The sequence below is a fragment of the Brevundimonas lenta genome, from assembly GCF_014196335.1.
In the GTDB taxonomy this organism is placed as follows: domain Bacteria; phylum Pseudomonadota; class Alphaproteobacteria; order Caulobacterales; family Caulobacteraceae; genus Brevundimonas; species Brevundimonas lenta.
Genome location: NZ_JACIDM010000002.1, coordinates 336587 through 390454, shown reverse-complemented (window position 1 = coordinate 390454; position 53868 = coordinate 336587). Strand labels below are relative to the sequence as shown.

General features: G+C 68.5%; 64 protein-coding genes (1 of these 64 running past the window's edge). 39 read left to right on the top strand and 25 right to left on the bottom strand.

What is annotated here, in order from left to right; translation table 11 throughout:
- Positions 1 to 48 precede the first annotated feature (48 nt).
- The 11 genes from mce to GGR12_RS09400 all read left to right on the top strand — a co-directional run bounded on the left by mce (position 49) and on the right by GGR12_RS09400 (position 10613).
- Positions 49 to 474 carry a methylmalonyl-CoA epimerase gene (mce, locus tag GGR12_RS09450; RefSeq protein WP_183204160.1) on the top strand — a complete coding sequence of 142 codons (426 nt, stop codon included), beginning with the start codon at positions 49 to 51 and terminating at the stop codon, positions 472 to 474.
- Between the two features lie 5 nt (positions 475 to 479).
- Complete coding sequence (locus tag GGR12_RS09445) at positions 480 to 743, top strand: DUF1467 family protein (protein WP_183204876.1); 264 nt, start codon at positions 480 to 482, stop codon at positions 741 to 743.
- A 4-nt stretch (positions 744 to 747) separates the two neighbouring features.
- Entirely contained in the window at positions 748 to 1086 is a 339-nt protein-coding gene (locus GGR12_RS09440; protein WP_183204159.1) for a DUF3088 family protein, read from the top strand.
- Between the two features lie 89 nt (positions 1087 to 1175).
- Complete coding sequence (proS, locus tag GGR12_RS09435) at positions 1176 to 2492, top strand: proline--tRNA ligase (RefSeq protein ID WP_183204158.1); 1317 nt, start codon at positions 1176 to 1178, stop codon at positions 2490 to 2492.
- Positions 2489 to 3793: a lipoprotein-releasing ABC transporter permease subunit gene (locus GGR12_RS09430; RefSeq protein ID WP_183204157.1), complete on the top strand. Its 1305-nt coding sequence runs from the start codon at positions 2489 to 2491 to the stop codon at positions 3791 to 3793. The genes proS and GGR12_RS09430 overlap by 4 nt, the downstream gene beginning before the upstream one ends.
- The gene (locus tag GGR12_RS09425) at positions 3786 to 4487 is read left to right on the top strand and encodes an ABC transporter ATP-binding protein (RefSeq protein WP_183204156.1); all 702 of its coding nucleotides are present in this window, start codon (positions 3786 to 3788) and stop codon (positions 4485 to 4487) included. Before GGR12_RS09430 ends, GGR12_RS09425 begins: the two co-directional genes overlap by 8 nt.
- Before the next feature lie 147 nt (positions 4488 to 4634).
- Positions 4635 to 5063 carry a hypothetical protein gene (locus GGR12_RS09420; RefSeq protein ID WP_183204155.1) on the top strand — a complete coding sequence of 143 codons (429 nt, stop codon included), beginning with the start codon at positions 4635 to 4637 and terminating at the stop codon, positions 5061 to 5063.
- A gap of 246 nt (positions 5064 to 5309) precedes the next feature.
- Entirely contained in the window at positions 5310 to 5846 is a 537-nt protein-coding gene (locus GGR12_RS09415) for a PepSY domain-containing protein (RefSeq protein WP_246328833.1), read from the top strand.
- 59 nt (positions 5847 to 5905) lie between these two features.
- Positions 5906 to 6385, top strand: a complete 480-nt coding sequence (locus GGR12_RS09410; RefSeq protein ID WP_183204154.1) for a hypothetical protein — start codon at positions 5906 to 5908, stop codon at positions 6383 to 6385.
- A 398-nt stretch (positions 6386 to 6783) separates the two neighbouring features.
- Positions 6784 to 10257 carry a DNA polymerase III subunit alpha gene (dnaE, locus tag GGR12_RS09405; RefSeq protein ID WP_183204153.1) on the top strand — a complete coding sequence of 1158 codons (3474 nt, stop codon included), beginning with the start codon at positions 6784 to 6786 and terminating at the stop codon, positions 10255 to 10257.
- Positions 10257 to 10613 carry a GFA family protein gene (locus GGR12_RS09400; RefSeq protein ID WP_183204152.1) on the top strand — a complete coding sequence of 119 codons (357 nt, stop codon included), beginning with the start codon at positions 10257 to 10259 and terminating at the stop codon, positions 10611 to 10613. The genes dnaE and GGR12_RS09400 overlap by 1 nt, the downstream gene beginning before the upstream one ends.
- A gap of 4 nt (positions 10614 to 10617) precedes the next feature.
- Here GGR12_RS09400 and GGR12_RS09395 read toward each other — a convergent pair whose 3' ends face one another.
- Genes GGR12_RS09395 through GGR12_RS09385 form a run of 3 tightly spaced genes read right to left on the bottom strand, consistent with a single transcriptional unit; the run spans position 10618 to position 13692 of the window.
- Positions 10618 to 11415, bottom strand: coding sequence for a TrmH family RNA methyltransferase (locus tag GGR12_RS09395; protein ID WP_183204151.1), 798 nt, complete (start codon positions 11413 to 11415; stop codon positions 10618 to 10620).
- Positions 11412 to 12302 (bottom strand): RsmD family RNA methyltransferase, encoded by an 891-nt coding sequence (locus tag GGR12_RS09390; RefSeq protein WP_183204150.1) that lies wholly within the window; start codon positions 12300 to 12302, stop codon positions 11412 to 11414. Before GGR12_RS09390 ends, GGR12_RS09395 begins: the two co-directional genes overlap by 4 nt.
- Positions 12277 to 13692: a glycosyltransferase family 2 protein gene (locus GGR12_RS09385; protein ID WP_343053191.1), complete on the bottom strand. Its 1416-nt coding sequence runs from the start codon at positions 13690 to 13692 to the stop codon at positions 12277 to 12279. The genes GGR12_RS09390 and GGR12_RS09385 overlap by 26 nt, the downstream gene beginning before the upstream one ends.
- Before the next feature lie 124 nt (positions 13693 to 13816).
- On the opposite strand from GGR12_RS09385, the gene GGR12_RS09380 reads away from it, so the two are divergent.
- From GGR12_RS09380 to GGR12_RS09365, 4 genes are read left to right on the top strand one after another with little or no spacing between them, the layout of a single operon-like run.
- Positions 13817 to 14452, top strand: coding sequence for a TetR/AcrR family transcriptional regulator (locus GGR12_RS09380; RefSeq protein WP_183204149.1), 636 nt, complete (start codon positions 13817 to 13819; stop codon positions 14450 to 14452).
- Positions 14449 to 15252, top strand: coding sequence for an ABC transporter substrate-binding protein (locus GGR12_RS09375; RefSeq protein WP_246328832.1), 804 nt, complete (start codon positions 14449 to 14451; stop codon positions 15250 to 15252). Before GGR12_RS09380 ends, GGR12_RS09375 begins: the two co-directional genes overlap by 4 nt.
- Entirely contained in the window at positions 15204 to 16238 is a 1035-nt protein-coding gene (locus tag GGR12_RS09370) for a FecCD family ABC transporter permease (protein WP_183204148.1), read from the top strand. The genes GGR12_RS09375 and GGR12_RS09370 overlap by 49 nt, the downstream gene beginning before the upstream one ends.
- Positions 16235 to 17035, top strand: a complete 801-nt coding sequence (locus tag GGR12_RS09365; protein ID WP_183204147.1) for an ATP-binding cassette domain-containing protein — start codon at positions 16235 to 16237, stop codon at positions 17033 to 17035. The genes GGR12_RS09370 and GGR12_RS09365 overlap by 4 nt, the downstream gene beginning before the upstream one ends.
- Here GGR12_RS09365 and GGR12_RS09360 read toward each other — a convergent pair.
- Entirely contained in the window at positions 16981 to 19059 is a 2079-nt protein-coding gene (locus GGR12_RS09360; RefSeq protein ID WP_343053189.1) for a lytic transglycosylase domain-containing protein, read from the bottom strand. The two genes, GGR12_RS09365 and GGR12_RS09360, sit on opposite strands and share 55 nt — an antisense overlap.
- A 129-nt stretch (positions 19060 to 19188) precedes the next feature.
- On the opposite strand from GGR12_RS09360, the gene dapA reads away from it, so the two are divergent.
- A complete protein-coding gene (dapA, locus tag GGR12_RS09355) occupies positions 19189 to 20073 on the top strand; it encodes a 4-hydroxy-tetrahydrodipicolinate synthase (RefSeq protein WP_183204145.1) in 885 nt (294 codons plus the stop codon).
- Between the two features lie 11 nt (positions 20074 to 20084).
- On the top strand, positions 20085 to 20555 hold the full coding sequence (gene smpB, locus GGR12_RS09350) for an SsrA-binding protein SmpB (RefSeq protein WP_281378560.1): 471 nt from the start codon (positions 20085 to 20087) through the stop codon (positions 20553 to 20555).
- Positions 20556 to 20559: 4 nt separating this feature from the next.
- Here the strand turns inward: smpB and GGR12_RS09345 are convergent, their stop codons facing one another.
- The 3 genes from GGR12_RS09345 to GGR12_RS09335 all read right to left on the bottom strand — a co-directional run bounded on the left by GGR12_RS09345 (position 20560) and on the right by GGR12_RS09335 (position 22085).
- Positions 20560 to 20748, bottom strand: coding sequence for a hypothetical protein (locus GGR12_RS09345; RefSeq protein ID WP_183204144.1), 189 nt, complete (start codon positions 20746 to 20748; stop codon positions 20560 to 20562).
- Between the two features lie 129 nt (positions 20749 to 20877).
- Positions 20878 to 21519, bottom strand: a complete 642-nt coding sequence (locus GGR12_RS09340; RefSeq protein ID WP_183204143.1) for a uracil-DNA glycosylase family protein — start codon at positions 21517 to 21519, stop codon at positions 20878 to 20880.
- On the bottom strand, positions 21516 to 22085 hold the full coding sequence (locus GGR12_RS09335) for a LabA-like NYN domain-containing protein (RefSeq protein ID WP_183204142.1): 570 nt from the start codon (positions 22083 to 22085) through the stop codon (positions 21516 to 21518). Before GGR12_RS09335 ends, GGR12_RS09340 begins: the two co-directional genes overlap by 4 nt.
- On the opposite strand from GGR12_RS09335, the gene folK reads away from it, so the two are divergent.
- From folK to GGR12_RS09315, 4 genes are all read left to right on the top strand, one after another.
- Positions 22084 to 22644 (top strand): 2-amino-4-hydroxy-6-hydroxymethyldihydropteridine diphosphokinase, encoded by a 561-nt coding sequence (gene folK, locus GGR12_RS09330; protein WP_246328830.1) that lies wholly within the window; start codon positions 22084 to 22086, stop codon positions 22642 to 22644. The two genes, GGR12_RS09335 and folK, sit on opposite strands and share 2 nt — an antisense overlap.
- A 115-nt stretch (positions 22645 to 22759) precedes the next feature.
- A complete protein-coding gene (locus GGR12_RS09325) occupies positions 22760 to 23212 on the top strand; it encodes a hypothetical protein (protein ID WP_183204141.1) in 453 nt (150 codons plus the stop codon).
- Positions 23213 to 23333: 121 nt separating this feature from the next.
- Positions 23334 to 23693 (top strand): DNA-directed RNA polymerase subunit omega, encoded by a 360-nt coding sequence (rpoZ, locus tag GGR12_RS09320; RefSeq protein WP_183204140.1) that lies wholly within the window; start codon positions 23334 to 23336, stop codon positions 23691 to 23693.
- A gap of 131 nt (positions 23694 to 23824) precedes the next feature.
- Positions 23825 to 25981, top strand: coding sequence for a RelA/SpoT family protein (locus tag GGR12_RS09315; protein ID WP_343053188.1), 2157 nt, complete (start codon positions 23825 to 23827; stop codon positions 25979 to 25981).
- A 38-nt stretch (positions 25982 to 26019) separates the two neighbouring features.
- Here the strand turns inward: GGR12_RS09315 and GGR12_RS09310 are convergent, their stop codons facing one another.
- On the bottom strand, positions 26020 to 26517 hold the full coding sequence (locus GGR12_RS09310) for a hypothetical protein (RefSeq protein WP_183204139.1): 498 nt from the start codon (positions 26515 to 26517) through the stop codon (positions 26020 to 26022).
- A gap of 110 nt (positions 26518 to 26627) precedes the next feature.
- Between GGR12_RS09310 and pyrE the strand changes: the two genes are divergently transcribed.
- The 3 genes from pyrE to acpS all read left to right on the top strand — a co-directional run bounded on the left by pyrE (position 26628) and on the right by acpS (position 28487).
- Entirely contained in the window at positions 26628 to 27212 is a 585-nt protein-coding gene (gene pyrE / locus GGR12_RS09305) for an orotate phosphoribosyltransferase (protein WP_183204138.1), read from the top strand.
- A gap of 139 nt (positions 27213 to 27351) precedes the next feature.
- Positions 27352 to 28086 carry a pyridoxine 5'-phosphate synthase gene (locus tag GGR12_RS09300; protein ID WP_183204137.1) on the top strand — a complete coding sequence of 245 codons (735 nt, stop codon included), beginning with the start codon at positions 27352 to 27354 and terminating at the stop codon, positions 28084 to 28086.
- On the top strand, positions 28086 to 28487 hold the full coding sequence (gene acpS, locus GGR12_RS09295) for a holo-ACP synthase (protein ID WP_183204136.1): 402 nt from the start codon (positions 28086 to 28088) through the stop codon (positions 28485 to 28487). The genes GGR12_RS09300 and acpS overlap by 1 nt, the downstream gene beginning before the upstream one ends.
- Here the strand turns inward: acpS and GGR12_RS16585 are convergent, their stop codons facing one another.
- On the bottom strand, positions 28488 to 29009 hold the full coding sequence (locus GGR12_RS16585; protein WP_246328829.1) for a hypothetical protein: 522 nt from the start codon (positions 29007 to 29009) through the stop codon (positions 28488 to 28490).
- Positions 29010 to 29081: 72 nt separating this feature from the next.
- On the opposite strand from GGR12_RS16585, the gene lepB reads away from it, so the two are divergent.
- Genes lepB through GGR12_RS09275 form a run of 4 tightly spaced genes read left to right on the top strand, consistent with a single transcriptional unit; the run spans position 29082 to position 32803 of the window.
- A complete protein-coding gene (lepB, locus tag GGR12_RS16580; RefSeq protein WP_343053186.1) occupies positions 29082 to 29912 on the top strand; it encodes a signal peptidase I in 831 nt (276 codons plus the stop codon).
- On the top strand, positions 29912 to 30628 hold the full coding sequence (gene rnc / locus GGR12_RS09285; protein WP_183204134.1) for a ribonuclease III: 717 nt from the start codon (positions 29912 to 29914) through the stop codon (positions 30626 to 30628). The genes lepB and rnc overlap by 1 nt, the downstream gene beginning before the upstream one ends.
- A complete protein-coding gene (gene era / locus GGR12_RS09280) occupies positions 30625 to 31572 on the top strand; it encodes a GTPase Era (protein ID WP_183204133.1) in 948 nt (315 codons plus the stop codon). Before rnc ends, era begins: the two co-directional genes overlap by 4 nt.
- A 4-nt stretch (positions 31573 to 31576) precedes the next feature.
- Entirely contained in the window at positions 31577 to 32803 is a 1227-nt protein-coding gene (locus tag GGR12_RS09275) for a serine hydrolase domain-containing protein (protein ID WP_183204132.1), read from the top strand.
- Between the two features lie 147 nt (positions 32804 to 32950).
- On the opposite strand, the gene GGR12_RS09270 is transcribed toward GGR12_RS09275, so the two are convergent.
- From GGR12_RS09270 to GGR12_RS09235, 8 genes are read right to left on the bottom strand one after another with little or no spacing between them, the layout of a single operon-like run.
- Positions 32951 to 33610, bottom strand: a complete 660-nt coding sequence (locus GGR12_RS09270) for a dihydrofolate reductase family protein (RefSeq protein ID WP_183204131.1) — start codon at positions 33608 to 33610, stop codon at positions 32951 to 32953.
- Positions 33611 to 33637: 27 nt separating this feature from the next.
- Entirely contained in the window at positions 33638 to 34030 is a 393-nt protein-coding gene (locus GGR12_RS09265; RefSeq protein WP_183204130.1) for a DUF1801 domain-containing protein, read from the bottom strand.
- A gap of 1 nt (position 34031) precedes the next feature.
- Positions 34032 to 34517 (bottom strand): SRPBCC family protein, encoded by a 486-nt coding sequence (locus GGR12_RS09260; protein WP_183204129.1) that lies wholly within the window; start codon positions 34515 to 34517, stop codon positions 34032 to 34034.
- Positions 34514 to 34909 carry a DoxX family protein gene (locus GGR12_RS09255; protein WP_343053185.1) on the bottom strand — a complete coding sequence of 132 codons (396 nt, stop codon included), beginning with the start codon at positions 34907 to 34909 and terminating at the stop codon, positions 34514 to 34516. The genes GGR12_RS09260 and GGR12_RS09255 overlap by 4 nt, the downstream gene beginning before the upstream one ends.
- Positions 34906 to 35349, bottom strand: a complete 444-nt coding sequence (locus tag GGR12_RS09250; RefSeq protein ID WP_183204128.1) for a VOC family protein — start codon at positions 35347 to 35349, stop codon at positions 34906 to 34908. The genes GGR12_RS09255 and GGR12_RS09250 overlap by 4 nt, the downstream gene beginning before the upstream one ends.
- Before the next feature lie 28 nt (positions 35350 to 35377).
- Positions 35378 to 35860: an SRPBCC family protein gene (locus tag GGR12_RS09245; RefSeq protein ID WP_183204127.1), complete on the bottom strand. Its 483-nt coding sequence runs from the start codon at positions 35858 to 35860 to the stop codon at positions 35378 to 35380.
- A gap of 43 nt (positions 35861 to 35903) precedes the next feature.
- Entirely contained in the window at positions 35904 to 36407 is a 504-nt protein-coding gene (locus GGR12_RS09240) for an SRPBCC family protein (protein ID WP_343053184.1), read from the bottom strand.
- Positions 36391 to 36738, bottom strand: a complete 348-nt coding sequence (locus GGR12_RS09235; RefSeq protein WP_183204126.1) for an ArsR/SmtB family transcription factor — start codon at positions 36736 to 36738, stop codon at positions 36391 to 36393. Before GGR12_RS09235 ends, GGR12_RS09240 begins: the two co-directional genes overlap by 17 nt.
- Positions 36739 to 36852: 114 nt before the next feature.
- On the opposite strand from GGR12_RS09235, the gene GGR12_RS09230 reads away from it, so the two are divergent.
- Positions 36853 to 37788: a nuclear transport factor 2 family protein gene (locus tag GGR12_RS09230; protein ID WP_183204125.1), complete on the top strand. Its 936-nt coding sequence runs from the start codon at positions 36853 to 36855 to the stop codon at positions 37786 to 37788.
- Here GGR12_RS09230 and GGR12_RS09225 read toward each other — a convergent pair.
- Together GGR12_RS09225 and GGR12_RS09220 are read right to left on the bottom strand one after the other, a co-directional pair.
- Positions 37772 to 38722, bottom strand: a complete 951-nt coding sequence (locus GGR12_RS09225) for a hypothetical protein (RefSeq protein WP_183204124.1) — start codon at positions 38720 to 38722, stop codon at positions 37772 to 37774. The two genes, GGR12_RS09230 and GGR12_RS09225, sit on opposite strands and share 17 nt — an antisense overlap.
- A 2-nt stretch (positions 38723 to 38724) precedes the next feature.
- Entirely contained in the window at positions 38725 to 39672 is a 948-nt protein-coding gene (locus tag GGR12_RS09220) for a hypothetical protein (protein ID WP_183204123.1), read from the bottom strand.
- Between the two features lie 73 nt (positions 39673 to 39745).
- Between GGR12_RS09220 and recO the strand changes: the two genes are divergently transcribed.
- Positions 39746 to 40477, top strand: a complete 732-nt coding sequence (gene recO / locus GGR12_RS09215) for a DNA repair protein RecO (RefSeq protein ID WP_183204122.1) — start codon at positions 39746 to 39748, stop codon at positions 40475 to 40477.
- Here recO and GGR12_RS09210 read toward each other — a convergent pair.
- The gene (locus tag GGR12_RS09210) at positions 40474 to 41322 is read right to left on the bottom strand and encodes an SDR family NAD(P)-dependent oxidoreductase (protein WP_183204121.1); all 849 of its coding nucleotides are present in this window, start codon (positions 41320 to 41322) and stop codon (positions 40474 to 40476) included. The genes recO and GGR12_RS09210 overlap by 4 nt on opposite strands.
- Between GGR12_RS09210 and GGR12_RS09205 the strand changes: the two genes are divergently transcribed.
- The 5 genes from GGR12_RS09205 to GGR12_RS09185 are packed head-to-tail and all read left to right on the top strand — an operon-like array spanning position 41279 to position 46324.
- Entirely contained in the window at positions 41279 to 42097 is an 819-nt protein-coding gene (locus tag GGR12_RS09205; protein ID WP_183204120.1) for a hypothetical protein, read from the top strand. The two genes, GGR12_RS09210 and GGR12_RS09205, sit on opposite strands and share 44 nt — an antisense overlap.
- Positions 42098 to 42129: 32 nt before the next feature.
- Positions 42130 to 44331, top strand: a complete 2202-nt coding sequence (gene parC / locus GGR12_RS09200) for a DNA topoisomerase IV subunit A (protein WP_183204119.1) — start codon at positions 42130 to 42132, stop codon at positions 44329 to 44331.
- A gap of 54 nt (positions 44332 to 44385) precedes the next feature.
- Positions 44386 to 44985: a LemA family protein gene (locus GGR12_RS09195; protein WP_343053183.1), complete on the top strand. Its 600-nt coding sequence runs from the start codon at positions 44386 to 44388 to the stop codon at positions 44983 to 44985.
- A gap of 9 nt (positions 44986 to 44994) precedes the next feature.
- Positions 44995 to 46020, top strand: a complete 1026-nt coding sequence (locus GGR12_RS09190) for a M48 family metallopeptidase (RefSeq protein ID WP_183204118.1) — start codon at positions 44995 to 44997, stop codon at positions 46018 to 46020.
- A gap of 10 nt (positions 46021 to 46030) precedes the next feature.
- Positions 46031 to 46324, top strand: a complete 294-nt coding sequence (locus tag GGR12_RS09185; protein WP_183204117.1) for a DUF6958 family protein — start codon at positions 46031 to 46033, stop codon at positions 46322 to 46324.
- On the opposite strand, the gene GGR12_RS09180 is transcribed toward GGR12_RS09185, so the two are convergent.
- Positions 46321 to 47064, bottom strand: a complete 744-nt coding sequence (locus GGR12_RS09180; RefSeq protein ID WP_183204116.1) for an arginyltransferase — start codon at positions 47062 to 47064, stop codon at positions 46321 to 46323. The genes GGR12_RS09185 and GGR12_RS09180 overlap by 4 nt on opposite strands.
- 127 nt (positions 47065 to 47191) lie before the next feature.
- On the bottom strand, positions 47192 to 48094 hold the full coding sequence (locus GGR12_RS09175; protein ID WP_183204115.1) for a flagellar motor protein MotB: 903 nt from the start codon (positions 48092 to 48094) through the stop codon (positions 47192 to 47194).
- Between the two features lie 138 nt (positions 48095 to 48232).
- On the opposite strand from GGR12_RS09175, the gene GGR12_RS09170 reads away from it, so the two are divergent.
- From GGR12_RS09170 to GGR12_RS09160, 3 genes are read left to right on the top strand one after another with little or no spacing between them, the layout of a single operon-like run.
- Positions 48233 to 48736, top strand: a complete 504-nt coding sequence (locus tag GGR12_RS09170; protein WP_183204114.1) for a flavin reductase — start codon at positions 48233 to 48235, stop codon at positions 48734 to 48736.
- Positions 48733 to 49602: an NAD(P)-dependent oxidoreductase gene (locus GGR12_RS09165; protein WP_183204113.1), complete on the top strand. Its 870-nt coding sequence runs from the start codon at positions 48733 to 48735 to the stop codon at positions 49600 to 49602. Before GGR12_RS09170 ends, GGR12_RS09165 begins: the two co-directional genes overlap by 4 nt.
- The gene (locus GGR12_RS09160) at positions 49548 to 50204 is read left to right on the top strand and encodes a hypothetical protein (RefSeq protein WP_183204112.1); all 657 of its coding nucleotides are present in this window, start codon (positions 49548 to 49550) and stop codon (positions 50202 to 50204) included. Before GGR12_RS09165 ends, GGR12_RS09160 begins: the two co-directional genes overlap by 55 nt.
- Here the strand turns inward: GGR12_RS09160 and GGR12_RS09155 are convergent.
- The gene (locus GGR12_RS09155; RefSeq protein ID WP_183204111.1) at positions 50131 to 50754 is read right to left on the bottom strand and encodes a carbonic anhydrase; all 624 of its coding nucleotides are present in this window, start codon (positions 50752 to 50754) and stop codon (positions 50131 to 50133) included. The genes GGR12_RS09160 and GGR12_RS09155 overlap by 74 nt on opposite strands.
- A 428-nt stretch (positions 50755 to 51182) precedes the next feature.
- Here GGR12_RS09155 and GGR12_RS09150 point away from each other — a divergent pair, with 428 nt between their 5' ends.
- A complete protein-coding gene (locus tag GGR12_RS09150; RefSeq protein ID WP_221212310.1) occupies positions 51183 to 51401 on the top strand; it encodes an SHOCT domain-containing protein in 219 nt (72 codons plus the stop codon).
- Positions 51402 to 51526: 125 nt separating this feature from the next.
- Here the strand turns inward: GGR12_RS09150 and lpdA are convergent, their stop codons facing one another.
- Together lpdA and GGR12_RS09140 are read right to left on the bottom strand one after the other, a co-directional pair.
- Entirely contained in the window at positions 51527 to 52930 is a 1404-nt protein-coding gene (gene lpdA / locus GGR12_RS09145; protein WP_183204109.1) for a dihydrolipoyl dehydrogenase, read from the bottom strand.
- A 94-nt stretch (positions 52931 to 53024) separates the two neighbouring features.
- On the bottom strand, positions 53025 to 53868 hold the 3' portion of the coding sequence (locus tag GGR12_RS09140; RefSeq protein ID WP_183204108.1) for a DUF3667 domain-containing protein. The gene runs 14 nt beyond the window's last position; only the last 844 of its 858 coding nucleotides appear in the window; its start codon lies beyond the right edge, outside the window; it ends in the stop codon at positions 53025 to 53027.

Sequence of the window (53868 nt, the reverse complement as noted above, 5' to 3'; positions counted from 1 at the left end):
CACCCCGCCCGCCTTCACCCGGACCTCGCGACCGGCTAAGGCGTGCTGATGATCGGAAGACTGAACCACGTCGGCGTCGCCACGCCCTCCATCGAGACCAGCGTCGCCCTGTACCGCGACATGCTCGGCGCCACGAAGGCGCATGAGCCGTTCGACCTGCCGGCCCAGGGCGTGCGCGTCTGCTTCGTCGACCTGCCCAACAGCCAGATCGAGCTGATCGAGCCGCTGGGCGAGGACAGCCCGATCCACGGCTTCCTGGCGAAGAACCCCAGGGGCGGCCAGCACCACGTCTGTTTCGAGGTCGAGGACATCATCGCCGCCCGCGACGCCCTGCGGGCGAAGGGCGCGACCATCCTCGGCACGGGCGAGCCGCGTATCGGCGCCCATGGCACGCCGATCATCTTCGTCCATCCCAAGGACATGGGCGGCGTGCTGGTCGAGCTGATGGAAACCCCCAAGGGCGGAGCCCACTGATGTCCATGCCCATCGGCCCGATCACCATGATCGCCATCTATATCGTCTGCTGGTGGACGGTGCTGTTCGCCGTCCTGCCCATCGGCATGAACCAGCAGGACCAGGAACGTCCGACCGACGGAGCCCAGTGGGGCGCGCCCGCCAATCCGAACCTGAAGAAGAAATTCATCACCACGACCTGGGTGTCGGCCCTGATATGGCTGCTGGTCATGGTGCTGGTCTTCATCGGCTGGATGCCGCTGCCCGACCTGGCCCCGCCGGGAGGCTGACCGCGTGACCGAACGCCTGTTCCTGCTCAATCCCGACTGGCACGACGACGAGGGCGGTCCCTGGTACTGCCCGGCCGGCGCCGTGGTCGAGGGCGTGCTGGCCTTCTATCCGGCCCTGCGTAAGCAGCTCGAGATCCGCTACCTCGACCATCCGCGGCCGCGCCCGCCGGTCATCGAGGCCGTCGGCGAGGATCACCAGAGCTGCCCGATCCTGGTGCTGGACGGCGATCTCGACTGGCCCGCGGCGCAAACCAGCGAGGCCACGGGCGCCCGTTTCCTGCAGAACGAAGCCATCATTCCCTACCTCGTCGCGCGCTACGGCATCGGTTCGCCGCATCCCTGATCGCGCTTGTGCGTTTGGGTCGGCCTAGCTTTCGCCCCTTCGTCCCGGCTAAAGCACGTACCCCACGCCTCGTTGCCGGATTCTCCCCCATGCGCCTGTCGCGCTACTTCCTCCCGACCCTGAAAGAGGCGCCCTCGGACGCCCAGATCGTTTCGCACCAGCTGATGCTGCGCGCGGGCCTCATCAAGCAGGAGGCCGCCGGCATCTACGCCTGGCTGCCGCTGGGTCTGCGGGTGCTCAAGAAGATCGAGCAGATCGTGCGCGAGGAGCAGGAGCGGGCAGGGGCCGTCGAGCTGCTGATGCCGACGCTGCAGCTGGCCGACCTGTGGCGGGAGTCGGGGCGGTATGACGCCTACGGCCCGGAGATGCTGCGCATCACCGACCGTCACGAGCGCGAGCTGCTGTACGGCCCCACCAACGAGGAGATGATCACCGACATCTTCCGGGGCTTCGTGAAGAGCTACAAGGCGCTGCCGCTGAACCTCTTCCACATCCAGTGGAAGTTCCGCGACGAGCGCCGTCCGCGCTTCGGCGTCATGCGCGGCCGCGAATTCCTGATGAAGGACGCCTATTCGTTCGACATCGACGAGGCCGCCGCCCGCGTCGCCTACAACCGCATGTTCGTCGCCTATCTGAACACCTTCGCCCGCCTGGGCCTGAAGGCCGTGCCGATGCGCGCCGACACCGGCCCCATCGGCGGCGACCTGAGCCACGAGTTCATCGTCCTGGCCGACACCGGCGAGAGCGAAGTCTTCTGCGACCGCAAGCTGGTCGAGATGGCCGCGCCCGGGCATGACTTCGACGCCGCCGCCGTCCAGGCCGTGTTCGACGAACGCACCGCCCTGTACGCCGCGACCGAGGAAATGCACGACGTCGCCCAGTTCGAGGCCCAGACCGCCGAGGGCGACCGCCTGTCGGCCCGCGGCATCGAGGTCGGTCACATCTTCTATTTCGGCACCAAATACTCGGCCCCGATGAAGGCGAAGGTCGCCGGGCCGGACGGCCAGGACACCGAGGTCCACATGGGCAGCTACGGCGTCGGCGTGTCGCGCCTGCTGGGCGCCATCATCGAGGCCAGCCATGACGCCGGCGGCATCATCTGGCCGGACTCGGTCGCCCCGTTCGACGTGGTGGTCATCAACCTGCGCGCCAATGACGAGGCCGTCTCGGCCGCCTGCGAGGACGCCGTCGCCAAGCTGGAAGCGCTGGGCAAGGACGTCCTCTACGACGACACCGACGAGCGTCCGGGCGGCAAGTTCGCCACCGCCGATCTGATCGGCGTGCCGTGGCAGCTGACCATCGGGCCCAAGGGCCTGGCGGACGGCGTGGTCGAGCTGAAGCGCCGCGCCACCGGCGAGAAGATCTCCGTTTCCCTCGAAGACGCCATCGCGAGGCTCACTGCATGACGGACGCCACGGCTGCGAAGCCCGTGAAGCCCGCCGGACCGTTCTCCGCCTGGGAATTCGGTCTGGCCTTCCGCTATCTGAAGGCGCGACGGCGCGAGGGCGGCATCGCCCTGATCGCCATCATCTCCTACGTCGCCATCGCGCTGGCGGTCATGGCCCTGATCACGGTCATGAGCATCATGGCCGGCTTCCGGTCCGAACTGCTCAGCCGCATGCTGTCCTTCAACGGGCATATGTACGTCCAGGGCCAGGTGTTGGTCGCAGCCGACCGCGAGGCTGCGGTCCAGCGCATCAAGGACGTGCCCGGCGTGCTGCACGTCTCGCCCCTGACCGAGAACATCGGCGTGTTCCGCGGGCGCGGCGGCGCGGCGGCCGGCGGCTATGTCCGAGGCATCCGCCCGGCCGATCTGAACTCGATGCAGTACGTCTACGAAAGCCTCACGCCCGAGGCCCGGCGCAGCTTCGGCCAGGGCGCCTACGGCGGCGACAACGTCCTGATCGGCAAGGCGCTGGCCCAGCAGCTGGGTCTGCGTCCCGGCGATCCCATCACCCTGTATTCCCCGACCGGCGCCGACAGCGCCTTCGGCAACCTCGGCGGGCTCGAGAAGACCTACCGCGTCGGCGGCGTGTTCAGCTCCGGCGCGGCCGATTTCGATCAGGCCTTCGTCTTCATGCCGCTGGAGCAGGCCCAGTTGTTCTTCGGCAAGGAGGGCGTCTGGGACGTCATCGAGCTGAAGGTGGCCGAGCCGGACCGCGTCGAGGCCCTGACCCCCGCCGTGCGCGCCGCCGCCGGCCGCTTCGCCATCGTCAACGACTGGCGTGACCGTCTGGCCGCCTTCTGGGGCGCCCTGAAGGTCGAGCGCGTGGCCATGAGCATCATCCTCGGCCTCGTCGTCGCCATCGCCGCCCTGAACATCATCTCCGGCATCGTCATGCTGGTGAAGAACAAGACCAAGGACATCGCCATCCTGCGCACCGTCGGGGCCAGCCAGTCGTCGATGCTGCGGGTCTTCTTCATCTCCGGCGCGACCATCGGCATCGCCGGCACCCTGACGGGTCTGGTACTGGGCCTGCTGTTCTGCCTGAACATCGGCGCCATCCAGCACTTCCTCGAGTGGCTTCTGGGCGTCCAGCTGTTCAACGCCGACGTCTACATGCTCGACTCCATCCCCGCCCTGGTCGATCCGGCCGACGTTACCTGGGTCACCCTGTGGTCGGTGTTCATGTCGTGCGTCGCCAGTCTGCTGCCCTCGTGGCGGGCCGCCAAAATGGATCCGGTGGAGGCGCTCCGCTATGAGTAAGCCCGTCTTTTCCGCCCGCGGCGTCACCCGCACCTACCAGACCGGCACCGGCGGCCTGACCGTGCTCAAGGGCGTCGATCTCGACGTCATGCCGGGCGAGGTCGTCGGCCTGATCGGCCCGTCCGGTTCGGGCAAGTCATCCCTGCTGCACGCCGCCGGCCTGCTGGAGCATCCGACTTCCGGCGCCATCCAGATCGACGGCGTCGACGTCGGCGGCCTGGGCGAGCGCGCGCGCACCCATATCCGCCTGAACTCCATCGGCTTCGTCTATCAGTTCCACCATCTGCTGCCGGAGTTCGACGCGCGCGACAACGTCGCCCTGCCGCTCCGCATCGCCGGGGTGAAACAGGCCGACGCCCGCGCCCGCGCCGAGGAAGTCCTGACCCAGCTGGGTCTCGGCGAGCGCCTGACCCACCAGCCCGGCCAGCTGTCCGGCGGCGAGCAGCAGCGCGTCGCCGTCGCCCGCGCCCTGGCCAACCGTCCGCGACTGCTCCTGGCCGACGAGCCGACCGGCAACCTCGACCCCGCCACCAGCCAGACGGTGTTCGAGGCGCTGCACGCCCTGGTCAAGGAAACCGGCGTCGCCGCCCTGATCGCCACCCACAACATGGAGCTGGCCGGTCACATGGACCGCGTCTTCGCCCTGAAGGACGGCCATCTGGAAGAGCGCCCGGCGGAGAGCCACGAGTACTAGGGTCGAGGGTCGAGGGGCGAGGTGAGCCGACGCTCCCACACTTTCCCGCCTCTCGACCCCCAACCCTCGCCCCTCGCCCCTCGCCCCTCGACCCGGGCAACGCAGGACGCTGTCCCGTGCTAGGATGCGGTTTCCGCGGAGCCGCCCATGACCGACGCCATCGAGGCCCATCTTCAGGCCGCCCGCCTGGCCGAGGACGAGGGGCGCACGACCGACGCCCGCAACGGCTACGCCCGCGCCGCCGCACTCAGCCGTGAAAGCGCCCGGCCGCTGCTTCGCGCCCACGCCCTGCGTCACCTGTCGGACATCGATCGTGACACCGGACAGCCCGGCGAGGCGCTGGCCCACGCCGAACAGGCGGCGGCCTTGTACCGCGCCAACGGCGAGGCCCAGCCGCTGGATCTGGCCAATGCGCTGCGCCTGAAGGCCCTGGCCCTCGACGTGCTGCGCCGCCGCGATCAGGCGACGGTCGTCTGGACCGAAGCGCGCGATCTGTATGAGGCCGCCGGCGCCGCGGCCGGGGTCGCCGAGTGTGAGGCGCGTCTGGCCGCTATTTCTTCCCCGGCGGCTGGGTGAAGGGCGAGCTTCCCACCGACACGGCCGGCTTGGGCTTCTCCGCCTTCGGTTTCCGGGTTTCCTTGTTGCTGCGTACCTGACCCTTGGCCATGACCGCTCTCCTGCGACGCCTGCCGCCAGAAGGCGGATCGTTGGCGGCGTCGCGGCGGACCATACACCCGCTGGCGAGTCTGACGACCACGGCATCCGCTTGGTTCCCGCCGTTCACGGCGTTACCCTCCGGCATCCCCAGCCATGAGGTCCGCCATGATCCGTCGCATCGCCCCCGCCATTCTGGCCACCGGTGTCATAGCCCTCGCGGCCTGTAATCAGGCCGAACCGGCTCCCCCCGCCGACGCGCCCGTCGCCCCTGAGACCAAGATCACCGCCACGACCGCCGCCGACATCCCCGAGGCCGTCCGCGCCGCCGTCCTCGCCGCCCGCCCGGGAATGGTCATCGCCGAGGCCGAGCTGAAGGAGCGGGAAGGGCGCCGCTACTACGACGTCGAGGGCTCGGTCGACGGCGCGGAGATCGAACTGGACCTGCTGGAGACGCCGCAGGGCTGGCGCGTGGTCGAGATCCAGCGGGACCTGGCCTGGAGCGCCGTCCCGGCCGGCGTGCACGCGGCGGCGGAAGCCGCCCGTGCGGGCTTCACCCCGGTCCGCGTCATCGAGAGCACCCAGGCGGAGGACGGCGCGGTCATCTACGAACTGTTTGCCGACGGCCAGCCGGAGACCCCGGTGCTGGAGGTGCGGGTCAAGGACGGGAAGACCGAGGTGCTGAAGGAAGTCTGGCCGCACTAAGCTCTCTTGCGACCAATCGCCTGCTGTCGCACCGTTGAGGCCGGGACGGGGGGATTGCGATGAGTCTGGTTTTGGGCGTCCTGGTGCTGGCCGCAGCTATCGCTGGCGGGAATCCGATCACGGGCGATTTCCGCCTGGTGTCCCGTCAGTCGAACGGCGCACTGATGGTCGACGTGAATTCGGTCTCTAAGGGGCCGAACGGGGACATGCAGGCGAGAACGGCGGGCATTCTCATCGTACATTGGGGCGCCGGGGCCGCCGCCGAAAGAGAGCCGGAGACGGTGGCGTTCGTCGCAGATCTGTTCGTGAACTGCGCGACCGAGCAAGTTCGGACCGGCGATGCGACGGTGCTCGACAAAGATATGAACGTGATGTGGGAGCAACCCGGAGACGGATTGGCCTACCCCGTCGGGAACGAGGCCGATCAGGACATGGTCGATTTCATTTGCGGGACGGAAGCCGACAGGCGTTCCGACGGCCGCACGGCCTACCCGGACGTCAGGAGCGCTTTTATCTCGATTGCACCGAGCTTGACGTGAACACATCGAGAACATAGAACATACCCGGAACATGCAATCCGGGAGAGCGAACATGGCGCGTCTGGTGAGGGAAACCCTGTCGTTGGCGGCGTGCGGCGGCTTCGTGTGGATGTGCTGGCAGGTGGCGCTGACCGCGGTCGCCTGACGAGACTCCGGCGAGACTCCGCGCACGGGCTCCGGTCTCGCCGAACGCCGTGAATCCAATGGCCTGAGGCACCGGCGGAGCGCCGTGAGACTCGTGAGACTGTTTTTTCGAACAGCCGGCGTCCCCGTCCACAAACCATCCCCGACAACGGACCCGGTCTGTCCGCTTTGCCATGTTCGGGCGCCCCGGGATGTGAGACTCGGGGCAGGGTAGGGCGGCGCGCCGGTGCGGCCGGCGCAGGACGGAGCAGGCATTGACCGAAGCGGCGAACAGTCAGGGTTTCATCCACCTGCGCGTCCGCTCGGCCTATTCGCTGCTGGAAGGCGCGATCAAGGCGGGCAAGGTCCCGCGTCTGGCGGCCGATGCGGGCATGCCGGCGGTGGCCGTCGCCGACCGCGCCAATCTGTTCGGCGCGCTGGAGTTCAGCCAGGCCGCGAAAGACACCGGCGTCCAGCCGATCATCGCCTGCGCCCTGCCGGTCACCGGCATCGGCGGCCAGATCTCCGACCGCTGGGCCAAGGTCCCGACCGTCGTGGTCGTCGTCCAGAACGAGACCGGCTGGCTGAACCTCTGCGTCCTGTCGTCCTCGGCCTATCTCGACGCCGGCGCCATGGACGAGCCGGGCGTGCCCTGGAACAAGGTGGTCGAGCACTCCGACGGCCTGCTGCTGCTGACGGGCGGCCCCGACGGCCCCGTCGATCCGCTGTTCGTCCAGGGCAAGACGACCGAGGGGAACGCCGCCCTCAACGAGATGCAGGCCACCTTCGGCGACCGCATGTACGTCGAGCTCCAGCGCCACAACCTGCCGTCCGAGCGGGCGGCCGAGCGCGGCCTGGTGGCCTGGGCCTACGAGAACGACATCCCGCTCGTCGCCACCAACGACGTCCACTACGCCAAGGCGGCCCAGGCCAAGTCGCACGACGCCCTGCTGTGCATCGCCGACGGCGCCTTCACCGGACAGGAAGATCGCCGCCGCATCACCGGCGAACACTGGTTCAAGCCCGCCGCGGCCATGCGCGAGCTGTTCAAGGATCTGCCCGAGGCCTGCGACAACACCATCGACATCGCCCGCCGCTGCGCCTTCCTGGTGACCACGCGCGCGCCGATCCTGCCGCGCTTCGACACCGGCGCCGGCCGCTCCGAGCCCGACGAGCTGATGCACCAGGCGCGCGAGGGCCTGAAGGAGCGCCTCAAACAGGTCACGCCCGCGGCGCCGGAAGAGGACTACTGGACCCGCCTCGAATGGGAGGTGGGGATCATCACCCAGATGGGGTTCCCCGGTTACTTCCTGATCGTGTCGGACTTCATCAAATGGGCCAAGAACCACGGGATTCCCGTGGGCCCCGGCCGGGGTTCCGGCGCCGGCTCGCTGGTCGCCTGGGCCCTGACCATCACCGACCTGGACCCCCTGCGGTTCGGCCTGCTGTTCGAGCGCTTCCTGAACCCGGAACGCGTGTCGATGCCCGACTTCGACATCGACTTCTGCCAGGAGCGGCGCGAGGAGGTGATCACCTACGTGCAGCAGCGCTACGGAAACGACCGCGTCGCCCAGATCATCACCTTCGGCACCCTGCAGGCACGCGCCGTGCTGCGCGACGTCGGCCGGGTGCTGCAGATGCCGCTCGGCCAGGTCGACCGCCTCGCCAAGATGGTGCCGGCCAACCCGGCCAATCCGGTGACCCTGGCCCAGGCCATCGACCTCGAGCCGCGGCTGCGCGAGGCGCGCGACAACGAGGCTGCGGTCCGCACCCTGCTGGATACGGCGCTGGAACTGGAGGGGCTGTACCGCAACGCCTCGACCCACGCCGCCGGCATCGTCATCGGCGACCGGCCGCTGACCGAACTGGTGCCGCTGTACCAGGACCCGCGCTCCGACATTCCCGCCACCCAGTTCAACATGAAATGGGTCGAGCCGGCGGGCCTGGTGAAGTTCGACTTCCTCGGCCTGAAGACCCTGACCGTGCTGGATCGCGCCCGCGAATATCTGGAACGGCGCGGCGCGGCGCCCGACTGGAACGGCCTGCCGCTGGACGACAAGCCGACCTACGAACTGATGGCCTCGGGCCAGACGGTCGGCGTGTTCCAGCTGGAATCCCAGGGCATGCGCGACACCCTGCGCAAGATGCGCTGCGGGTCGATCGAGGAGATCACCGCCCTGATCTCCCTCTACCGGCCGGGCCCGATGGAGATGATCGACACCTACATCGACCGGAAATTCGGTCGTCAGGACGTCGACTACCTGCACCCCTCGCTGCAGGAGGTGCTGACCGAGACCTACGGCGTCATCATCTACCAGGAACAGGTGATGAAGATCGCCCAGATCCTGGCCGGCTATTCGCTGGGTGAGGCCGACCTTCTTCGCCGCGCCATGGGCAAGAAGAAGAAGGAGGAGATGGACTTCCAGCGCGCCCGCTTCATCAAGGGCGCGTCCGAGAAGGACGTTTCGGAACAGCAATCGGGCGGCATCTTCGACCTGGTGGCCAAGTTCGCCGGCTACGGCTTCAACAAGTCGCACGCCGCCGCCTATGCGCTGATCTCGTTCCAGACGGGCTGGCTGAAGGCCAACCATCCGGTCGAATTCATGGCCGCGTCCATGTCGCTCGATCTCAGCAACACCGACAAGCTGGCTGTTTTCTATCAGGATTGCCGCCGCTTCGACGTGCCGGTGAAGGCACCCTGCGTGAACCGCTCCTCGGCCGACTTCGACGTCGCCTGGGAGGAGGGGGCCAAGGGCGAGAAGATCGGCTCGGTGCTCTACGCCCTGGGCGCCATCCGCAACGTCGGCCTCGAGGCCATGAAACACCTCGTCGAGGTGCGCGAGACCGGCGGCCGCTTCACCGACATCTTCGACTTCCTCGAGCGGGTCGATCCGAAATTCGTCAACAAGCGCGCGCTGGAGAACCTCGCCCGCGCCGGCGCTTTCGACGGCTTCCACACCAACCGCCGCCAACTGTTCGAACAGGCCGACAAGCTGATCGCCTATTGCCAGAGCGTTGCCGCGGAGCGCGCCTCGTCCCAGGTCAGCCTGTTCGGCGGCGACCAGGTCGCGGCGGGCCGTCCGCGTCTTTCGCCCGTCGAGCCCTGGGTCGGCCCGGAGAAGCTGGACCAGGAACTGGCCGCCGTCGGCTTCTACCTGTCCGGCCACCCGCTGGAGGACATGGCCCCGGCGCTGAAGCGCAAGCGCGTCACCTTCGTCGCCGAGGCCACGGCCCTGGCCGAAAGCGGGCACGAGGCCTTCCTGATGGCCGGCGTGGTGCGTCGCCGCCAGGAGCGGGCCAGCGCCAAGACCGGCGAGAAATTCGCCTTCGTCACCTTCTCGGACCCGACCGGCGAGTTCGAATGCCTGTTCCCGCCCGAACAGCTGCGTAACTCCCGCGAGGTGCTGGAGCCGGGCGCCTCGGTCATGGTCAAGGTGCGCGCCAAGAGCGCTGACGGCGAGGTGCGCTTCTTCGGCGACAGCGCCTCGAAGCTGGATACGCTGATCGACGACGGCCAGATGGGGCTGCGCATTCACGTTTCGTCGCGCGGCGCGGACCCGCAGGCCCTTCGTACACGTCTGGAGCGGGCGGCGGCCACGGGCGGCAAGGGCGGCGAGATCTCGCTCATCGCCTCGCTGGACGGCCGGCGCGAGGTCGAGATGAAACTGCCCGGGCGTTACCGGCTGGACGGCGCGCTCCGCGGGGCGCTTAAATCGGCGCCGGGGGTCAGTTATCTGGAGGACGCGTGATGGCCGAGCCGAAGACGCACCAGGGATCCTGCCACTGCGGCGCGGTCGCCTATGAGGTCGACACCGACCTGGACGGCGTCATCGAGTGCAACTGCTCGCACTGCTACCGCAAGGGCTTCATGCTGGCCTTCGTGCCGCCGGACAATTTCCGCCAGACGGCGTACGGCGCGCAGAACGCCTACACCTTCAACAGCCACAAGATCCGGCATCAGTTCTGCGAGGCCTGCGGCGTCCAGACCTTCGCCCGCGGCGAGACGCCCGACGGCTCCCAGATGGTCGCCGTCAACGTCCGGACCCTGACCGACGTCGAACCCTGGAGCCTGACTCCCAAACGCGTCGATGGCCGCAGCTTCTGAGCCGTCAGGCCGCGTCGGTCACCGCATAGACCATGATCCCCGTGGCGATCGCCAGGTTCAGGCTGTCGGCCCGGCCCCGCATCGGGATCTTCACATTGACGTCGCAGGCCGCGGCCAGCGTATCCGTCAGGCCCGCCTGCTCATTGCCCATCAGGATCAGGGCCGGGTGCTGGATGGAGGCGTCGCGATAGCCGTGGGTGGCGTCCAGCCGGGTGCCAATGACGCTGCCCGGCCAGCTCTGCCGCCAGGCCAGGAACTCCGCCGAGGTCGCCCGCGCGATGGCCACGGCGAACACCGAGCCCATCGTCGCCCGCACCGCCTCGGTCGAATAGGGATCGACGCAGTCGTCGATCAGGATCACCCCGCCGCAACCCGCCGCGTCGGCCGTGCGGATGATGGTTCCCAGGTTGCCCGGATCGCGCACCTGCTCCAGCGCCACCCAGCAGGGCGCCGACTTCGGCTGGATCGCCGACAGGGGCGTATAGACCTGCTCGAACACGCCCAGCACGGTCTGCGGATTGTCGCGCCGGCTGATCTTTTCGAGGATCGGATGGGTGACGATGACCACCTCGCCGCCGGCGGCGCGCGTTTCGGCCTTGGCCCGGTCCAGCAGCGGATGCTCCCGCGCCTCCATGCCGACCAGCAGCAGTTCCGGCGTCCGGCCCTGATCCAGCGCTTCGCCGATGAATTTCAGCCCCTCGGCCAGGAAGCGCCCCGTCGACTCGCGCTCCTTGCGCATGTTCAGCGCGCGCACGTTCTTGACCGTGTCGTTGGTCAGGGAGGTGATCAGGCGATCCGTCATTCGGCGCTCCAGCGCGCGAAGAAGCTCAGGCCGATCGCCCGGCCGTCCTTGCCGTCCTCCGCCAAAGCCAGCTCGCCCCAGTCGATCACGCCGCCCCGATCCGCCGTCGCCTCGGCCATCAGATGCGCCAGCGACAGGCCGGAGATGCGCGCCGCATAGGCGTTCAGCAGCAGGAAGGAGGCGTCGTCCGACAGCAGGGCCGCGCAGTCCTTCAGCAGGCCAGGCAGGTCCTCGAACAGGCGCCACACTTCGCCGGTCGGCCCGCGCCCGTATTTCGGCGGGTCCAGGATGATGCCGTCGTATTTCGAGCCGCGCCGCACCTCGCGGGCCACGTATTTCCGGCAGTCCTCGACGATCCAGCGGATCGGGCGATCCGCCAGGCCGGATTGCTCCGCGTTCTCGCGGGCGTAGCCGACGGACTTCTTCGACGCGTCGACGTGCGTCACCTCGGCCCCGGCCGCGGCGCACGCCAGGCTGGCCACTCCGGTGTAGCCGAACAGGTTCAGGATCTTCGGTTTCTTCAGGGAGCGAACGCGCCCGTCCAGCCACTCCCAGTTCGCGGCCTGCTCGGGGAAGAAGGCCAGGTGCCGGAACGGCGTGAACCGGCCGGTGAAGCGCACGTCGCGCCAGGCCAGCGGGAAGGTGTCGATCGGCTTGCCGCCGAAACGCCAGCGGCCGGCTTCGTCCTCGTCGCTCGGATCGAACACCGCGTCGGCGTTGTCGAACGCCGCCGGATCGCGCGGCGACCAGAAGCATTGCGGCTCGGGCCGCACGACGGTGAAGCGCCCGTAGCGCTCCAGCTTGCGGCCATCCCCGCTGTCCAGCAGGGCGTAGTCCTGCCACGCGCGGGTGACCAGGGTTTCAGGCGACGGGTTCAGGCGCGGCATGGGTCGCTGATAGGCCGACGAGGTCGTGCGCGTCCAGTGCGGGCGTGGCGACGGCGACGGCGGGCTCGTCGGGCTCGTGCGGGGTCTTGTCCCAGAAGAAGGGCTCGCGGATCAACCGCCACACCGCCTGACCCCAGGCGAGCGTCAGCAGCGCCCAGTAGGCCGGGGCGAGCATCATCGTCACAGGACCATAGCGAACGCCCGCACGCCGGGCGCCGAGCAGGCAGGTAAGCCAAGCCGTCGCGGAGCCGAGAATCAGCACGCTCAACGTCAAACCGGGCCCATGCAGATCGCCGCCGAAGCCCAGGGCGATCAGCGATCCAAGCAGCCACAGCATCGACGGCGCATGCGCCGCCGCCGAGGCCAGACCCAGTCCCAGCGTGGCGACCAACGAGAACCCGCCCCGCCATCCCAGGCCGGAAACCCGCCGCGTATGCACGCCCCAGGTCTGCATATAGCCCTTCAGCCAGCGCGTTCTCTGCGGCAGCCAGTTGCGGAACGCCCCCGGCGGGGATTCCCAGGTCGGCCGGGTCAGCACGCCCAGGGTCCAGCCGTGCCGCCACAGCCGGAAGCCCAGGTCCGCGTCTTCCGTCACATTCCACGAATCCCAGCCGCCGACGGCCCGAAGCGCCTCGACGCGGAAATGATTGCTGGTGCCGCCCAGCGGGAAGGGAAGCCCGAGCCGCGTCGCGCCGGGCAGGGCGACCTCGAACAGGGCCGCGTACTCGGCGGCGAACTGCTGATCCAGCAGGGGCGTGGCCCCGCCGGGCCGGCAGCGAATCCGGAGAGGAGCCTGCAGGGCGGCGATCCGCTTTCCGGCGTCCGCCGCGAACCGGGCCGCGGCCTCGCGCAGCTGATGCGGATCGGGCTCGTCCTCGGCGTCATAGACCGTGAGCAGCTCGCCGGTCGCCTGTTCGAGCGCGACATTGAGCGCCCGGGGCTTGGTTTGCGGGCAGCCGGGCGGGGCGATGATCACCCTCAGCCATTTCGGCAGTCGAACCCGCGCGACCGCCGCCCGCGTGGCGGCGTCGGCCTCTTCGAGGATCAGGAACCCTTCCAGGCGGTTCGCCGGATAGTCGATGGCCGCCAGGCGCCGGACCAACTGGCCGACGACCGGCCCCTCGTCGTATAGCGCCGCCAGGATTGTATAGCGGGGCAGAGGGCCACGGGCGGGAAGGGCTGCAGGCGGCCGCCATCGGAGCGTCGCGGCGACCAGACAGGCCTTCCATGCGGCGGAGAACAGGAACACGAAGGCCAGCGCCAGCCCCAGCGTCATCGCCGTGGCGTCAGGCGCTGCAAGCATCGCGACCGGCGGCCCGACCAGCAGGACGAACGCGGCCGCCGACTGCAGCGGCGACAGGCGTCGGCACAGCGCGGTTTCTCGCAGCACGCAGTCCCCCCGAACTTCGTTAGCGCCCAGGTTGTATTGATATCGTCGCTATCCGTGTGCTGCAAGCGGTTGGCGTGGAGCGCCGAATGGCGGTAATCAGAGGGTTCGAGCCCGGAGCGTCCGTTTGACCCTCACACCGCCTACGACAGCCGCACGATCCCACCGCAAGCCCAAGGGCGAGGGGCATGAGCGCCGCGCCGAGATTCTCGCCGCCGCCGAACGTATCTTCGTCGAGCACGGCTACGAGGGCGCGACGATCCGCAAGATCGCCGACGAGGTCGGCCTGTCGTCGACCGCGCTCTACATGCATTTCTCCGAGAAGGGCGAGATCCTGCAGGAGATCTGCCGCCAGGCGTTCACGGCGCTGCGGGCCACTAATGAGTCGATCGGCGGCCAGGAAGGCCCGCCCGAGCAGCGGCTGCGGCGCATGATGCGCGCCTATGTCGATTTCGGCTTCGCCAATCCGAATGCCTACCGGCTGGTCTACATGACCCGACCGGTCGAACTGCGCGAGGGCGCCCAGTCCGCCGCGCGCGAAATGGGCACCGATCTGTTCCGCTCGTTCGAAAAGGTCGTCGAGGAGGTCGAGGCCGAAGGCCGGCTGCGCGGCGACGCCCGGACCACGGCCCAGGCGCTCTGGGCCGGCGGCCATGGCGTCATCTCACTGGTGATCACCAAGCCCTATTTCGACTGGGTGGAGCACGAGAAGCTCGTGACCACCCTGCTGGAGGGGCTCTTCGCAGGCCTGCTGAAGCCTTGAGGTTCGGCCCCGGGGCGCCGCTCGGCGTCCTGCTGGCCCTGGCCGCCGGCGGCGCAGTTGAGGCGCGGCCGCTGCGGGTGATGGCGCTGGACCAGTGCGCTGATCAGTATGCTCTGGCGCTGCGGCCGGACGCGGACCTGGCCCTGTCGCCGCGCGCTGACGATCCCGACGCCTGGCTGCGCAGGGAAGCCGCCGGCCGGCCGCGCGTACGCCCGACGCTCGAGGCCGCGGTGGCTTTCAGGCCCGACGTCGTGGTCCGCTACTGGGGCGGCGAACCGCGGCTGCTGTCCCGGCTGGAGAGCGGGGGAACGCGCGTCGCGACGATCACGGATGCAACTGATTTCAACGGCGTACGCGCCAATATTCGCTCGGTCGCCGAGGTGCTGGAGGCGCGCGAGGCGGGCGAGGCGCTGATCGCCCGCATGGACAGCCGGCTGGGAACGCCCGCCGGCGCCGACTCCGTCCGCCCGTCGGCCCTGTATCTGACGCCTGGCGGGTTCACGGCCGGGAAGGGGACACTGGTCGACGCCATCCTGACCGCCGCGGGCTTCCGCAACGCCGCGGACCGTCCGTTCTTCAGCCCGGTCAGCGTCGAGCGGGTCGCGCTGTTTCCGCCAGTGCGGTTCGTGCTGGGCTTCTTCGATCAGGCGCGCGGCGACTGGCGCGGGCCGGGTCGTCATCCCGTCGTCCAGCGAGCGACGGTCGGGCGCGTCGCCGCCCGTCTTCCGGCGGCGGCCCTGACCTGTCCCGGATGGTTCGCCGCCGACGCCGCCGCCATGCTCAGGGACGCCCCGAAGTGACCTCCGGTGCGCGTCTCATCCTTGCGATCACCCTCGCGATCGTAATCGCCGCCGTGTTCGCCGTGCTGTTCGGCGAAACCGCGCTGACAGGCGCCCAATTCGCCGAGGCCTTCCGTGACCCGTCATCGGGGCCGGGCGAGGTGCTTTGGCAGGTACGGGCGCCGCGCGTCGCCACCGCGCTGATCGTCGGCGTCGCCCTCGGCCTGTCGGGCGCCGTGATGCAGGGCCTGCTGCGTAATCCCCTGGCCGATCCGGGCGTGCTGGGCGTCTCGGCGGTTGCCGCGTTGGGCGCGGCGGGGGCCATCGTCCTGGGCGCAGCGGCCGTCCCCGGCGCGGTCGAGACGGCGGCCCTCGTCGGCGCGGGCCTGGCGGGGGCCTTGCTGGTGCTGTTCTCGGCGCGGGTCCGTTCACCCGAAGCGCTAATCCTGTTCGGCGTGGCCCTGTCCAGCTTCGCGGGCGCCGCCACGGCACTGATATTCAACCTGTCGCCGTCGCCGATCGCCACCGCCGAGGTGATGAGCTGGCTGCTGGGCTCGGTGCAGAACCGCAGCTGGATCGACGTCGCCTGGGTGACGCCCGCCGTGCTCCTGTCCGGCGGGCTCGCGATCCTGGCTGCGCCGGGTCTGCGCATGCTCAGCCTGGGCGAGGAGACCGCCCGCACCTCCGGCCTCCCGATGGCGCGCCTGCGTCTGCTGGCCCTCCTGGCCGCCGCTCTGGCGACCGGTGCGGCGGTGGCGGTGGCCGGCGTCATCGGCTTCGTCGGTCTGGCGGCGCCGCATCTGGTGCGGACGGCCGTGCGAGGCGATCCGGGTCGGCTGCTGGTCCCGGCCGCCCTGGCCGGCGGGCTGATGCTGATTCTCGCCGACCTGCTGGCGCGCATGACGCCCACGGATCAGGAGCTGAAGCTGGGCGTCTTCACGGCCCTGGTCGGCGCGCCGCTTTTCGCGCTGATCGCCTGGCGGGCGGCGCGGGAGTGGCGGCTGTGAGCGCGCTTCAACTTGCCCTCGCAACCGCCAGCCTTGGCGGGCGGCCGGTGCTCAGGGACGTCAACCTGACCGTCGCCGCGGGTGAGCTGGTCGCAGTCGTTGGCCCGAACGGAGCCGGCAAATCGAGCGCCATTCGCGCGCTCGGTGGACTGCTGCCGCTGACCGGAGGGCATACGCGCCTCGACGGGGCTGATCTGTCGACCCTGTCCCCGCGCGAGCGGGCGGCGCGCGTCGCCTATCTGCCGCAGGAGCGCCGGATCGCCTGGAACCTGCCGGCGGTCGAGATCGCCGCCCTCGGCGCGCCCTTCCTCGCCGGAGCCGAAGCCACGGCCGCCGGTCGTGCGGCGCTGGACGAGCTGGAGGTCGGCTATCTCGCCGATCGCGGCGTGGCCGAGATGTCGGGCGGCGAACGCGCCCGGGTGCTGCTGGCCCGCGCCCTGACGACCGGCGCGCGGGCGCTTCTGGCCGACGAACCGATCGCCGGCCTCGATCCGGACGCACAGCTGATGGTGCTGGACCGGCTGAAGGCCCGTGCTCGCAACGGCCAGGCGGTGCTGGTCAGTCTGCACGACCTCGGACTGGCCGCCCGCTATGCGGACCGGGTGGTCGTGTTGGACGACGGCCAGGTCGTGGCGGACGCCGCCCCGCTGGAGGCGCTGACGCCTGACGTCATCGCGCGCGTCTTCGGTCTGACGGCGCGATGGGTCGAAGGGCCTGAGGGTCCGCTGCTGGCGTCCAGCCGCTATTCCGACGGCGGCGGAGGCGGGGTGGTCAGGCCGGTGTCGTCCGAACTGTAGGGCGAATAGGGCTGGGGTCCGGCGCTGGGCCGCACGCCGCGGCGCAGATCGTCGGACAGGGTCAGCGGCGCCGAACCGCCGTTCAGCCGGGCCTTGTAGACCTGCATATTCTCCATCACCCGCATCATGTAGTTGCGGGTCTCGGTGAAGGGCGCGCACTCGATGAAGTCGACCGGATCGACCGACGCGCCGCGCGGGTCGCCACAGCGCGACACCCACTGCGGCGGGCGCGCCGGACCGGCGTTGTAGGCGACGGTCGTCAGCAGCATCGAACCGCCGAAATTCCCCATCAGATCGCCGAGGTGATAGCTGCCCAGCGTCATATTGAAATCGGGGTCGTAGAGTCGGTCGTCCGAGAACGGCATGCCCAGCTGACGCGCCACCTGGCGGCCGGTCGCGGGCAGAAATTGCATCATGCCGCGCGCATTGGCGTGTGAACGGGCGCGCGGGTCGAAGCTGGATTCCTGGCGCGTGATGGCGAGGGTGAACTCCACCGGCGCAGCGCCCGGCACCGAAGGCGGCAGGCGCACCGGATACTGTCGCTCCGGCATCAGGAAGCCGCGCTGGCTGGCGGCGCGGCCGACCATCATGGCGGTGAAGCCTTCGCCGTAGCCGCGCGAGGTGTCCATCAGCAGGGCCAGTTGCTCGGGCCCCGGCAGGTCGTCGTCCAGCTGATAGGCGAAGACGCGGAACAGGGTGGTCTCGCCGGTCTCGCCGAGGATGCGCATGGCGCGCACCACTTCATTGCTCTCGAACGCGGCGCGGTCGCTGTCGCTCGGAACCGGATCAGCAGGCAGGGTAAGGGTGGTCATCCCTGCCTTCTCGGCGGCCAGCTGGCCGTAGAAGGTCTGGAAGTGGCGCGAACCGGCCCGATAGTACTCGATAGCCCGGACCGTATCGCCCTGGGCTTCGGCCGCGCGGCCCAGCCAGTAGAGGGCGCGGCCCTGGGTGATCGGCGTCGACGACGACTGGCGCAGCGTTTCGAAATGCTGCGCGGCGCGCGCCGGATCGTTCAGCTTGGTCAGGGCGGCCCAGCCGGCGAAGAACTCGGCGTCGACCTTGCGCTCGCCCGCCGGGAAGCCGTGCCCGGCCATGGCGTCGTAGGCCGCCTGCCAGTTCCGCAGTTGCAGGGCGTCGAGGAAGTAGTTGCGGCGCTCGGTCCACAGGGTGTTCTGCGCATCGGTCGAGGCCGGGGCAGGGGGCAGGTAGCGCAGCAGGCTGAAGCCTTCCGACTGCCGGCTTTGCGAGCGCAGGATGCGCACCCGCTCCAGCGCCACGGCCGGATCCCGCGCCTGGTCCGGCGTCAGGCCGGCGATCACGGAGTCGGGGCTGTAGGCGGTGCGCAGCGCCATCACGGCGTTGGCGATCGACTGCCGCTCGTAGGGAACCATGGTGATCATGGCCCGCGTCGCCGGTCCGTGCGGCCCGAGCAGCAGCATGTTCAGACGCGTGACGTGGTCGTCCTGGGTCAGGGCCGTGCCCCAGCGCGCCAGGATCCGGCTCTGGTTGGCGTCGTCGAACGAGCGGGTCCGCCACCAGTCGCGGATCAGGCTGCGCGCCTCGTCGCCGCGGCCGCTCTGGTCCAGCGCTTCGGCGAGCGCGATGGCGCCCTCGACCGTGCTTGGCGGCGCCTGGTTGAACAGGGCCAGGACGGTGTCCGGACTGGCATAGGCGCGCCCCAGAGCGCGCTCGGTCGCCTCGCGTCGGCTGCCGGCGCGCGGCCAGCCGGCGAAGGTGCTTCCGGAGTTCGACAGGTCGCCCCACGCCATCTGGTCGGCGGAGGTGTCCAGCAGCGCCCATTCGACCAGCTTGCGCGCGGCCGGATCGCTGATCTGGGACATCGCCGAGCGCGCGCCGAACGAGTCGCGCGCTCGCGCCGCGGCCAGACCCTGGCGGAACAGCGCCGTGTCCTGATCGCTCAGGGTCCGCGGCTGGTTGCTCATGGGCGACGCCACGGCGGCGTACGGAACCTCTTGCGACGTCAGGGCCTCGGGCGCAGCGCCGAGCAAGGCCAGTGCGGCCACAAGACTTGTTCCGATCATTCCGTGTACGATCCCCATTTCTCGCAGTTGCGGTCGGACGACCGGCAACCTACCCTCCGACGCTCAAATCCAGGCGACCGTCGCCCAACTCCACGCAGGACTATCGTTTCAATGACCGCCCCCTTGTTCAAGGGCGTGATCACCGCCCTGATCACACCTCTTCGTGACGGAAAGGTGGACGAGGCCGCCTTTACGCGGTTGCTCGAACGCCAGATCGCCGCCGGAGTGCACGGCGTGGTGCCGATGGGCACGACCGGTGAAAGCGCCTCGCTGCACCCCGACGAGCACAAGCGGGTGGTCGAACTGTGCGTGCAGGTCGCGGCCGGCCGCATCCGCGTAATCGCCGGCGCCGGATCGTCTGCGACCGACAAGTCGATCGAGCTGGTCCGCTTCGCCAAGACCGTCGGCGCCGACGGCGCCCTGGTCGTCACGCCCTACTACAACCGCCCGTCGCAGGCGGGGATGGCGGCGCATTTCGAGGCCATCGCCGACGCCGTCCAGCTGCCGATCCTGCTGTACAACGTGCCCGGCCGCACCGGCGTGGACCTGTCCAACGAGACGGTCGCGAAGCTGGCCGCCCATCCGAACGTCGTCGGCATCAAGGACGCCACCGGCGACCTGTCGCGCGTCAGCTGGATGCGCGCCAACATCGGCGGCCAGTTCGACCTGATCTCGGGCGACGACCCCAGCTACCTCGGCTATCACGCCCAGGGCGGCGTCGGCGTCATCTCGGTGACCTCCAACGTCTCGCCGGAAGGCATGGTCGCGCTGCACGAGGCCGCCCAGGCCGGGGACTACGTCACCGCCCGCACCTGGCAGGACCGTCTGATCGGCCTGCACAAGGGTCTGTTCCTCGACAACTCGCCGTCGCCCACCAAATACGCCCTGTCGCGCCTGCAGCTGTGCACGGAAGAGGTCCGTCTGCCGCTGGCGCCGACGTCCGACGCCGTGAAGCCCGCCATCGACAAGGCCATGGCGGACGCGGGCCTCGGGTAAGGATCAGGCTGATGGCTTCCGACAAGCCGAAAATGAAGGTGATCGCCGAGAACCGCCGGGCGAAGTTCGACTACTTCCTCGAGGACTACACCGAGGCCGGGATCCAGCTGCTGGGCACCGAGATCAAGGCGCTGCGCGACGGCCGGGCCAACATCGCCGAGTCCTACGCGGCGGTGGAGGGGCGCGAGATCGTGCTCGTGAACGCCGACATCCCGCCCTACAAACAGGCCAACCGCTTCAACCACGAGCCGCGCCGGCACCGGAAGCTGCTGCTGCACCGCAAGCAGATCGACAAATTCATCGGCGCCGTGCAGCGCGACGGCCAGACCATCATCCCGGTCCGCCTCTATCTGAACGAGGCGGGCAAGGCGAAGATCGAGATCGCGCTCGCCAAGGGCAAGAAGCTGCACGACAAGCGCGAGGCCACGGCCCAGCGCGACTGGCAGCGCGACAAGGCGCGTCTGATGAAGGAGCGCGGCTGAGCCGTCAGCCGGCCGGACGGGCGTCCATCACGCCCGGAGGCGCTTCTGATTGATAGGAGTCCATCCCGCCCAGGGATGGTCGCATCCAGTGCGGGGCGGTGAACCCCAGCAATGTGATCAGCGCAGCCCCCAGCAGCGCCAGCAGCGCGGTACGTCGTTCCCGGGGTGTGAACACCCCATCAGCCCTATGCATGACAGCCCTCCAGCTGTCCGATCAACGCCGGTCAGGCGGCGCTGTTCCGGGAGCTTGACGCTACACCGGGAGAACGCTGATTCGCGTGTCAGGGGAGCCACACCTGGCCGTTGGGCGACCATTGTTCGATCAATTTTCGATGATCGCCCGGGCCCGCCGGAAGATGGCCTCGAACATCTCCGGCGTCAGGCGGCCGGTGTTCGTGTTGAGCCTGGAGCAGTGATAGCTGTTCAGCAGCACATAGGGACCGATCTGCGCCTCGGCCCCGTGGCCCGCCGGCATGGCCGAGCCCGGCTTGCCCAGGGTCTTCAGGATGTTGCGGCGCGATACGTCGCCCAGGGTGACGATCACTTTCAGCCGGGGCAGGGCGGCCAGCCGCGCCTGCAGGAATGGCCGGCAGGTCGCCTCCTCGATCGGCAGCGGCTTGTTCCCCGGCGGGGCGCAGCGCACGGCGTTGGTGATCATGCAGTCGACCAGCTCGACCCCGTCGTCCGGATCGGCGCGGTATTCGCCGCGCGAGAAGCCGGTGTTCTTCAGCGTCTCGTACAGTAGCCAGCCGGCGTGATCGCCGGTGAACGGCCGCCCGGTCCGGTTGGCTCCGGTCCGTCCCGGCGCCAGCCCCGCCACCAGCAATCGGGCGTTAGGATCGCCGAACGACGGGGCCGGGCCGTTGAACCAGCCGGGGTTCTGCCGCGCGTTCTCGTGCCGGTATTCCACCAGGCGAGGGCACAGCGGACAGTCGTGCGGCGGTTCGGTCGGAACGGCGGTCACGGCCGGTCGCTCCCGGTGATCAGCGAGCCAGGCGCGCCGCGCGGGCGTCCGATCTCGGGCAGCAGGCTTTCCAGCTCGATGAAGACGTCGGCCTGGCGGCGCAGTTCGTCGGCTATCTGCGGCGGCTGGGATTTCAGCGTCGACACCACGGTCACCCGCACGCCCTTCGCCTGCACCGCCTGGACCAGCCGACGGAAATCCCCGTCGCCGGAGAACAGCACCGCGTGATCCAGCCGGGGCGCCAGCTCCAGCATGTCGACCGCGATCTCGATATCCATATTGCCCTTGGTGCGGGTGTGGCCCTGGGCGTCGGTGAAGCGCTTCACCGGCTTCTTCACGACGGTGAAGCCGTTGTAGTCCAGCCAGTCGACCAACGGCTTGATCGGCGAGAATTCCTCCCCCTCGACGACCGCCGTGTAATAGTAGGCGCGAACCAGAACGGCTTTCGCGCGATACATATCGACCAGTTTGCGGAAATCGAGGTCGGCGTTCAGCGACTTGGCCGCGGAATAAAGGTTGGCCCCGTCAATAAACAGGGCGACGCGCTCTGTCGGATAAGGCGTCATGGAAAACAGCTCCGCGGAAATGAGTGTCCAGCCCCTCGTCGAAATAGACGGCGAGCCTGATCTGGACACCGTCGTCATCGTCGCGCTCGGCTGCAATGACAAGGGGGCCTGGCAGGACTGCCGCGAGGCGCTGGAGGCGGCGCTGGCCCGCTTCCGCATCGAGGGCATCGACGTGCTGGCCCGATCCTCCTGGTGGCGGTCCGAGGCGTGGCCGGACCCGGCCGATCCGCCGTTCCTCAACGGCGTGGTGCTGGTCCGCACCGACCACGGACCGCATGAGCTGATGTCTGCCCTGGGCCGGATCGAGGAGATCTTCGGGCGCAAGCGGGCAGGGCGGAACGCGCCCCGCACCCTCGACCTCGACCTGATCGCCTACGGCCGCGAGGTCGGCGAGTTCGGCGGCCTGATCCTGCCGCACCCCCGGGCGCATGAGCGGAAGTTCGTCATGGGACCGCTGGCCGAGATCGCGCCGGGCTGGATCGAGCCCGCCGCCGGCCGCAACGCCGCCGAGCTGGCGAACGCGGCGCCGGTCGGAGCGGACGCCTCTCCAATCTGGTGAGGCAAAATTTCAACATTCGGCCGACGTCGTTCGGCTGACGCACGAAAGTCGTTTCCACCGGCGACGACTGCATTAGAACCCCCAGCAGCGTCACAGTGACGCGGGGGGAATTCAAATGATCATCTGGTCCGGCTGGGGCTTTCTCGTCGTCATCTTCTTCTTCGTCGGCTGCCTGATAGGGATCCCGGTCGGTGAGATGATCTCCAAGGACTCCGACATCGCCATGTCGGCCGCCATCATCATCGGCGGTCTGGTCGCCGGCCTCGGTTCCTTCCTGCTGGCCCGCAAGATCGAGAGCGGCCAGGGCCGCGCCTACATCGACGAGGCCACCCAACAGCGCATCGTCGTCAAGCCGCACGCCGGCTCGCTGTTCTTCATCCCGACCCGCTACTGGGCCTACGTCGGCCCCGTCGTCGCCATCGCCTTCGGCGCCCTGGTGATGACCACCCCCTCGTCGGACGCCGTCGCCGCGGACCCGGCCGAGGAAGCCGCCGCCGCTCCGGCCGAGCCCATGTCGGGCGACGTCGTCGCTCCGGTTCCGGCCCCGCAGGCGGCCCCGGCGAACTGATCGATCGGCGGCCGGTCGGTCGCCGATCACCAATTCCGGCTCATTTCAACGTCATGTGGCGTTGCACAATTGCGCCCGCGTCTATATTTTGTGTGGTTCTCCCCCGCGTCCGAGGATTTTCATGGCCCGCGTCACTGTCGAAGACTGCATCGAGAAGGTGCCGAACCGCTTTGGTCTGGTTCTGCTGGCCGGTCACCGCGCCCGCAACATCGCCAATGGCGCAGCGCTGACGATCGATCGCGACAACGACAAGAACCCGGTCGTGGCTCTGCGCGAACTGGCTGAAGACACTGTCGTGCCGGACGAGCTGCAGGAAAACATCATCACCACGCTGCAGCGCGTCGATGAGCGGACCGAAGCCGAGGACGAAGCTGAAGTCGTCGCCCTGCTGGCCGAGCCGCAACACATGAACATGGCGGAAGCCGAGCTGATCCGCGCGCTGCAAAGCGACCGCGACGGCGGCCAGGAGGAGCGGTACTGACGGCCGAAACAGCCAACGGTATCACCATCCTGCCGGCGCGGCAGCCCGCGCAGACCCCTGAAGCTGCCAATCTGAACGATCCTGACGGGGCTCCGCCTCCGGCTGTCGGGCCGGAGCCGGTTCGCAGCAAGGTGCTGCGCCAGTTCGAACTGGTCGAAGCGGTCAAGGCCTACGATCCGACCGCGGACGAGGCCCTGCTGAACCGCGCCTACGTCTATGCGATGAAGATGCACGGCTCGCAGCTGCGGGCGTCGGGCGACCCCTATTTCGCGCATCCGATCCAGGTCGCCGGCATCCTGACCGACTACCGGCTCGACACGGCCACCATCGTCACGGCCCTGCTGCACGACGTGGTCGAGGACACCTCGGCCACCCGCGACGACATCGCCAAAATGTTCGGCGAGGAGATCGCCAGCCTGGTCGAGGGCGTCACCAAGCTGTCACGCCTCGAACTCCAGGCCGAGCACACGCGCCAGGCCGAGAACCTTCGCAAATTCATCCTCGCCATCTCACGCGACGTCCGCGTGCTGCTGGTGAAGCTGGCCGACCGTCTGCACAACATGCGGACGCTCAAATATGTGAAGCCGGAGAAGCGCGAGCGCATCTCGCGTGAAACGCTTGAGGTCTACGCCCCGCTGGGCCGTTCGATCGGCATCCACTCGATCGCCTCCGAGCTGGAAGAGCTGGCGTTCGAGCATCTGAACCCGACCGCCCGCACCGCCATCGAGCGCCGCCTCGAGGCGCTGAAGCTGGAGCATGGCCGCGCCATCGACGGCGTGTCGAACGAGGTCGAACGGGTCCTGCAGGAGGCCGGTGTCAACGCCCGCGTGGTGGGCCGCCAGAAGACCCCGTACTCGATCTGGCGCAAGCTGCAGCGCAAGTCGGTCGGCTTCTCGTCCCTGTCCGACATCTACGGCTTCCGCGTCATCGTCGAGGCCGAGGACGACTGCTACCGCGCGCTGGGCGTCATCCACCGCGCCTGGCCGATGGTGCCCGAGCGGTTCAAGGACTTCATCTCGACTCCCAAGTCGAACAACTACCGCTCCCTGCACACGACGGTCGTCGGCCCCTCGGGCCTGCGCATCGAGATGCAGATCCGCACCGAGGCCATGGATCGCGTGGCCGAGGACGGGGTGGCGGCGCACTGGGCCTACAAGAACAAATCCTACGGCTTCGACCGCGAGGCCATGGCCGCCGACGGCGGCCGCGACCCGCTGCAGAACCTGCGCCACCTGGTGCAGGTCATCGAGCACGGCGAGGGCGGGGAGGACTGGGTCGAACATGCCAAGCTCGAAATGTACCTCGAGCAGGTCTTCGTCTTCACGCCCAAGGGCTCCCTGATCACCTTGCCGCGGGGCGGCATGCCGCTGGACTTCGCCTACGCCGTCCACACCGAGGTCGGCGATTCCGCCGTCGGGGTGAAGATCAACGGCGAGCTGAAGCCGATGCGCACCCAGCTGCAGAACGGCGACGTGGTCGAGATCATCCGCGGCGCCAAGCGCGAGATCCCGGCCGACTGGCGCTCGCTGACCGTCACCGGCCGCGCCCGGTCCGCCATCCGCCGCCACATCCGCACCTCCGAGCGCGGCGAGTTCCAGAAGCTGGGCCGCGCCACACTGGAGCAGACCCTGTCGCGCGCCGGCAAGACCGCCGCCGAGGTCACGCTCAAGCCCGCCATGGAAACCCTCGCCATCGCCAGCGAGGACGACCTCTACGAATCCATCGGCCGCGGCCGCCTGTCGGCCACCAAGGTCGGCGAGACCCTGTTCCCCGCGCTGAAGGGCCGCCTCAAGGCCGGTCCGGACCGCAAGCGCATCGGCGACGAGCAGGCCCGCCTGTTCGTGCGCGGCGGCGGCCTGACCCCGGGCGTCAGCGTCCATTTCGGCCACTGCTGCTCGCCGGTGCCGGGTGATCGCATCGTCGGCATCCTCGAACCCGACATCGGCCTGACCGTACACACCATCGACTGCCAGCGTCTGGCCGACTTCGCCGACGACGATTCGGTCTGGCAGGATCTGCAGTGGACGCCGCAGGCCGAACGCGGCGCCGTCGCCGCCGCGCGCATCCGCGCCACCATCAAGAACGCCCCCGGCGTGCTGGGCCAGGTCGCCACCATCATCGGCGAGGCCGGCGGCAACATCCTGAACCTGGTCATGAGCCACCGGCAGCAAGACTTCTTCGACGTCGATATCGACATGGAAGTCGAGGACGCCAAGCACGCCACCATGATCATGGCCGCCCTCCGGGCCAATCCGTCGGTCGACACGGTCGAGCGGGCGCGGGGCTGAGCGAACCCGCCGGCCTGCCGAACAACGGGCGGGCCGGTTTACTTCGGACGAGGCATACGGGTGATGTGGGGGCGGAAATTGATGCAGCTTCCGCTGAGGGCGTCGGTCAGCACGAAGGCGATCGGCAGGTCAGGTTCGATATCGACCGCAACGCGCGCGGCGAAACCTCGCTGACGCAGGAAGCGGGCGGCCTCTTCAGCGGCTTCCTGCGGCTTGTCGGCGACCAGGCCGATGCAGGCCGTGGCGCCCTCGACCTTCCGCAGCGCATCCGGAGACGGGTGATTGATGATCGTCCCATCCATCAGGATCGAACGACCGACCCCGGCGGAGTCAGCCCTGAGCCGTTCGCCCAATCCGTGCTTGGCCAGAAGGGCGACGACCGCCTCCCTGGCCTCGGCGGTGGGGGCCGAAAAGATGCGTGACCCGGGATCCGGGAAGGGAAGGGGATTGCGGGCGGTCGCCAGCAGGAATGTCCATACGGTGAGGCCGACCAGATAAAGGCCGAGCACCACGAGCAGCCATTTTGGAATGAGCATCATCGCCTCCCGTCCGATCCGGCGACCAGACCCCAGACAACAGCGTTTGGCAAGACGGCCGCGTGGCGACCCCGGTTGCGCCGAACCGGCCCAGGGACTAAGCGCAGCGTATGCAAACTGAAGATGTCCTCGCCGAATTCCGCGACGCCGGCGCCCTGCGCGAAGGCCATTTCGTGCTGTCTTCCGGCCTGCACAGCCCCGTCTTCCTGCAGAAGAATCTTGTGTTCATGGACACGGAGCGCTGCGCCCGCCTGTGCAAGGCGCTGGCGGAGAAGATCGTCGCCGCCGTCGGCCCGGTCGACGTCGCCATCTCGCCCGCCGTCGGCGGCATCATCCCCGGCTACGAGACCGCCCGCTGGCTCAAGGTCCCCTCGATGTACGTCGAGCGTGAGGGCGGCGAGTTCAAACTGCGCCGCGGCTTCTCGGTCGAGCCCGGCCAGAAGGTCGTGATGGTCGAGGACATCGTCACCACGGGCCTGAGCTCGCGCGAATGCATCGCGGCGATCAAGGCGGCGGGCGGCGATGTCGTCGCCGCGGCCTGCATCGTCGACCGCTCGGGCGGTCGCGCCGACGTCGGCGTGCCGCTGGTGGCGCTGGCGACCCTCGACGTGCCGGCTTATCCCGCGGACGCCCTGCCGCCCGAACTGGCCGCCGTGCCGGTCGAGGACCCGGGCAGCCGCCGGCTGTCGAAGTGATCTTCCATCCGATCATCCCGGCGAATGCCGGGACCCAGATGGAATAACTCAATGCCGGATTTGATTTCGCGGACTACGCCCCCATCATTGACGCACGCGATCTGGGCCCCGGCATTCGCCGGGGTGAGCGGAGTTTGAAATGACTCACCCCGTCCGTCTGGGCGTCAACATCGACCACGTCGCCACGGTGCGGAACGCCCGCGGCGGGATTCATCCCGACCCCGTGCGCGCCGCACGCGAAGCCCTGGCGGCCGGCGCCGACGGCATCACCGCCCACCTGCGCGAGGATCGCCGCCACATCACCGACGCCGACATCGACGCCCTCAGCGCCCTGTGCGCGGGGGCGGGACGGCCGCTGAACCTCGAGATGGCGGTCACCGAAGAGATGCTGGCCATCGCCCTGCGCCACCGCCCGCACGCCGCCTGCCTGGTGCCCGAACGGCGCGAGGAGGTGACGACCGAGGGCGGTCTCGCCGTCGCCGGTCATGAGGCCCGCATCGCACCGGTCGTGAAGGCGCTCGCCGACGCGGGCATGCGCGTGTCCCTGTTCATCGAGCCCAGCCTGGAACAGGTCGAGGCCGCCCACGCCGTCGGCGCCCAGGTGGTCGAGTTCCACACCGGCCGCTACTGCCACCTGTCGGGCGACGACCGGGCCGTTGAGTTCGAACGCCTCCAGACCGCTGCCGGCCGCGCCGCCGACCTGGGCCTTGAGGTCCACGCCGGCCACGGCCTCGACTACGGGACCGCCGCCGACATGATGGCCATCCCGGAAATCCGCGAGCTCAACATCGGCCACTTCCTCATCGGCGAGGCGGTTTTCGTCGGCCTGACGGCCGCGATCCACCGCATGCGCGCCGCCATGGACGCGAATTAATGATCATCGGGGTCGGCGCGGATCTGTCGGACATCCGCCGCATCCAGAACTCGCTCGACCGCTTCGGCGACCGCTTCAAGGAGCGGTGTTTCACCGATCTGGAAAGGGCGCGTTCGGATCAAAAGCCTGACCCTGCCTGGAGCTACGCCAAGCGGTTCGCGGCCAAGGAAGCCTGCGCAAAAGCCCTCGGGACGGGCATGCGGGCCGATGTCTACTGGCGCGACATGGGGGTGGTGAACCTGCGTTCGGGTCAGCCGACCATGGCCCTGACCGGTCATGCGGCCGAGCATCTGGCCCGGCTGACGCCCCCCGGACATGACGTCCGTATACATCTCACTCTCAGCGACGAGCACCCCTATGCGCTCGCCTTCGTGGTGATCGAAGCCTTGCCGATGGCTTAATCACGTTATACCGGTTTCGCCGGTTAACGACCGCGACAGCGGCGGGGGATGAGGGTCACAATGAGCGACGAGCACAAGCCGCACGACGATCACGGGCACGACGCCGGTCACGGCCACGACGCGCATGGCCATGACGATCACGGCGCAGTGGCGGTCCACGACGACCATCACGCCCCCGCGACCCACGCGGACGATCACCATGCTCCGGCGGCCCACGCCGACGACCATCACGCCCCGGCGGCTCATGCCGACGATCACCATGCGCCCGAGGCCCATGGCGACGACCACCACGCTCCTGCTGCGCACGCCGACGACCACGGCCACGCCGCGCCGGCGCACGACGATCACGGCCATGACGCCCACGACGCGCCGCACGCGGTCGAGGCGGTCTCCGACGGTCACGATCACGCGGATCACCACGATCACGCCCCGGCCGAAGATCACGGTCACCACGAACACGCCGACCATCACGCCGCCGTCGCCCACGCGGCCCCGGCCGCCGATGCGCACGACGACCACCACGCCCCGGTCGCCGCTGCTGCAGCCGTAGCCGGCGCCGCGGCCGTCGCCGCCTCGTCCGGCGAGAAGCGCCCGGTGTGGAGCGACTCCGGCGACGCCCCGTTCGAGGACGTCGACAGCACCCCGGTCTACGCCGCGGGCAAGAAGGGCAAGAAGTCGAAGGACGGCGGCGGCGGCGCCAGCAACGAAGGCTGGGAGATCATCAAGACGATCGTCTTCGCCCTCCTGATCGCGCTGGTCCTGCGCGTCCTGCTGTTCCAGCCCTTCACCATCCCGTCGGCCTCGATGGAGCCCAACCTCTACGAAGGCGACTACATCGTCGTCTCGAAATGGTCGTACGGCTATTCGAAGCACTCGATCCCGTTCAGCCCGCCGATCTTCGAGGGCCGTCTCTTCGGCCAGTCGCCGAAGCGGGGCGACATCGTCGTCTTCAAGCTCCCGCGCGACAACAAGACCGACTACATCAAGCGCGTCATCGGCCTGCCGGGCGACCGCGTGCAGATGATCGACAACGTCCTGCACATCAACGGCGCGCCGGTTCGCGACGTCGTCGTCAGCACCGAGCAGCTGACCAACATGTACGGCAATCCGATCACCCAGGCCGACGAGACCCTGGCGGACGGCCGCACCTTCCGCATCCAGGACTTCGGTCCGGGCATGGATCTGGACAACACGCCTGAATTCCTCGTCCCCGCCGGCCACTACTTCATGATGGGCGACAACCGCGACAACTCGATCGACAGCCGTGTCGACCAGTCGATGGGCGTCGGCCTGGTGCCGGAGGAAAACCTCATCGGCAAGGCCGAGATCATCCTGTTCTCGTGGCAGCCGGGCGCCTCGCTGTGGAATCCCGTCAGCTGGTTCTCGAAGGTGCGTCCGAGCCGGTTCTTCACAGTGCTGGACTGATGCCGGATCGTCGTGCCGAGGCTGTCGCCGCGCTTAAGGGCAATCTCGGACACGACTTCCGCGACCCGAGCCTGCTGGAACAGGCCCTGACCCACGCCAGCGTGGGCGAGGGCGCCGAGCGCGACGCGCGCGGCCGGCCGTTCGCCGACAACCAGCGTTTCGAGTTCCTCGGCGACCGCGTCCTCGGCCTGCTGGTCGCCGACCGCCTGATGCGCGACTTCCCCTCGGCCGACGAGGGCGAGATGTCGACGCGCCTGCATGCCCTCGTCGACAAGGCCGCCTGCGCCCGCGTCGCCGAGACCATGGGCGTCGGCCCGGCCATGCGTCTGTCGCCGGGCGAGACCAAACAGGGCGGCCGCCGTCGCGAAGGCGTTCTGGGCGACGCCATGGAGGCCATCCTCGCCGCCATCTGGCTCGACGCCGGCATCGAGGCGGCGCGCGACGTGTTCGAAAAGGCCTGGGCGGCCGAACTGGCGGCTCCGCCGAAGCGCTCGCTCAGCAATCCGAAATCGACCCTGCAGGAGTGGGCGCTGGGGCAGGGGAGGCCGCTTCCCACCTACCGCATCGTCGAGCGCACGGGCTCCGATCACGCGCCGACATTCACCGTTGAGGCAAGCGTTGCCGGATATGCGCCCTTGACCGCACAGGGGCGTTCGCGTCAGGACGCGGAGAAAGCGGCCGCAACGGCCCTTCTTCAGCGTGAAGGCGTGATTTGACCGAACCCCAAAACCAGCGAGCCGGCTTCGCCGCAATCATCGGCGCCCCCAACGCCGGCAAGTCCACGCTGGTCAATCGCCTGACCGGAACCAAGGTCTCGATCGTCACCCAGAAGGTCCAGACCACGCGCTTCCCGGTGCGCGGCATCGCCATCGAGGGCGACGCCCAGATCGTGCTGGTCGACACCCCCGGAATCTTCACCCCCCGCCGCCGCCTCGACCGCGCCATGGTCGCCTCGGCCTGGGGTGGCGCGGATGACGCCGACGTCGTCGTCCACCTGGTCGACGCCGCCTCGCACATCGCCGCCGAGGGCAAGGAAGGCCAGGCCGCCGACCGCCGCTCGGCCGAGGACACCGAGACCATCATCGCCAGCCTGAAAGAGGCCGGCAAACAGGTCATCCTGGCGCTCAACAAGATCGACGGCATGCGCCGCGACACCTTGCTGGCCCTGTCGCACAGCCTGTTCGAAACCGGCGTCTACTCCGAGGTCTATATGATCTCGGCGCTCAGCGGCGACGGCGTCGACGACCTGAAGCAACGCCTGGCGCGTTCGATGCCGGAAGGCCCCTGGCTGTATCCCGAGGATCAGTCCGCCGACGTGCCGATGCGCGTGCTGGCCGCCGAGATCACCCGCGAGAAGGTCTATCTGCGCGTCCACGAGGAGCTGCCGTATTCGGCCGCCGTCGAAACCACCTCGTTCGAGGACCGCGCCGATGGCTCGGCCCGCATCGAGCAGACCATCTACGTCGAGCGCGAGAGCCAGCGCCCCATCGTCCTCGGCAAGGGCGGCCAGACCCTGAAATGGATCGGCCAGAAGTCCCGCGAGGAGCTCACCGAGCTGCTCGATCGCCCCGTCCACCTGTTCCTGACGGTCAAGGTCGATCCGAAGTGGCAGGACTCCCGCGCCCTCTACGCCCAGTTCGGCCTCGATTACGACGTCTAGTCCCTTGTTCAATGTTCCCCGTCGCGCCGGAAACCATCCCCGGCTGACCTTCGGCGCCCTTGCTGTTCTGTTCGCGGTCGCCGCCGCGCTGATCGCCTGGGCCACGGTCCACAAGCCGACCCTGGCGGTCGTGCCTGATCCGCTGCCGCAACGTCCGCCGGTCGAGGTCGTCGAGAACCTGCCGCAGCTGAAGGAACAGCTGGACCGCTGGGGCGGCTCCGGCCAGTTCACGGGCGGGGTTCTGGTCGCGAAGGGCGACACGGTCCTGTACCGCCAGGTCCACGGCTTCGCCGACCGCAGCCTCGGCAAGCCGCTGGAGCTGAACTCCCGCTTCCGCCTGGCCTCGGTCAGCAAGCAGTTCACCGCCGCCGCCATCCTCAAGCTGCAGGACGACGGCAAGCTGTCGGTCTGGGATCCTCTGTGCAAATGGATCCAGCCGTGCCCGCCGGCGTGGGAACGGATCACCCTGCACCACCTGCTGTCGCACACCTCCGGCGTGCCGGACCTGATGGCCCGTCCGGGCTGGGGCCTGCGCCGCGTGACCCCCGCCACGGTCGAGGAACTGACCGCCGACTCGATGAAGTACGGCCTGCAGTTCGAGCCGGGCACCAAGGTCCGCTACGACAACGCCGGCTACAATCTGCTGGGCGTCGTGGTCGAGAAGGCCAGCGGCCAGCCGCTGCACGACTATCTGCGCACCGCCTTCTTCGAGCCGCTGGGCATGAAGGACACCGGCTACGACGACGGCATGTCCGACGTCGTCATGGGCTACGCCAACCTGGCCGGGGGCCCGACGCCGCAGCCGGACGCCAACGTCAGCATCATCTTCGCCGCGGGCGCCCTGTACTCCACCCTGGACGACATGCTGGCCTGGGAGCGCGCGCTGCACGGCGGCCACGTCCTGACGCCGCACAGCTACGGCCAGATGATCGCCGACCATGCGCCGGACGACACGCCCAACGAACGCGGCAAGCCGCGCCGCCTGTGGGGCTACGGCATCTATCAGAAGGAGCTGGGCCGCCAGGTCCGTCCGGACTTCACCGACAACCAGATCTGGCACACCGGCAGCTGGTCGGGCTTCCGCAACATGGTCACCTACCAGCCGGACGCGGACGTGACCGTGGTTGTCCTGTCGAACAACTACCACCAGCGCGAAGCCGTCTTCCTGCTGTCCCAGCAGGGCATGGCCGAGGCCCTGGGGCGGCCGTTCCCGACTGCGATGGCGCGCTAGGCCTGGCTTTTCAAACCGCTCATCCCGGCGAAAGCCGGGACCCAGTGTTTTGGGTGATTTGGGCGTGCCGATGGACCGACGACCGTTATCCCGGACACCGTGCGCAGCAAAAGGACTGGGTCCCGGCTTTCGCCGGGTGGCGAAACCTCAGCCCTCGCGCGCCCACCGCTCACGGCGCTCAAGCTCAAGTGCGCTCGGCGTGTCGTCGCCGAACGAGCCGACCGGGACTTCGCCGTCGCGTTCGTAGCGGTTCACCACCACGCCCGACGGCGACCGGCGCGTTTCGGTCAGGGCGAAGGCCGCGGGCGCCGACGTCTGGTCGAAGAACCGCTTTCCAGTCCCCAGGATGACCGGGAAGGTCAGCAGGCTGATCCGGTCGATCAGGTTTCTCGCCAGCAGGGCATGCACCACCTCGCTGCTGCCCTGGATCAGCAGATCGGGGCCGTCCTCCGCCTTCAACCGCTCCACGGCGTCGGCGACATCGCCCTCCAGGCGCACGGAGCCTTTCCACGTCATCGGCGTCTCCGGCGAGGCCGCCACATATTTGGTGATGGCGTCGAACTTCCGGCCGATCGCGTCGTCCTTGCCGGGCCAGTAGGCGGCGAAGATCTCATAGGTCCTGCGTCCCAGCAGCAGGTCGTAGTCCTGACCCATGGCGTGATCCATGAGATCGCCGCCGGTCTCGTCGAACCAGGGCCAGACCCATCCGCCGAAGGCGAAGCCGCCGGTCGGGTCCTCGTCCGGACCGCCCGGGGCCTGCATGACCCCGTCGATGGAAACCATGGCCGCTACGGTGACCTTGCGCATCGGGCGTATCCCTCGATTTTTGGTGTGTCAGTCGGCGTCCGCGGGACGGTCGGGACGTCCCAGGTCGCTGTTCATCTGTGCGGCCGCGCGGGCCAGATCGACGGCGATCTCATGGGCGATGTCGTCGCCCTCGCGCAGATCCAGCGTCGCCATCTCGTACTTGCCGCCGGGCTTCAGACGCGGTTCGATCCCGCGCAGCCTCTGGCCGCGCCAGAAGCCGAACAGCACCCGTTCTTCCTCGGCGCGGATCAGCAGGGCGGGGCCGTCCTGCAGGTAGACGATGTGGCCCCATTTGATCACCTCGACCATGCCGTCGACCGACAGCGCCGCCGCCCGCAACCGCTCGACAAGCTCCCGCCGCCAGCCGTCCAGCGCGGCCACATAGGCGTCGGGACTGGAGGGGGGCGGGGACTTGCGCATCTCAGTCCCGGTTCACGGCGAGGAGGTGGGCTTCCAGTTTGTTCAGGCTGCCGGTCCAGCCGGCCTCCATGCCGCTGAGCGGGCCCACGGCGGTCTCGTCGGCCTGGATGACCACCGCGTCCAGACGCTGGATCGTAAGGCCGTCGACCTCGTCGAACGAGATGGTCTGCTCGACCTCGAACCAGATCGAGCCGTCGGGATGGTTGACCCAGGTGCGGGTCACCAGCCGTTCGGGTTCGTCCACGGAGACATAGCGGCCGTCGAACGGATAGTCGGTCCCGTCCGGCCCGCGCATGACCATGTGAATGGCGCCGCCCGGCCGCACGTCGATCCTGACCACGGGCGTGGTGAAGCCCTCCGGCGCCCACCACACCCCGACATGGGCCGGGTCGGTCCACATCTTCCAGACCAGCGCCCGCGGCGCATCGAACTCGCGCACGATCGTCAGGGTGCGCAGATGTTCGGGAATGGTCGCCGCGATGCTCATGACGCCGTCCGACGCAGCGGGAACAGGGCGCGGAACGAGGCGTCCCGCAGCCAGAGTCCGCCCCACATCGCCAGACCCAGATACAGGCTGAACAACTGATGGCTGAACAGCGGGCTGCCGGCGCGGATCTGCGTCGCCATGGCCCCGCCCAGCAGTCCCATCATCAGCACCGCGCCGAACACGGCCGTGCGCGGGATCAGGTACAGGACCACGCAGGTCAGCTCGATCAGGCCGATGGCGAAGGCGTAGCCGGGCGGCCAGCCCAGCGCGGCCATCGTCTCCTCGGCCACCGGCATGCCGGTCAGCTTGGGAACGACGGACGCGCCGACCATGAACAGGGCGAACAGGCCGGTCAGGATTCGACCGCTCCAGATCATGGGCGTGGCCTTCACGACTGCGACGCGCTCCAGCCCTCAGCGGGGATGGTGTTGACCATCCACGGCACGCCGAACTTGTCGACGAGGTTGCCGAAGCCCGGCGACCAGAAGGTTTCGGCGAAGGCCATCTGCACGGTACCGCCCTCGGACAGGCCGTCGAACCAGCGCCTGGCCTCGGCCGCATCCTTCGTATGCAGGCTCACGTCGAAGCCGTTCTTGGGCTTCTCGATGTTCGGAGCCCAGTCCTTGTCCATGTCGGCGCCCATGATCGCCTGGTCGCCGATCTGCAGCCAGGCGTGCATCAGCCAGTCCTTGTACTGCGGGCCGACCGGCATGTCGGGCGGACCTTCGCCGTACGGGAAGGCGGCGGTGATCTCTCCGCCCAGGACTTTTGCGTAAAACTCGAACGCTTCCCGGCATTGGCCCTGGAAGCTGAGGCTGGTCACGATCTGCATGGTCGTCTCCTCTTCGTTTCGTTGGTCGTCAGGTCTCGTCCTGATTGGCCGCGAGCCAGACTTCCAGCCGGTCGGCCGTGCTGTTCCAGCCATGGCGATGCCCGACCAGGCTCTGCTCCGACTTCAGCCCTTCGTGGACGAAGTCCATGCGGGTCTGGCCGTCTTCCATCTCGGTCAGGGTCAGCGACACGAGGGTGTCCACCGGCGGGCCGTCCTCGTGGGACTCGTCCCATTTGAATGTGAACACCAGCCGCTCAGGCGGCACGATCTCGCGATAGACCCCGCCCTGCCACAGATCCTGGCCGGTGTCGGGCGAGCGCAGGCAGGCCCGCCATTCGCCGCCGACCCGCAGGTCCTGCGACACGCTCACCGCCGGCCACTCGACCGGCCCCAGCCACAGAACCATGGCCTCGGGCGTCGTCCAGGCCCGCCAGACCAGGGACCGCGGCGCATCGAAGACGCGCTGCATGTGCAAGGTCGGCTTGAGGGCGAGGTCTTCGGCGAGGGTCATACGCGGGCTCTCGGCAGGGTCCGGTCGGCGGTCGGGGAGGGTGTCAGTGGGTCTTCAGCAACTCGGCCAGCTGGTCGGCGCACGTGCCCCAGCCTTCATGGAAGCCCATGGCCTCGTGCTGTTTCATGGTCTCCGCGTTCCAGTGACGGGCGGTGGCGACGTATTCGGTCTTGCCGTCGTCGGTGGGCGTCAGCTCGACGGTCGCCACCATGAACGGCTGTCCTGCGGGTTTCCAGTCCGGCGTGAAGGCGTCGGTCGTGATCCAGCGCTTGCCCGGGATCACCTCCAGGAACACGCCGCTGTTCGGAAACCGCTCGCCGTCCGGACCGTGCATGACGAAGTTGAACACCCCGCCGGGCCGCGGATCGATCTGCACGTCCGAGATGCTCCAGGGCCGCGGCGCGAACCACTGCTGCAGCAGCTCCGGCGTCATCCACGCCTTCCAGATCTGTTCCGGCGTAGCGTCCATCGTCCGCCGCAGGCTCAGGGCGTGCTCGTGGGCGACGCCGTCGGTGTCGCAGGGGTTGTCGCTAATTTCTTGGGCCACTGGGGTCTCCCTTCTGGATATTCTTCAGATACGCATCGAGGCGATCGAAGCTGGCGTCCCAGTACCGGCGGTAATGCTCCAACCAGTCCGCAACGCCCTTCAGCGCCATCGGTTCGAGACGGGCGGGACGCCACTGCGCCTCCTTGCCCCGGCTGATCAGCCCGGCCTTCTCCAGCACCTTCAGATGCTTCGACACGGCCGGCAGGCTCATGTCGAACGGCTCCGCCAGTTCGTTGACGGAAGCCTCGCCCTGGGTCAGCCGCGCCAGGATGGCCCGACGGGTCGGGTCGGCCAGGGCGGCGAACTTGGCGGAGAGGGGATCGGTCTGCATCGGCCCGCTTCGTATCTAACTGAGAAGTTAAATGCGCTCGCGTCCACGCGTTGTCAACCGTTCGGTTAAATGCATTTCGACGGCTATGCAGGGACGACCGTTCCGGAGCCCGCCATGCTGCCTTTCGTCGCCGCCGCCCTGATCGCCCTGTCGCCGCAGACGGCGCCGGAACAGCAGGCCGCCGCCGCCCTGACCGACATGCACGCCGCCGCCGCCCGCGCCGACAGCGCCGCCTGGGAGGCCCGCCTGGCCCCCGGCCTGGTCTGGGTGGGTAACGAAACATCCGAGCGCTGGGACCACGACGCCTTCGTCGCCTTCGCCCAGCCGATCTTCGCCCGCGGCGAGGGCTGGACCTATTCGGCGCGCGAACGCCACGTGACCCTCGCGCCTGACCCCTGCGAATGCGTGGCCTGGTTCGACGAGCTGCTGGACAGCCAGACCTACGGCACGGCGCGCGGGGAGGGGATGCTGGTCCGCGAGGGCGACGACTGGCGCGTGCTCCGCTACGCCCTCAGCTATCCGATCCCCAACGATCTGGCGAAAGAGATGACCGGCGAGATCCGCGCCTTCGAAGCCGCCACGCCGGTCGTCGACGCCCCCGGCGAGCCCGCCGATACGCCCGAGGAACTGGCCGCCGCCGCGACCCTGGACGCCGTCCACCGCGCCGCCGCCGCCGCCGACGGCGCCACCTATTTCGATCTCTTTGATCCCGACGGCGTCTACATCGGCACCGACGTGACCGAGCGCTGGTCCGTCGCGGAATTCCGCGCCTTCGCCGAACCCTACTTCGCCCAGGGCAAGGGCTGGACCTACACCCCGCGCTCCCGCTCGCTCACCCTGGCCCCGCTGGACTGCCGCTGCATCGTGTGGTTCGACGAGGCGCTGGACAGCGAGTCCTACGGCACCAGCCGCGGCACGGGCGTGCTGGTCCGGGGCGACGACGGCAAATGGCGCGTCGCCCTCTATGCTCTGACGTTCCCGATCCCCAACGCCCTGGCGAGGGACATGACGGCCCGCATCCGGGCCGCCGCCGTCACTCTGCCGGCGTAAGGGCGCCGACCTCGCGCTCGACCTCAGCCTGGGCCTCTTCGGTCTTGGCGTTGATGGCCGTCTCGGCCCGCTCGATCTCGGCCACCAGACGACGGTTCTCGATCACCAGCCGGTTGAAGGCGTTCAGGTCGGCCTGGCGGAAGAAGGCGATCTGATTCTGCTCGACCTGCCACGGCACGCGCTCGGCCAGGGCGATCTGCGCCTCAAGGTTCTTCAGCGCCTCTTCCTGCAGGCCCCAGTAGGCGTCGAACTCCGCCTTGCGCGTCGCGCCGCCCGCGTCGAAATTGCGATAGGCCGCCTCGCGCTGGCGCTCGTTTGTGAAGACCGCGCCCAGCCGCTCGCGCGTCCGCAGGCGCAGCGCCTCTCCGTCCGTCCGCGCCTTCTCGACCAGCGCCCGTCGACGGGCGATCTCGTTCCGCGCCTTCTGATAGCCGCCGGCCGACTTCAGCACGCGCGGATTGAACACATCGTTTTCCGACACCTTCGCCACTTCGGCCAGAAGGGCTTCGCGTTGGGCGGTCCGTTCAGCGACCGCCTGGGACAGCACCACCCGGATCTGCTCCTCGGTATGGCGGTTGCTCGCGGCGCCGGTCGCGACCAGCGTGACCAGCACGCTGAAGAGGCAGGCCACGCCCAGGAGGATGCCGAAATACTTCCCGCCGTTACCCTTCTTGGCGGGCCGCACAGCGAACAGCCAGATCGGCAGATAGACCACGCCCGCGGCCAGCAGCGCCCGCCCCAGCGTCGCGCCGAGCGCATAGCCGAGATTGTACGCGGCGCTGCCTTCGTCCTGCGGCGTCCAGCCGGCGCCCATGATCACCGTCAGGATGACGACGGCGACCAGCCCCACGGCCAACCACGGCCAGGTCGTCTTCTTGCGCTTCCGCGGCGTCGTGAACGCGTCGCCGGAATACCTGATCTCTTCTTCACTCATCGCTACTTCGCAGCCTTCAGGACGCGGTCGATGCCGGCGTCGGTTTCGTAATCCAGTTGCGCCAGCTCGATCTCGGCGGTCCGCACCTCGTCGAACACCTGATCAAGGCCCGCCTCGATGCGGCGGATGCGGACCAGCAGGGGCCGGCTGGTGATTTCCGCCCCGCCCGGCGCCTTGCGCCAGCCGCTGCGGTTGGCGGACAGCGCCGCCAACTCGTCCTCGCGCAGGGCGATGATCCGGTCGTGGGCGGCCCAGATGCGCTCCATCAGCGCCTTGCGCGGGCCCGCCGCCTCGTCGAACCGGTCCAGAACCGCCTCGCGATCCATCTCGCCGACGATGGCCCCGGCCAGAGCGGCGCGCGCCTTGACCTGTCCCGGCCCGTAGTCGCGGCGCGCCGCGGCGATCAGGTCGCGATGCCCGGCGATGGCCTTGCGTGCGTCTTCCAGCCCATCCTCGGCCGCCAGCCGCGACGGCTCGAACGGATTGTTGTGCAGCAGCAGGCCCAGCCGATGGTTCAGGTCCGCTTCGCTGCGCCGCGACTCCGCCCGCGCTTCGGCGGCCGAAGTCTGCAGCCGCATCTCATAGCCGACCTTGTCCGCCACGAAGCCCCGCGCCACGCTGGCCGGCGCGCCCACGATGACGCCCAGGCCGACCAGCAGGGCCGTCCACATCAGCGCCCCGTGACGTCCCGCCGGCGCCAGATAGATCGCGTTCAGCAGCGCGCCCACGGCGACCCCGACCAGCACGGCAGGCAGCACGATGTTGGAGGCGGTCTTCATCCAGACCATGGCCCGGCCGCCGTTGGTGCCGTCGCCGAACACGATGCCGCTGAACAGCGGACCGGCCAGCCAGCAGCCGACGCCCGCCAGCACAAAGGCGACGATCACGAACGGCCACGGCGGCAGCTTCGATTGCCAGGTCGCGCGGCGGCGGCCGGTGAATTTGTCCATTGTCCGCCCCCCGGCGCCCCTCACGATCAGGTTACGCTAGCGCGCCGCCCGACCGCCGACTAGGTCTGGACCTATGGACTTCACCGAGGACGCCTACGTTCTGTCGGCCCGTGCGCATGGCGACACAGGCGTCGTCGTCGAACTGCTGACCGAGTCCCACGGACGCCGGGCGGCCTATGTCGCCGGCGGCGCGTCGCGGCGGATGAAGCCCTTCCTGCAGGCGGGGGCGCGGGTCGTCGCCGACTATCGGGCCCGGACGTCCGATCACCTGGGCTCGGCACGGCTGGAGCCGGTGGGGGAGGGGCCCAGCGCCCTGTTCGACGATCCCCTGGCCCTCACCGGCCTGGCCGCCGCCGCCGCGGTGGCGCAGGGCGCGCTGCCCGAGCGCGAACCCCACCCCGGCGCCTTCTTCGCTTTCGAGGCCCTGATGGCCGCCTTCGCCCTGCCGGACGTCTGGCCCGCCATCTTCGTCCGCTTCGAGGCGGGCCTGCTGGAAGACCTCGGCTTCGGCCTCGACCTCAGCCGCTGCGCCGTTACCGGCGGCATGGACGATCTGGTCTGGGTCAGCCCCCGCACCGGCCGCGCCGTCAGCCGCGAAGCAGGCGCGCCCTATGCCGACAAGCTGCTGAAGCTCCCGCCCTTCATGCTCGGCGCCCAGGCGGGGCTGGGCGAGGGCGACGTCGGCTCAGGCCTGGACCTCACCGGCCATTTCCTCGAACAGTTCGTCTTCCACCCGCAAAACCGCCCCATCCCGCCCGCGCGCGTCTGGATGGTCGACAAGCTGCGGGAAGCGGGGCGGCTCTAGGCCCCCGCCGCAAACGCCTCGAACTGCGCCGCATAGTCCGGGTGCCAGCGCGACAGGGCGGGGCGGTTGTTGATGATGTCGCCCACGGCCCAGGCGATGCGCTTCTCATCCAGCGCCCGATCGACGTCGTTGTCGGGACACAGGATGTAGAAGTCGCCGGCCTCCAGCCGCTCCAGCATGAAGTCGACCGTCAGTTCCGACGTCCAGGCCCCGGCCGGACGTTCCTGACGGCCGCCGGACGCCAGCGGCGTCCAGACGAAGCCGGGGATCAGCAGGTGGGCGCTGATGGTCGCCGCCCCGGTGTTGCGCAGCTGGTGCGCCAGCGCCTCGGTATAGGCTTTCACCGCCGCCTTGCTGACGTTGTAGGCCGGATTGCCGGGCGGGGTGGTGATGCCCTGTTTCGAGCCGGTGTTGATGATCAGGCCGCGCCGGCCGCGCTCGACCATCCGGGGCGCGAAGACCTGGCTGCCGTCGATCACGCCCCAGACGTTCACGCGCATCAGGCGCCGCCAGTCGGCTCCGGAGCCGAATGCGTCGTTCGGAATCTGGATGGCTGCATTGTTCATCAGCACGTCGGTCCCGCCGAACCGGTCCGCGACCGTGGCCTCGGCCGTCTCCAGCGCGGCGCGGTCCGACACGTCGACCTCCAGCCCGACGATCTCAACGCCGGCGGCCGCGCTGTCCTGAAGATCGGCGACCGCCTGTTTGAGGCGCTCCGCCCCGAGGTCCGCGATGACGACGTGCAGACCGAGGCCGGCGAAGCGGCGCGCCGCCGCCAGGCCTATCCCGGATGCGCCGCCCGTGACGAAGGCGACCGCGCCGGGAACGAGAGCCGGATGGGACATCGAACAGCCTCCAGATGTGATCTGGACGCAGATGGCGACGCGCGTGTCCCCGGGCAACTCCGACGCGGAATTCCTGCGCACGATCGCGGTCTGCCACCATATCGCCGGCGAAAAACATCTGCCGGAACAATGGCCCCGGGCGCCTCTGCATCATTCGACGCGCCATGTTCAGGGCTCGCCGGATAATGCGCCCATGACAAACAACGACCCGAAACCCCGCACCCGCCTCTCCGACGAAACCTGGGCCGAAGCCCGGGAGGACTATCTCGCAGGCGTCTCCACAGGCGTGATCGCCGAGCGCTACGGCCTGACCGACCGTTCGGTTCGCCGCCGCGCCGCCCAGGAAGGCTGGCGCCGGGAGGCGCGGCCGCGCCAGCGCTACAGAAACCTCGGTGACCGCATCGACAACGAGATCGAGGCCTTGCCCGAGCTGACCGACATCCTCGACGTCAACAATCAGGACATGCACGATCTCCTGTTCCTGCCGGACGGGGTCAACATGTGCCGCTTCGCTTTCCGGCGGGCGGCCGAGGCCGCGGCGCTGGATTCGCCGAACGAAGCAGCGGCATGGATGCGGCTGGTGCATCTGACGGTGCGGGTCCGGACGCAGATCGACGTGGACGTGCGTCCATTCAGTCGCGCAGACTATCTGCGCGCGGGAATGCTGCGCTCTGTCGGCGATCATCTGGAGACCAACCCGTTCGGGCTGGGGACAGAGTCCGATATGTCCGGAAAGTCCGCTGAAATTCACGGCGGACCGGACTCTGACGGCTAGACTTCCAGGTTCAGATTGCCGATTCGGATCCCATGACCGTTCACACCCCGCCGCCGGAAGGCGGTCGCATCGTCGACGAGCCGATGAGCGAGGCGCTGTCGAAGCGCTATCTCGCCTACGCCCTGTCGACCATCACCAACCGGGCCCTCCCGGACGTCCGCGACGGCTTCAAGCCGGTGCACCGGCGCATCATGTACGCCATGCACCAGATGCGCCTGAACCCGCAGGCCGCGGCGCGCAAATGCGCCAAGGTCGTCGGCGAGGTGATGGGCAGCTATCACCCGCACGGCGACGCCTCGATCTATGACGCCCTGGTCCGCCTGGCCCAGGACTTCTCGCAGCGCTATCCGCTGGTCGACGGGCAGGGCAATTTCGGCAACATCGACGGCGATAACGCCGCAGCCATGCGCTACACCGAGTGCAAGCTGACCGCCGCCGCCGTCCTGCTGATGGACGGCATCGACCAGAACGCCGTCGACTTCCGCTCCACCTATGACGATCAGGACGAGGAGCCGATCGTCCTGCCGGCCGGCTTCCCGAACCTGCTGGCCAACGGCTCGTCCGGCATCGCCGTCGGCATGGCCACCTCGATCCCGCCGCACAACGTCGGCGAGCTGATCGACGCCTGCCACCTGCTGCTGGAGCGTCCCGAAGCGACGACCGAAGAGCTGGCGACCATCGTCCCGGGACCGGACTTCCCGACCGGCGGCGTCGCCGTCGAGGGCCACGCCTCCATTCTCGACGCCTATGAGACCGGCCGCGGCGGCGTTCGCCTGCGCGCCCGCTGGGAGACCGAGGATCTCGGCCGCGGCGTGTGGCGCATCGTCGTCACCGAGATGCCCTACCAGGTCCAGAAGTCGAAGCTGATCGCCGACCTCGCCGACCTGATCGAGAACAAGAAGGCTCCGCTTCTGGCCGACGTCCGCGACGAGTCGGCGGAGGACATTCGCCTCATCATCGAGCCGAAGTCCCGGACGGTCGAGCCTGAAGTCCTTATGGAAAGCCTGTTCAAGCTTTCCGATCTGGAAGTCCGCTTCCCGATCAACATGAACGTCCTCGACGCCAGCGGCACGCCGCGCGTCATGGGCCTCAAGGCCTGCCTGCGGGCCTTCCTCGATCACCGCCAGGAAGTGCTGGTCCGCCGCGCCCAGTGGCGCATCGAGCGGGTCGAGAAGCGACTGCACCTCCTGGAAGGCCTGCGGATCGTCTTCCTCAACCTTGACGAGGTCATCCGCATCGTCCGCGAGGAGGAACAGCCCAAGGCCGTCCTGATCGCGCGCTTCGGCCTGACCGAGATGCAGGCCGACTACATCCTCGATACCCGGCTGCGCCAGCTGGCGCGGATCGAGGAAATGGCGATCGAGAACGAATACAAGGAACTGTCCGAAGAACTTGCCAACCTGCAATCGCTCTCGTCGTCCCCGGCGAAACAGTGGAAGCAGATCGGCAAGGACCTCGAGGCGGTCCGCAAGGCGCTGGTCTCGCCGCGCCGGACCACGATCTCGGAAGCCGTCGACACCTCGGCCTACGCCCCGGTCGAGGCCTTCATCCCGCGCGAAGCCATCACCGTCATCCTGTCCGAGCGCGGCTGGATCCGCGCCGCAAAGGGCAAGGTCGAGGACCCGTCGGAGCTGAAGTTCAAGGAAGGCGACAGCCTGGCCTTCCTCGTCCCGGCATACACGACCGACAAGCTGCTGGTGGCCGCCTCGGACGGCCGCATCTTCACCATCGGCGCCGACAAGCTGGCCTCGGGCCGCGGCCACGGCGAGCCGCTGCGCCTGATGATCGAGCTCGACGAGAAGGCCGACATCATCAACATCCTGGCCCACCAGCCGGGCGGCAAGCTGCTGATCGCCTCGAAGGCCGGCTACGGCTTCGTCGCGCCGGAGGACGACCTGCTGGCCCAGAAGCGCGGCGGCAAACAGGTGCTGAACGGTGACCTGCTGGCGGCGCTGCGCGTCACCGGCGACCACGTCGCCACCATCGGCGAGAACATCAAGGCGCTGATCTTCCCGATCGCCGAACTGCCCGAAATGGGACGCGGCAAGGGCGTGAAGCTGCAGAACTTCAAACAGGGCGGCCTGGCTGACGTCTCGGTGTTCAACGCCGAGCAGGGACCGGAATGGGCCGACGGCGGCGGCCGTCGCCGCAACTGGCCCGACTGGAAGGACTGGCTCGGCAAACGCGCCCAGGCCGGCCGCCAAGGCCCGCGGGGCCTCCGGAAGTTCCGCTAAACGGTGACGCGGATGTCATTTTCAGGCTGAGCCATATCGCGCGATAGTTCGGGGGTGGCTCAACCGGCCGTGCTGGAGATCGAAATGATCACCCTGATCGTCATCGGCGTCATCGTCCTCATCCTGCTGTTCGTCGTCGCGGGCGGCTACAACCGGCTGGTCGCGCTGGACCAGCGGGCCGACCAGTCCTTCGCCGACATCGACGTGCAGCTGAAGCAGCGCCAGGACCTGATCCCGAACCTCGTCGAGACCGTGAAGGGCTACGCCACGCACGAGCGCGGCACCCTGGACGCCGTCACCGCCGCCCGGGCCGCAGCCGCCGGCGCGACCTCGGTCAACGACAAGGTCGCCGCCGAGAACATGCTGACCGGCGCCCTGGGCCGGCTGTTCGCCGTCGCCGAGGCCTATCCGGACCTCAAGGCCAACGCCAATTTCCAGCAGTTGCAGGCCGAACTCTCGGACATCGAGAACAAGCTCGCCGCCGCCCGTCGCTTCTTCAACAACGCCGTCAGCGAGTTCAACGCCGTGCGTCGCTCGTTCCCGACGGTCCTGTTCGCCGGCCTGTTCGGCTTCGGCGCGGACAAGCCCTTCTTCGACGTGGGCGAGGCCGACCGCGCCGCCATGAACGCCGCGCCGCCGCAGGTGAAGTTCTAAGTCAGTCCCATGGGCGCCGTCGGGCTCCAGACCCACATCTGGGCGAACAATACGCGATCGATCCTGCTGCTGGCGGCCTTCCCCGTGCTGCTGGTCTTCATCCTGTACGGCGTGCAGCTGATCCTCATGGGTCTGGGCATGCTGCCGGGGACGGGCAGGGGGCTGGACGACGACATGTTCCTGGCAGCCTCCTGGCTGGGCTGGACCATCCCCATGGCCCTGGTCGCCGCGGGTATCTGGTTCGTCATCGCCTACTTCGGCAACCAGGTCATGATCGACGCCATGACCGGGGCCCGGAAGGTTGAGAGACGGTCTGAACCCGAGCTCTACAACCTGCTGGAAAACCTCGCGATCTCCCGCGGCCTGAAGACGCCCACATTGCGCGTCATCGAGAGCGACAGCCTCAACGCCTTCGCCACCGGCCTGCATGAGGGCCGCTACAGCATCACCGTCACCCGCGGCCTCGTGAACTCTCTGACCCGCGACGAGCTTGAGGCGGTGCTGGCCCACGAGTTGACCCACGTCATCAACAAGGACGTGCGGACGATGGTCATCGCCTCGATCTTCGCCGGCATCATCAGCGTCATCGCCGAGCTGGTCTTCCGGGGCCTGTTCTACCTCGGCCGGGGGCGATCGAAGAACAACAACGCCGGCCCGCTGCTCCTGATCGGCCTGGCCTTCGCCGCCATCGGCTTCATCCTCGCCATCGTCATCCGCATGATGCTCTCGCGCAGCCGCGAGTACGTCGCCGATGCCGGGGCGGTCGAGCTGACCAAGAACCCCGACTCCATGATCTCGGCCCTGCGCAAGGTCGAGGGCCGCTCCTCCGTCCCCGCCGTGGACGAGGTCCAGCAGTTGTTCCTCGACAACCAGCCGGACGGAAAGGGTCTCGAAGGCCTGTTCGCCAGCCATCCGCCGATCGGCAAGCGCATCGAGGCGCTGGTGAAGTTCGGCGGCGGCCGCGACCCCGGCCCCTGGAGCGGCGGCCCGCCTGATCCCCTGCCTCGCGCGACCACATCGGTCCCCATCACCTGAGGAGCCCCGGATGCCGCCACGCACCATCCTGGTCGAGAACGCCGTCAGCGGCGGCAAGCCGACGGCGGTCAACGCCGACAAGTACGAGGCCATGCGCGACGCCTATCTGAAGGCCGTGCCCTCGGGCGACCCCGGCGCCACGCCCGCGGAAATCCTGACCGCAGTGAAGCCCGCTCTCCCGGACGACCTGTTCCCGGGCGGAGCCACCGCCGGCTGGTGGGCCAAATGCGTTCAGCTGGACCTGGAGGCGAAGGGCGTGATCGTGCGCGGGCCGAAGTCGCCCGTGCGGCTCAGGAAGACCTAGGCCGGGTCGGCCATCCGCTCCCAGCCCAGGCGGGTCAGCTGCTCCATCGGCCGGAAGCTGGCCTTGTAGTCCATCTTCTGCGAGCCCCGGACCCAGTAGCCCAGGTAGACGAACGGCAGGCCGACCGCCTGCGCCTGACGTGCATGATCCAGGATGGCGAACCGGCCCAGGCTGCGGCTGTCCATCGTCGGGTCGAAGAAGCTGTAGACCATCGACAGGCCGTCCGAGAGCAGGTCGGTCAGGCACACGCCGACCAGGTCGCCCGGCCCGCCGTCGGAGGAGGGCAGGCGGTACTCGATCAGATGCGTGCGCACGGCCGTATCCTCAACCATCGCCACATAGTCCAGCCAGGCCATGCCGGTCATCCCGCCGCCGGGATGGCGCGACGCCAGATAGCGGCGCAGCAGGTCGAACTGCTCCGTCGTCGCCTCGGCCTCGACCAGATCGCGCGACAGGTCGTCGTTGCGCTTCAGGATCCGTCGCTGCGACCTGGAAAAGGCGAACTCCGCCACCGGAATGCGCACCGACACGCAGGCGTCGCAGGTCTCGCACGCCGGGCGGTAGGCGATGTTCTGGCTGCGCCGGAACCCGGCCTGGGTCAGCTCGTCATTCACATGTGCGCCGTCGCTGAACGGCAGGTTGGCGAACACCTTCCGCTCCGTCTGGCCCGGCAGATAGGGGCACGGCGCCACGGACGTCATGTAGAAGCGAAGCTGGCGCTGGGGGACAAACTGCGTCACGGCCTTACGTCCGCATCCAATTCCGCCGGGATTTTGACAACCCACGCATAAACGGATTTGGCGCTGCGTCGCTCCCCGGCGCAAGCCCGTTCGCCCGCCGCCCGATATCGAAGCGGCAGGCCGGGGGTCACAGGCTGGTGTCCGTAGGCAGGACCGGCGCCTCGCGCAGCAGCACGATGGCGATCCGGCGGTTGCCCGCCAGGGTCGGATCGTCGGGATACAGCGGATCGGAGCCCGCCTTGCCCGAGACCTGGTAGACCCGGTCCGGATCGACGCCCGCGCCCTGCAGGATCAGCCGCGAGGCGTTGGCCCGCGCCGACGACAGGGTCCAGTCGTTCGGCCCCGTCGCCCGGTTCGAGCCCGGCGCCGCCGAGGTGTGGCCGGTGATCGAGATGCGGTTCGGCAACTGGTTGATGACCCGCGAAATGGCCCGCAGCAGCAACTGGGCGCGTGCGTTCGGGCGGGCCGAGTTCTGCTCGAACATCGACCGGCCTTCCTGGTCGACCAGCTGGATACGCAGGCCTTCCGGCGTCTGGTCGATGATCAGTTGTTTCGACAGTTCCGCCAGTTCCGGCATCGACTGCATAGCCTGGCGCAGCGACTCGGCGGCCGAGGCGAAGTCGGCGGCCTCGCGGCGGGCGATCTCCTCGCGCAGTTCGGCCTCGCTGGCGGCGGCCAGATTGGCGCTCTGGCCGGCTTCCTGCGGCGCGTCCGGCGGCGCTTCCGGCGCCAGCTGGGTGATCACCGACATGGCGCCCGCGCCCTTGGCTCCGTCGTCGCCCAGCGACGTCCCGCCCAGGATGCCGCCCGAGCCCGACGTGGTCTGCGAGACGCTGGCCGGCGCGAAATATTCAGCGATGCCGCGCTTCTGTTCCGGATCGGTCGTGTTGATCAGCCACATCAGCAGGAAGAAGGCCATCATCGCGGTGACGAAGTCGGCGTAGGCCACCTTCCACGCGCCGCCGTGGTGGCCGTGACCAGCCACCTTCTTGACCTTCTTGATGAGGATCGGGCGATCGCTCATGGACATGGAAACAGGCTCGCGGAACCGGGTACGTAAGCCCCAGGGTCGCCGATCGTCGTTAAGAACCCGTTTGCAATGTTTTTGGCGGCTCCGACGCCCCTTCCGCCGCTTGCCGCGACAGCCGGCCTCCCTTAGGTCGGGGTGGTGACCCTTGAACCGCCACCGCTCGCCCCATCCGCCGACACCGTGGCGTATCGCCGGGCGCTGGGCGCCTTCGCGACCGGCGTGTGCGTGGTCACGGCCGACAGCGACCAGGGGCCGCTGGGCCTGACCATCAACTCGTTCACCTCGGTCTCGCTCGAACCGCGCCTGATCCTGTGGTGCCTCGACGAGCGTTCAGAGCGCTGGTCCGCTTTCGCCGCCGCCGGGCGGTTCGCCCTGCATATCCTGCCGGCGGAAGATCGCGAGAAGGCGGCGCGGTTCGCGCGGGGCGTGGCCCTGCTCAAGGACGACGAGTTCGAACGCTGCGGTGACGGGCCGCCGTGCCTGACCGAGGCGCTCGCCCGGTTTGAGTGCGCCGCCCACGACCGCATCCAGATGGGCGATCACATGGTCATCGTCGGCCGCGTCGAGGCCTTCACCTCGACCGACGGCGCGGCCCTCACGTTCTGGCGCGGCCGCTACGGGTCGCTGGGAGACGACGCATGAAGACCGGTTTCGCGGGACTGGGCGTGATGGGCGCGCCAATGGGCCGCCACCTGATCGCCGCCGGCTTCCCCGCCGCCGGCTACAACCGTTCGCCCGACAAGGCGCTGACCTGGGCCGCGGCGACGGGCGGGACCTTCGCCGCCACCGTCGCCGACGCCGCGCGCGACGCCGAACTCTTCATCCTGTGCGTCGGCAACGATGACGACGTCCGCCAGGTCGTGGCCGAGGCCCTGCCGCATCTGGCGCCGGGCGCCGTGATCGTCGACCACACCACGACCTCGGCGAAGGTCGCGCGCGAGATGTCAGCCCTGGCGGCGGGGCAGGGGGCCTTCTTCATCGACGCCCCCGTCTCGGGCGGTCAGGCGGGCGCCGAGAACGGCCAGCTCAGCGTGATGGCCGGCGGCGACGCCGACGCCCTGGCCCGGGTCGAACCGGCGCTGAAATCCTATTCGAAGGCGATCCAGCACATGGGGCCCTCGGGCGCCGGCCAGCTGACCAAGATGGTCAACCAGATCTGCATCGCCGGCGTCGTCCAGGGTCTCGCCGAGGCGGTCCATTTCGCCCAGCAGGCCGGGCTCGACACCGACGCCGCCTACGCGGCCGTGTCGAAGGGCGCGGCCCAGTCGTGGCAGATGGACAATCGCTGGAAGACGATGGCCGAGGGTCGCTTCGACTTCGGCTTCGCCGTCGACTGGATGCGCAAGGATCTCGGCCTCGTGCTGGATGAGGCGCGCGCCAACGGCAGCCACCTGGCGCTGACGGCCCTGGTGGATCAGTTTTATTCCGAAGTGCAGTCCATGGGGGGATCGCGATGGGACACGTCGAGTCTGGCGGCGAGGTTGCAGGACCGGAAGCGTCCGGCCTGAAGACAGCCGCCGGCCTGTTCCGGTCGCGTCCGTTCTGGAAGGCCCGCACTGCGCCGCATCCGGTCTGGGACTTGTGGTGGGGCCTGAAAAAGGAATTCAGCATCCTGGGCGCGCCGGCCAGTTGGCTGACCACGCCCGGCTCGTGGGGCTATTTCGGCAACGACTTCGTTTCAGGCCTGCGTCGCAACCGGTCGACCCTGCGGTCCTTCGCGCTTCTGGACGCCGCGCCAGACCAGTTCGAAGGCACCACGGCGCTGGCGGCGCTGAACGCCGCCCGGCACCAGCAGATGTTCCAGCTCGTCGCGCTGGGCTACATCAGCATCCCCGTGACGATCGTGCTGGGTCTGGCCGAAGTCATGCCGGACAGCCTGATTGCAACCTTCCGCGACCACCACGAGCTGGTGCTGAACCTGGTCGCCATGCTGACCATCGGCGCCGCGATTTATATGATCGGCCTATGGCGCGCCCGGCAGCTGGTCGCCGTGCTGGAGCTGTGGCGACTGGAGCGGGGCCTGCCTCCTGGCGGAGTCAGGCCGGCTCCAGCTCCCCGGCGTGAGCCCCGGCCGAAGGCGCGGGCGAAGGCGACATCTCAAGGAACCTGACCTCGCCCGAATGCATCTGCTTCACGGCCGCCACGACCTTCAGCTTGCCGGCCTTGATGGCGTCGGCCAGCGAGGTGTCGGCGGTCACCAGCTTTTCGGCGACGCGACGGGCGTTCTCCTCGACGGCGCGCAGGGCCATGTCGGCGGCGCCCGAACGCCGGGCGTCCAGCACGGCCGGTATGATCGGCACGATCATCTCTTCCAGTGACGGATCCATCTGCGCCTTGCCGTCGACGATCGCCTCGGCCGCCGCCACCGCGCCGCAGCCGGTGTGGCCCATGACCACCACCAGCGGGCAATGCAGGTGCTTCACGGCATAGACGATCGAGGCCAGACCGCGCCGGTCGACCGTATTGCCGGCCACGCGGATGCTGAACAGTCGGCCGAAGCCCTGATTGAACAGAATGGTCGGCGGCGTGCGGCTGTCGGCGCAGCCGACGATGGTCGCGATCGGGTGTTGTCCGCCCTGCAGATCGTCCAGATCGCCGGCCTTCACGTGACCCAGGTTGTTCTCGCCGCGCAGGAAGGCTGCGTTTCCTTCCAGCAGCATGGCCAGCGCTTCGTCCGGACCGGGCAGGGGGGCAGGGGCAGGTGCATTTGCCACAGGCGGAGCCTCTTCGATGACGAGAGGCTGTGCCGGGTGTCCTGCGCGCGGCTTCTTCCGCCCGAAAAGCCATCCCATAACAACTCTCCACGAACGACGTTAACCAACATTAACGCCTGTGTTCGACGGAGCGATGAAGGTCAAGGGTCAAAACCGCGAATGGTGAAGCTTGTCGGGAACCGTCGCCCGGACGGCGCACCCTTGGGGGTAACCCCGATGGACCCGGCGGATCGGCAGGCGGATAGTCTCACATTGCGAGAGACGCTGCGGAGCCGGCTTCGTACGGCACGGCCGCAGGACCGTCCGGAAGAAGGAGCCCGGAAATGATCATGAGACGTAGCGGACCGGGCCTTATCGGCCGAACGGCGAAAACCGTGGCGCGTACGGCGGTTATCGCCGGAACCGCCACAGCCGTCTCAGGCAAGGTCGCCGGCAGACAGGCCGCGGCTGCGCCGGACACGCCGCCAGTGGCGGCGCCGTCCGGATTGTCGGCAACAGACCTTGAACAGCTCAAGACCCTCGCTGAGCTGCATGCGTCCGGCGTCCTGACGGACGAGGAGTTCGCCACCCAGAAGGCCCGAATCCTTCACTGACGAGGTTCCGGTGCGCCAAACCGCCATATCGGATTTCGCATAATATATCTTAGGCGCACTCCGGATGGCAGGAAAAAGGGCCGCCGATCCTCCGATCAACCGCCCTTTCCCGCGCCTCAGGAACCTCAGATGTGCAGAACGCGTCCGTAGGCGTCCAGCGAGGCCTCGTGCATCGCTTCGGACATCGTCGGGTGCGGATAGACGATGCCGTGCATGTCCTCTTCCGTCGCCTCCATGGTGATGGCGGTGACGTAGCCCTGGATCATCTCGGTGACCTCGTGGCCGATCATATGGGCGCCGACCAGGGCGCCCGACTTCGCGTCGAACAGCACCTTCACGAAACCCTCGGTCTCGCCGGCGGCCACGGCCTTGCCGTTCACCTTGAACGGGAAGCGGCCGATCTTCACCTCGCGACCGGACTCCTTCGCCGCCTGTTCGGTCAGGCCGACCGAAGCGACCTGCGGCTGGGTATAGGTGCAGCCGGCGATCGGGCTGTCGACATGCGGACCCTTGTGGCCGGCGATGAACTCGGCGGCGTGAATGCCTTCGTGGCTGGCCTTGTGCGCCAGCCAGGGCGCGCCGGCGCAGTCGCCGATGGCGAACAGGCCCTTCACATTGGTCTGGCAGTGGCTGTCGATGGTGATATGGCCGCGGTCCATGTTGACGCCCAGCGCCTCCAGACCGATGCCGTCGGTGTTGGCGGTGATGCCGACCGCCGAGATGCAGACCTCGGCCTCCAGGGTCTCGGCCTTGCCGCCGACCTCGACCGCCACCGACACGCCCGACGCGGTCTTCGAGACCTTCGTCACCTTGGCGCCGACGCGGAATTTGATGCCGCGCTTCTCGAACGCGCGCTGGGCGGTCTTGGAGACCTCGGCGTCCTCGACCGGCATGATCCGGTCGACCGCTTCCACAACAGTAACTTCAGCACCCAAAGCACGGTAGAAGCTGGCGAATTCGAGACCGATCGCCCCTGAGCCGATGACCACGAAGGTCTTCGGTAGCTTCTTCGGCGCCAGAGCCTCGCGGTAGGCCCAGATCTTGTCGCCGTCGGCCTCGAGGCCGATCTGCGGCAGCGCCCGCGCCCGTGCGCCTACCGCCAGCATGACGTTCTTCGCCTCGACCGTCCGGCTGCCGCCGGCCTTCAGGGCGATGACCACCTTCGGGGCCCCAGCCCCCTTCTCCAGCTTCGCCGCGCCCTCGATCACCTCGATCTTGTTCTTCTTCATCAGGAAGGCGACGCCCTTGTTCATCGTCGCCGCGACGCCGCGCGAGCGCTGGATGATGGCGTCGAAGTCGAAGCCGACCTTGTCCGCCGACAGGCCGTACTCCTTCAGGTGCGACAGGCTTTCGTACTTCTCGCCGGACTTGAGCAGCGCCTTGGTCGGGATACAGCCCCAGTTCAGGCAGATGCCGCCCAGGTTCTCGCGCTCGACGATGGCCGTCTTCAGACCCAGTTGGCTCGCGCGGATCGCGGCGACATAACCGCCCGGGCCGGAGCCGATCACGATGAGGTCGAATTCGGCCATAGACTGGGCTCCCGCACGAGTTGATGAGCGCTTCTAGCGCCATGCGGCCGCCGCCGAAACCCGCCCGTAAGGGTTTGTGACCGGGCCCTCCGGGCTACTCGAGACCCCAGAAGGCCGCGGAGGTGTGCTGCCCGACCTCGAACAGGAAGAAGGTGAAAAGCAGCGGGCCCCACAGGAAGACCACATAGGTCACCGAGTGGATCCATCCCTTGGCGACGGCGTCCGACCAGCGCGAGCCGTAGTAGGCCTTCAGGCTTCGGGTCAGCCAGATCTGATACCCGATAAGAGCCAGAATGAACCCGTACCCGACCCCCAGCAGGTTCCACAGCGCCCCGAGCGTGAGCATGAGGAACATTATGCTGTGCGCGAACAGGGCGAAGATCAAATGCTCGCTGAGCAATCGCCCCTTCGCGAACAGGGGCCACAGCAGCAGCGCATAGAGCGGCATCATCAGCCACAACGCCCTGGAGACCCAGTTGTTGAGGCTTCTGTTCAGGACTGAAGGGTCTTTGGCCGTGTCGCGCATCACCCCCATGACAGCCCGATCAAACTCATCCGCGCCGGACTGTTGCCTGGACGCCGCGTCAAACGCTGCAAGAATTGCGGGATCGGGTGGCTGCTCCAGACGGCGTTCAAGAGCGACGAACTGGAAGCGAAACCCGCCGCCCTGCCATTGCGTCGAGGTGCTGCGGACCCAGGGCGTGCCGGTCCTCACGAACTCCACCTGCACCAGCTGAATCCCGGAAAGTCCGAGGAACAGGAAGAACAGCAGGGACGCCGTCAGATACAGCCGGACCGGCGGCAGAAAGCGGGTCTTGTCCCCTGCCCTCTGGGCGTCCGGCACCGCCCCCGGCTCATGGATCAGCGTCCAGGCCGTTCGCGGGACGGCGGACGAGTAGGAGAAGACGGAGTCTATGACCTCGACGCCGAGGTCCTTG

Coding starts and splice junctions, on each gene's coding strand:
- folK (WP_246328830.1), top strand. CDS start 22,084: ATGGAAAACAGCTCCGCGGAAATGAGTGTCCAGCCCCTCGTCGAAATA.
- GGR12_RS09370 (WP_183204148.1), top strand. CDS start 15,204: ATGGTTCGCCGCCGACGCCGCCGCCATGCTCAGGGACGCCCCGAAGTG.
- GGR12_RS09210 (WP_183204121.1), bottom strand. CDS start 41,322: ATGTCCCATCCGGCTCTCGTTCCCGGCGCGGTCGCCTTCGTCACGGGC.
- GGR12_RS09310 (WP_183204139.1), bottom strand. CDS start 26,517: ATGCTCATTCCAAAATGGCTGCTCGTGGTGCTCGGCCTTTATCTGGTC.
- GGR12_RS09270 (WP_183204131.1), bottom strand. CDS start 33,610: ATGCGCAAGGTCACCGTAGCGGCCATGGTTTCCATCGACGGGGTCATG.
- GGR12_RS09430 (WP_183204157.1), top strand. CDS start 2,489: ATGACGGACGCCACGGCTGCGAAGCCCGTGAAGCCCGCCGGACCGTTC.
- GGR12_RS09395 (WP_183204151.1), bottom strand. CDS start 11,415: ATGACGGATCGCCTGATCACCTCCCTGACCAACGACACGGTCAAGAAC.
- dapA (WP_183204145.1), top strand. CDS start 19,189: ATGACCGCCCCCTTGTTCAAGGGCGTGATCACCGCCCTGATCACACCT.
- GGR12_RS09175 (WP_183204115.1), bottom strand. CDS start 48,094: ATGTCCATGAGCGATCGCCCGATCCTCATCAAGAAGGTCAAGAAGGTG.
- GGR12_RS09345 (WP_183204144.1), bottom strand. CDS start 20,748: ATGCATAGGGCTGATGGGGTGTTCACACCCCGGGAACGACGTACCGCG.
- GGR12_RS09265 (WP_183204130.1), bottom strand. CDS start 34,030: ATGCGCAAGTCCCCGCCCCCCTCCAGTCCCGACGCCTATGTGGCCGCG.
- GGR12_RS09185 (WP_183204117.1), top strand. CDS start 46,031: ATGCCGCCACGCACCATCCTGGTCGAGAACGCCGTCAGCGGCGGCAAG.
- GGR12_RS09160 (WP_183204112.1), top strand. CDS start 49,548: ATGGGACACGTCGAGTCTGGCGGCGAGGTTGCAGGACCGGAAGCGTCC.
- GGR12_RS09235 (WP_183204126.1), bottom strand. CDS start 36,738: ATGCAGACCGATCCCCTCTCCGCCAAGTTCGCCGCCCTGGCCGACCCG.
- GGR12_RS09190 (WP_183204118.1), top strand. CDS start 44,995: ATGGGCGCCGTCGGGCTCCAGACCCACATCTGGGCGAACAATACGCGA.
- GGR12_RS09390 (WP_183204150.1), bottom strand. CDS start 12,302: ATGCCGCGCCTGAACCCGTCGCCTGAAACCCTGGTCACCCGCGCGTGG.
- pyrE (WP_183204138.1), top strand. CDS start 26,628: ATGCAAACTGAAGATGTCCTCGCCGAATTCCGCGACGCCGGCGCCCTG.
- GGR12_RS09155 (WP_183204111.1), bottom strand. CDS start 50,754: ATGCTGCTGGAAGGAAACGCAGCCTTCCTGCGCGGCGAGAACAACCTG.
- GGR12_RS09250 (WP_183204128.1), bottom strand. CDS start 35,349: ATGCAGATCGTGACCAGCCTCAGCTTCCAGGGCCAATGCCGGGAAGCG.
- GGR12_RS09335 (WP_183204142.1), bottom strand. CDS start 22,085: ATGACGCCTTATCCGACAGAGCGCGTCGCCCTGTTTATTGACGGGGCC.
- GGR12_RS09410 (WP_183204154.1), top strand. CDS start 5,906: ATGAGTCTGGTTTTGGGCGTCCTGGTGCTGGCCGCAGCTATCGCTGGC.
- smpB (WP_281378560.1), top strand. CDS start 20,085: ATGGCTTCCGACAAGCCGAAAATGAAGGTGATCGCCGAGAACCGCCGG.
- GGR12_RS09225 (WP_183204124.1), bottom strand. CDS start 38,722: ATGAGTGAAGAAGAGATCAGGTATTCCGGCGACGCGTTCACGACGCCG.
- parC (WP_183204119.1), top strand. CDS start 42,130: ATGACCGTTCACACCCCGCCGCCGGAAGGCGGTCGCATCGTCGACGAG.
- GGR12_RS09420 (WP_183204155.1), top strand. CDS start 4,635: ATGACCGACGCCATCGAGGCCCATCTTCAGGCCGCCCGCCTGGCCGAG.
- proS (WP_183204158.1), top strand. CDS start 1,176: ATGCGCCTGTCGCGCTACTTCCTCCCGACCCTGAAAGAGGCGCCCTCG.
- rnc (WP_183204134.1), top strand. CDS start 29,912: ATGCCGGATCGTCGTGCCGAGGCTGTCGCCGCGCTTAAGGGCAATCTC.
- GGR12_RS09425 (WP_183204156.1), top strand. CDS start 3,786: ATGAGTAAGCCCGTCTTTTCCGCCCGCGGCGTCACCCGCACCTACCAG.
- GGR12_RS09445 (WP_183204876.1), top strand. CDS start 480: ATGCCCATCGGCCCGATCACCATGATCGCCATCTATATCGTCTGCTGG.
- GGR12_RS09165 (WP_183204113.1), top strand. CDS start 48,733: ATGAAGACCGGTTTCGCGGGACTGGGCGTGATGGGCGCGCCAATGGGC.
- lpdA (WP_183204109.1), bottom strand. CDS start 52,930: ATGGCCGAATTCGACCTCATCGTGATCGGCTCCGGCCCGGGCGGTTAT.
- GGR12_RS09220 (WP_183204123.1), bottom strand. CDS start 39,672: ATGGACAAATTCACCGGCCGCCGCCGCGCGACCTGGCAATCGAAGCTG.
- GGR12_RS09400 (WP_183204152.1), top strand. CDS start 10,257: ATGGCCGAGCCGAAGACGCACCAGGGATCCTGCCACTGCGGCGCGGTC.
- GGR12_RS09325 (WP_183204141.1), top strand. CDS start 22,760: ATGATCATCTGGTCCGGCTGGGGCTTTCTCGTCGTCATCTTCTTCTTC.
- GGR12_RS09245 (WP_183204127.1), bottom strand. CDS start 35,860: ATGACCCTCGCCGAAGACCTCGCCCTCAAGCCGACCTTGCACATGCAG.
- GGR12_RS09300 (WP_183204137.1), top strand. CDS start 27,352: ATGACTCACCCCGTCCGTCTGGGCGTCAACATCGACCACGTCGCCACG.
- acpS (WP_183204136.1), top strand. CDS start 28,086: ATGATCATCGGGGTCGGCGCGGATCTGTCGGACATCCGCCGCATCCAG.
- GGR12_RS09415 (WP_246328833.1), top strand. CDS start 5,310: ATGATCCGTCGCATCGCCCCCGCCATTCTGGCCACCGGTGTCATAGCC.
- recO (WP_183204122.1), top strand. CDS start 39,746: ATGGACTTCACCGAGGACGCCTACGTTCTGTCGGCCCGTGCGCATGGC.
- GGR12_RS09230 (WP_183204125.1), top strand. CDS start 36,853: ATGCTGCCTTTCGTCGCCGCCGCCCTGATCGCCCTGTCGCCGCAGACG.
- rpoZ (WP_183204140.1), top strand. CDS start 23,334: ATGGCCCGCGTCACTGTCGAAGACTGCATCGAGAAGGTGCCGAACCGC.
- GGR12_RS09260 (WP_183204129.1), bottom strand. CDS start 34,517: ATGAGCATCGCGGCGACCATTCCCGAACATCTGCGCACCCTGACGATC.
- mce (WP_183204160.1), top strand. CDS start 49: ATGATCGGAAGACTGAACCACGTCGGCGTCGCCACGCCCTCCATCGAG.